Below are 57641 nucleotides of genomic sequence, written 5' to 3' on the forward strand. Positions count from 1 at the left end.
AGTAGATGGCATAAGCGTTCTTAATTTAAAGGTTAATGTTGAATTTCTCCCTTTAATATATGAAATCTAGCTTATGCCTATTTTTCAAACATAATACCTTAGTGAAACCCTTCGTGTACTCCTTTGTGGTTAACTTTTTTAGACAATTATATTCGGTTAGACCCTGTAATTTGTTGATTTTTTCTCTAAGACTTTCTTTTTGAAGATTTACCTGCTTTCAATTGCCCCTTCAGGGCAAATATGTTATCGAATTCTTTTTAACATTGGGTCAAGACCCAATGCTTAGATCTGTTGCCCCTGCAGGGCAATCGCTCCACACAAATACCTTTCCGCAATTCTACAAGGCTGGAAACTACCCGTAGAGTGTACATCACAAATAACTAATCCCTCAATAACTTAATCTACTAACAACTATTTCCCTACCAAGGAAATCCTGTAGCTATAGGAATACTTCTTGTCCAACAATAGATACTCTCTATGCGGATATCTTCCCCAGCTGTCGTCTCCACCAAGTCCACGCTGTTTCCAGTCGATGTGAAGGAATACAGAGTTTTTCGGTTTAAGGTCGGTAGGATGTTGTTGTTTCTTGGAGAATCCAGGATCCAAATCCTCCACAGACAAATTCAAAGCTGAGAATGCTATTTCCTGAACACCTTCTATTTTCAATCCTTTGCCTTCTCCGTTAGTCAATTCCAACCATCTGACGTCAGATTTATTACCCGATTCCTGTGGTCTGATGTAGTTCCAATTGTACTGATTGGAAACTTTATCCTGGTAAATCCCTACGTGAGAACCTGATTTTCTATCCTCATAATTTTCCCAAGGGCCACGACCATAGTATTCAAGATTTCCGAATTGTCCTGGGAGCTGCATGCGCATACCAAAACGTACTAGCTCTGGTAATTCCCTATCGGAAAAATCCATACTTGCAGTTACTTTGACCTGTCCATCATGTTGGATCAAGTAATCCACTTGATACTCTACCATGATGTTATTCAACAAGTATTTCACTTCTATCAGGATTCCATCTTCGTGGTTTTTGTTGACTTTGGAATCTACAAGCTTCCTGTCCAGATGTGCTGTTCTCCATACCCCAAGTCTGCTTGGCATATGGTTCCCAAAATCATTGTCTGTAGGCGCTCTCCAGAAATATGGTTCTGGGAAGTTTCTGATGATCCCTGGATCGGAATCTTTCAAAGCGTATTTCTTGAAATTTGCATTTTTGAGATCAAACTCACCGATGATGGAAGCTGTCTGGAAATGTAAAACCCCATCTTTTTCCTCATGCTTCAGTGAGTTGGAGACAGATTTTTCGATGTCAAAGTATGATGTTTTTCCAATCGCTAACTGCTCAGAAGCAATAATATGATTGGCAGGCAATGTTGCTGTGCCACCTTTGGTTTTTGCATACACATTCAACAGATACTCTGCATCATCCCCTACCATCGGCAACTTCAAACCCACATTTTTTTCACCATGGGCAGCGAGCTTTACATCAAAGCTCTCTGACTGGATGACTTCCCCATTTTTCAGCAATTCCCAATAGAAGGCAAACTGATCCAAATCGGTGAAATCGAAATAATTTTTAACCCAAAGGGAATTATCATCATTGAGTTTGAAATGAACATTTTGATATACTTTTTTCACTTCATATAAAGAAGGGTGGGGCGTTCTGTCCGCCGCAACAAGTCCGTTGGCATTGAAGTTTTCATCGTTTTGGAAATGAAAACCTCCCAAATCTCCACCATAAGCCCAATATGGTCTTCCATTTTCGTCATGTGTCAACAAACCCTGATCTACCCAATCCCAGATGAACCCGCCCTGCATGTGCTTGCTTCCCAAGATAATGTCCCAGTATTTTTGGAAATTCCCAACGCTGTTTCCCATGGCATGTGCATATTCACACATGATAAATGGCCTCTCTTTGGTTTGATCATCTGCATATCGTTGCATGTGTTCGATAGATGGATACATCGGTGCTACGATATCGGTATTTCTGTTTTCTCCTGCCTGCTCAAACTGAACTGGACGGGTTTTGTCATTTGCTTTCAACCAGTCATAGGCATCGTAGAAAACAGGCCCATTTCCTGACTCATTCCCCATTGACCAGATGATCACTGAGGTACTGTTTTTATCCCGCTCAAACATCCGCTGAACCCTGTCCATATGGGCTGCTTTCCATTCCTCTCTGTAGGCGGGATGTCTTTCCTTGTTGAACCAACCCTGAAGTTCTGCACCCATTCCATGGGTCTCGATGTTGGCTTCGTTGACTACATAAAGTCCGTATTCGTCACATAGCTCGTACCATTCCTGATCGTGTGGATAATGACTCATTCGCACGGAATTCATGTTGAATTGCTTCATCAACTGAATATCCTTGATCATGATTTCTCTGTCTGGCACGTGGCCTTTGACCTCGTGATGCTCATGTCTGTTGACCCCTTTGACCAAGACGGCTACACCATTGACCATCAGTTGGGCATTTTTGATTTCTATGGATCTGAAACCTGTCCTTTTACTTACAGCAGAAAGCAATTTTCCATTGCCATCTTCCAGCTTGATCAGGTAGGTGTAGAGGTAAGGAGATTCTGCTGTCCACTTATTGACCGCATTGATTTTCCCATCGAATATGATGGGGGAATCAAAGTTTGTAGTTGATTTCTTTTGCGAATAGACTTTATTTCCGTTGGCATCCAATAGCTCAAAAGTAATAGTTGCCGTATTCAGCTTATTGCCTTCGGAATTTTTTAATTTAATATTAGCTCCTAGTTTTCCATTTTTGTATCCTGCATCCAATCCAGACTGTATCGTGAAATCGGCTATAGACAACTTAGGTGTCGCCTGCAAAAAAACATCCCGCTCAATCCCACTCAATCTCCAAAAATCCTGGTCTTCCAAATAGCTTCCGTCATGCCATCTGAACACTTGGACTGCCAAGAGATTTTCTCCTTTTTGGACATGGTTTGTGATGTCAAACTCAGCAGGTGTTTTGGAAGCTTTGGTCATGCCTATTTCTTTGCCATTCAGAAATACCCTGGCATAACCCGAGATAGATCCGAAGTGCAACATAATTTGCTTATCAGACCAATCAGCTGGTATGGAAAATGACTTTCTATAACTGCCAACCGGATTATAATTGTTATCAACAAATGGAGGTCTGGCAGGAAAAGGATAAGCTACATTGGTATAAATAGGAATATCGTGCCCTTCCATTTCCCAATTGGATGGTACTGGGATCATTTCCCAATCCTTGTCATTGAAGTTGCTTTCATGGAAATTTTGAGGTCTTTGATCAGGAGTCCTCACCAAATTGAATCTCCACTGCCCATTCAGACTTTTGTAGTAGTGATTGAAATCAAGGTCTCTTTTGAGTGCCTTTTCTTCCGAATCGTATTGGATAAAAAAAGCACGGCCAGCCTCTTTGCCCCTATCTAAGATTGTGGGGTTCTCCCATTCGTTTTTTTCATTTTGGGAAAAAACAAAGGTGCTCAAAAGCATAAGGGGAATTGCAAATAAATACTTCATGATGTTTTTGGTTATTTCAAGCAAATAAAAACTACCCACACACCAGATGTCAGATGTGCCATAGACAGCTTATTTTGGTCACTAAGGTAAGGAAACACCCATCTTGCCAACGGTGACAAAACGGTCTTAAATAGGGGGCAAACAGTTCCAATTGATATTTTTTAGAAAAATTTGCCCCAATTACTTTTATCCCTTGGACTACTCCAGCACTACACCTTCGAGCGTAGGCTCTATCTTTAGGATATAACCATTTTCGTCAAACTCCATTTTATCGATGCAGACTTCCCTATGAAAACCTGCCGATGATCCCATTCTGATACCTTCGGGTCTCTTGAACCGGTGATAGACAATCATCCAATCATCGGTATCCTTGACATTGATTACAGAATTATGCCCTGTTCCATAGATTCCCAGTTTTGGGTTTTTACTCAAAATCAGGTTATTTTCCGGAATTTCCAATGGTCCAACTGGACTATCAGAGATGGCATATCTCACCCGGTAGTTTTCTGATCTCGTATCATCTTCAGACCACAGAAAGTAGTATTTTCCGTTTCTGAAAAACACCTCTACACCTTCCCTAAAAGTCCTGTCAGGAGTCATCAGTGTGATTTTTTTCTTGTCAAAACTCTTCAAGTCATCATTCAAAGGAACTGCAGCCAAATAGCCGTTGCCCCAATAGAGGTAAGTAATGTCTGACTGTGGATCTTTGAAAATATCAGGATCGATTTCCTGCCCTCCCGTAGCACCCTCCGGCTTGAAGTCAACCAATGGCTTACCTGAATCGGTAAAAGGGCCTGATGGACTGTCGGAAGTTGCAACGCCGATTTTTTGGCTGGCGGTGAAATAATAGAAATATTCATAACCATCTTCTTTTTTGACTTCGAGCATGGTAGGCGCCCAAGCATGCTTATCACTCCAAGACACATCCTTCTCAAGGTCCAAAATCACTGCTTCCTCTTTCCAATCACGGAGATTTTCCGAAGAAAATGTCTTGAAGTATGTTCCCGACCAACCATCGAAACCATCACTCGTTGGGTAAAGGAAGTATTTTTGTTCTTTCTCTGAATAGATGATTTCCGGATCGGCATAGTATCCTTTCAATACTGGATTTCCAGAGACAACCTCATCGGCATAGCCAAATTCCTTGATCAATCTTTCCTTTTCTTCCAAACTGATCGGAAGTACAGATCCATGTCGAGGATGAAAATCCATACTGATCTGCTCGTCAATGATCTTGAAATTCTCCAGGTCATCGCTTTCTGTAAACTGATACGATCCCTTCATATAGACATCATACATGAGGATGAATTTTTCAGAATTGTTCAATCTGAAAATCCCTGATCCTTCTACAGCCTCCTTGGTCTGTTGCAGGTATTTGTCCTGCATTTCATAGCCTTCGGTCAGCTTATCAGAAACAGCCTTTTTGAGACCATTGCCATGACCTTCTGTTTTGAAAAACAAATGGTATTTTCCTTCCTGAAAAATGATATCTCCATCAATACAAGATTTTCCTTCGGGGTGGAAAAAAAGTTGCTCAGGCTCAGACTCCAAAGCCGTAAAATCCTTGTTTGCATAAGCGTAGTAGATAATATCTGCTTCCCCTTCAAACTGCATGGACCAATACACCATGTATTTTCCTGCTTTGGAATCAAAGATCGTCTGGGGCGCCCATACTCTTCGCACTTCGCCGAATTTCTCTGGAAAAACCGTCGGGATGTGGATATTGCTATGTGTCCAATTGACCAGATCATCTGATTTCAACAAAATCATGCCCTCATTGGTCCATCCATCGTTTGGCACATAGAGGTCTGTCAGGACCATGTAGAAACTTTTGCCATCATCTGATCTAAGAATATGCGGATCCCGCACACCTCCCTGTTTACTGATGATATCATTGTCAAGAATAGGCAAATAGTTATTCAAAGCACGGTAATTGAAACCATCATCGCTGATCGCATAATGTACGGATTCCTGACCAGGTCCATTACCAATAAAATAGGCAAATAGGTATGCTTCTGTCTCAATAGGCTTGGAGCATGAACTTGCAGCTATTGTTATGATGCAAATCAGGCTCAATAGGTGACTTTTGAATATTTTCATGAGGATGATTTTGATAGGTTTTTATATCTTTTGATTGCTTCCAAGAAATAATAATCTCCATATGTCAAAGGGGTATCAACTTCCGTATTCTCAGGAATATGACCTACGCCATGTTTGAGGATAAAGCCACCATTGGCTTTAGGTTCTGCCAGGTATGGAGCAGAAGACAGGGATTCAAGCATAGTCTCGGCGTTTTTGAAATACTTCTTAGATGCTTTCTTATCTACATATGTCGATAGTTCGAAAAGCGCAGAAGCAATGATGGCACCAGCAGAAGAGTCTCTCAAAGCATCAGGGATATTTGGTGCATCAAAATCCCAATATGGGATTTTGTCATCTGGAAGATTTGGATGGTCTAGGATCAAATTGGCGATGTTGTTTGCTACGTCGAGGTATTTCTCGTCTTTTGTAAATCTATACATCACAATGTATCCATACAACCCCCAAGCCTGTCCCCTTGCCCATGCAGAATCATCGGAATACCCTTGGGCAGTGTGCTTTTTATTCACTTCACCTGTTTCTGGGTTGTAGTTGACTACGTGGTAAGTACTATAATCCTCTCTGAAGTGGTTTTTGATCGTGTTGTCAGCGTGAGTGATGGCAATGTCTCGATAAGTTGGGTCACCTGTCTCTTCAGATGCCCAGAAGAGCAATTCCAAATTCATCATATTGTCAATGATCACAAGATAATCCCCCTGTCTGGAATCCCAAGACTTGATCAAGCCTACTTTCTCATCAAACCTTGAGCTCAATGATTTGGCACTTTGGATCAAAATTTCTTTATAATCATCTTCAGGGGCAATATCCAGCGCGTTTCCAAAACTACAAAACATCATGAAGCCAAGGTCATGTGTAGTCGTGTTGAATTTTTCTTTCTCAAGTACTTTCATGATTCGCTTGGCTTCCGCCAAAAGGACAGCATCCTTGTTCTGCTCATACATATACAATAGGGAGCCTGGATAAAATCCACTGCACCACCAGCCCGATCCAGAAGTTTCAAGCTTATCGTTTTTTGCATGGTAAGTTTTGGGAAATCTGTTTTCAGGCAGATTTTCCATCATAAATTTATATTGGTTGGATGCCTGGAAAATGACTCCTTCCAGCTTGGTATTCAAATCCTCATCCTGTGTTGCCACACTTTTGCTCTCAACCTGACAATTCGAAAGAACCATCGGTAAAAACAAGATAACTAGTGTAAAAAGCCTTTTCATTTTTTTGTTTAGTATGTGATTAATTGTGATTTATTTCAACAACCTGGATAGGGCTTGATTTGCCTTCCGCTATCCCCTCTCCGTCTATTTGCTCTACTTTCTGAACAAATAGATGCAGTGATTTTGTGGATTTCCACAAAGAGATATCATAGGTAGGTTCCCACTGTCCTACAGACTGCCCAGTCAGATCCCTGACAGTCCAGTCAGATTTATTCTGGTATACCATAGATACTTTGCTATCTCTTTCCTCATCCCTATAAATAATATAAATGCCAGACAGATCATCCACAAGAACCTGTGGCCTGGAAATCGGAATTCTTTTGGTCCCTCCACCACCCAAGGAAAACGTCTGAGTTCGATGGTTGGGGCTTACTTTACTCCATTTCCCTGCTTTCAGAAAAATAACCTGAAGTTGTGGTACATCCGATTCTGCCCAATATGTGACGATATATGGATTGCCTTCACTGTCAGCCGTCATTCCCGTTTGATTGATCAGGCTACTATTCTGAGGGATTTTCCAAGCATATTCTGCCGAACTTTCGGTGATTGGCAGACTGTATTTTTCACCTGTTGACTTTTCCCAAGTCAGTCCCTGATCTTTGGAGACAGCATAAGCCATATCATGGTTGGTGGACACATCCCAGGATTCTCTCCACACCCAGCTCAGATGGATATTGCCAAGTTGATCAATATATGATTGCCAATAGGCGCTTCTTTGGTCTTCTCCATCTATGAGATTGGTATGGATCTGACTCCAAACTTTTGATTTAGTATCATATTTATTGATCAGCAGGTTTCCCCTTCCTGATGATCCTGATCTGTACATAAATATCAAATTGCCGTCAGGTAATCTATGGAATTCAGGGTAGGTAACTTTTGATTCCCCCAACCCTGTCATGCTTTCTTTTTCCCCCAACTCAAGACTGTATGGCGCTTTGCTTTTGGCATACCTGAGTTCATTGTCATGATGATCCCAAGAGACATGAAGATATCCTTCCCCATCCAAGGCAATGCTGATGGAATTGTGCGCATCGTTGACATTTCCCCTATATCCAGTCTTGTTTAGCTCCCATGCTCCGGAGGACAACTCCCTTTTGCCAAGCACTACAAATCCTTCTGGATCGTAGTAGGCAACAAATTGATGTTTGCCATCAGAATCCAGTGAATTCCTCCTGAAAATAACCGTATTGATAGAATTATTAGCCCAGCCTTCTCCGACCAACGTCTCTGTGATTGGCGCGTTTTCCAACCTTTGGGCTTGACAGGAACAGGCAATTAGCAAAAGTAGAACAAAGGATATTCGAATTCTTTTAATCATTTCAAATTGCTTTGTCAATGACTGCTTTTTTGCCTCCCCAGATTTTCTGCTGGGTCCATTCTTCACTTGGCTTGCTCCAAAAGTCTGCCGATGCAGGCAAACCCAACACCAAGAAAACTTCTGAACATAAATAAAGGCTTCCGGTAGAAATGTAAGGCTCAGCCAATTCGGGCTGATTGCCATGGAAGCCCAGTTTCAGCCAGCCGTTCTGATCAAACATGGATTCTGACTGCATGTGTTTGTCCACAATTGCCTTCAGTGCGGCTCGGACTTGCGAGGGTGCAATCTCCTTTGGCAATTCTTCCCAAAGGGCTATTTGGGAAAGTGCTTGGAAAGCCCCAAACCTATAGGCCATCGATCTTCCTATAACTGGATATGTACCTTCCGGTGAGATCAGCCTTTCTTGGATTGCAGCATATCTTCTTGCTCTTTTGAGAAAAAGCTCGAACTCAGCTTTATTTCCCTTACCTGCATCCAGCAATGTTTTGGAAACATCCAAAATCATCGGCTGGATCACAAAGCTGTTGTAATAGTCAAAGTGAAAATCAGGTCCATCACCATAGACACCATCCCCTAGATACCATTCCTTGTGTTTGTTGAGTGCATAGGCTATTCTTACATAATCCCCATCTCCATCAAACTTGATCAATGCAGCCTCTACCATTGCCGTGAACAATAGCCAATTGCTGTAATAAGGGTTGATACCTCTTGAAGACTTCAATGCTTCTATTGTATTTTTCTTGGTTTGGGAATCAAGCCTGTCCCATAGTTGGGTGGGTGCACGCAACAATCCCTGGGCTAAAAATGCCGCATCTACAAGAGGCTGTCCCCCATGGGTAAAGTTCATAAAATCTTTGGCATTGGGGTCTGTGGCATTTTTGAGAGATTGGTGAACCAGAAGGATATATTTCTCTCTCAATTTACCTTCTTCAGTATCATCAGGACCAAGTTCCAACCATGGAGCCATTCCGGAAACGAGTCTGCCGAAAGCTTCCAAATAGGTGACTTTATCCCGATCACCATAGGCATTTGGCGCAACCTCCACAGGCATATTTTCCTTGAGTTTGTCTTGGCTCAAATTGGTCAATACTGGGTCTGCAATTTTGGTAAGGTATGAAATGAACACCTTCCTATCTTCGATTTCAGTTGCTGTGACAGTGCCAAAGCACCAAAAGAGTAGGGCAATGCCAAGTAGGTTTATCTTTTTCATTTTGTATTCTTCATTTTGTAAAGTACCCTTACAGAAAACACTTCTTAGGATTTTAGACAATGATTGGCTACGTATTGTTGGTAATAGTGAATGAGGTCGAATCAATCGGAAATGTTTGGTTTGGAAAATCCAATTTAGTCAAGCCCTCTACCAACTAAACACAAAAGTATTCTTTCTCCGCTTTAGTCAATATTCAAAACGTTGATTTTGTGTAGGCAATTGCTATTTTCTTTGATAAAACTCCCGAATTCTATGAAAGCTTCCCCCAGTAAGACCAATGGTTGGTTTCCATGCTATATGGTATCTCCAAAGGAATCCGTTTTGGCTTTGCTTTTTTCAGATTTGCATCGAAATATAAAAATGCAATTACCAGACAAAGTCCGGTAATTGCTATTGCTATAATAAACCCTAATTAATTATTTAAGAAAATTGAATTGCTTATCCAGTTGCTATGACTTCCAATTCCTAAATTCTGATAAGCATACATGGATTTAGTATCCGTCATTTTGCTTCAGTTCTGCATCTTTGTTAAGATCAATTTCTGACTGTGGAATTGGCATCTTCATATGGAAGTTCTGCAAACCATCTGTCGTCTCTATTTCACCATTTGCCAATGGAGCAGTACCAGTCAGTCTTTTAGCCCTTTCCACAAGAGTTCCTGTTCTCACCAATGTCATCCTTCTGTTTTCTTCCGCCAAGAGCTCTCTTGCCCTTTCATCCAGGATAAAATCCAATGTTATATCGGCAGCTGTTACTAGTGGAGCATTGGCTCTCTGTCTCAACATATTGATATCATTAGCTGCACCTGCCAAATCTCCCTTAAGCAATCTTGCTTCTGCCCTCAGCAAATAAGTCTCTCCCAATCTCATTACTATAAAATCCTTCCACATTGCATAACCAAAAGGATCTCTGCTATCATATTGTCTCCATTTCATGGAATAAGGAGCCATTCTCCAAATCGTATCTGCAGGGAAAATCCTAATCACGTCTGTTCCATTGGCAAGTGTAAACTCACTGCTGACACCATAAGGAACTTCTTGACCTCTGATATTATCATAAGCACTTCCAGAATTGTTGAAGTAAAGCTTTCTTTTGATGTTATACTCCGAGTTTCTCATATCACCATCATCATAGAGACCGTAGAGAACCCAATTGTTCAATCTTACTCTGGCAATACCTCTTCCACCCAGAGAATCAGTAGGTTCCATGCCAGGAATATCATAATATCCTCCTACCCAAACTCTTCTCTGCTGTGGAGCACCAAAACCTCCATTGGCAACATCCGCAGGGTTTTCCAACTCCGCTACCCAAATCCCTTCCGTATTTCCTTGGCTTCTTCTTTGATTTCCCACAATAAACATGTCCGAAAAAGGATCACCAGGTTCGCTTGCATTCACACCATATCTTTGATTGACCAGAGAATACCTTCCGCTATTGATGATTGCACTGGCTTGTGCTTCTGCCTCTGCAGGTTTGTCAAGTCTTAGGTAAACTTCAGCCAATAATTGATGGGCCATCATTTTGTTGATTCTACTTTCATAAGAAGCAGCCCCTGCATTTGGGAGAAACTCGGTTGCAAAAAGCAAATCTTGCTCTATAACTGCATTCACCTCATTGATTGGAGTCCGAACGAAGTCGGTTTTTGGTGCTGTCAAAGGCTCTGTCAATAGAGGTACATCCCCATATAGTGTTGCCAGCATATTGTATGCATGTGCCCTAAAAAAACGTGCTTCCGCATTGAATGCGTCCTTTTCTGCATCAGTCATCCCAGCGGGATTGTTGTTTTCCGCATTGTAGATCAAAATGTTGGCATTGTTGATCATTCTATAAAGTGCACTCCAGATTTTTCTAGAAGCTGGATCCAATGAGTTCATTTGAGAGTAACTGAAATAAGGTCTGGCATCACCATTTGACCTGCCTGAGGGTGCCCACAGGATATCAGTTCCTACATGCCAAATACCTTGTAAGGTTTGATCTTGATCATTAGTCAGCATAGATATAAATTGTCTGTGCAAACCTATTGTCGCTGCGTTAACCCCCCTTCGATCGTTCAATGATTCAGGAGCATATCTATCCAGTACATTTTCATCCAAGAAAGAGTCACTACATGCCGTATTGGCGATCACCAACACACATAATATTCCTATATAATTCAGTAATTTTTTCATTGTCTTAAGATTTTAAAGTGTCAGGTTGATACCAAGTGAAACTGTACGAACCAATGGATAATTATTGGTCCAACTTCCCTGTGAATCACTAGACCCTCTAGGGTAATAATTCATCTCAGGATCCCATCCTACCCATTTTGTAAAAGTGTGCAAGTTTCTACCTGCCATGTAAACCGTCAAGCCTTCAATATGGTATCTTGACAGAAATTCTTTTGGAACGACATAACTCAATCGCACGTCTTTGATTCTCAAGAAGCTAAAATCCTCTGCAAACTGATATCCCCTATAATTTCTAAATGCTCCAAGACCTGGCCAATAATTGTCCTGATTTTCAGGAGTCCAGTAGCCGATTTCTTGTGGGATATTTCTCCTTCCAGCCTCATCTGCATAAGATAAATCCCTATTGCCTTTTAGACCACCTTTCACTGCCTGAAGGAAGATGCTCAAATGGAAATTTTTGTATCTGAAGTTATTCGTCAATCCACCAACCCATAGTGGATCCCTCTGTCCCAATACCACTCTATCCTGATCATTGATAACTCCATCACCATTTTGGTCTTTGTATTTCAAGTCTCCAGGACGTGCCACAGGGTCATGGCCTGCCACTTCTTCACCTGTTTGCCAGATCCCGATTTTTTCATAGTCAAAAATCACTCGAAGAGGCTGTCCTATAAACCAGCGGTTTCCAACATCATCCCGTCCATCTCCATAAAGATCCAGAATCTCATTTCTATACCTAGAATAGTTCAAGGATGTTTCCCAAGTGAAGTTTTCATTTTCAATATTCACAGTGTTCAAAGTAAATTCAAAACCTAGATTTTGCATCTTCCCTAAATTCACCCAAACATTTTGGTAACCTGTAATGTTTGGTAAGTTTCTTTCTAATAAAATATCGTCTGTTATTGATTTGTAAACTTCAACCGTACCTCTCACCCTATTTTGGACAACCCCAAAATCCAATGCCAAATTGGTAGAAGTAGTAGTTTCCCAATTTAGATCAATATTCCCCATTCTATCAAAAATAACTCCAGTATGGGGTGCACCATCAAATGGCAGAAGGATAGTATTGGCGGTGGTAGCTGTTCGATTGACAGGGATTGCCATATTTCCAGATTGTCCATGTGACAACCTAAGCTTCAATTCCCCAACAGAATTGGCATTGGCCATAAAGCCTTCATTGTGGATATTCCATCCCAATGCAATAGAAGGAAAAACTGCGTATTTATCTGTATTTACTCCAAATGCGGAATATCCATCTCTTCGAGCAGTCGCCGTTAACAGGTATTTGCTCATGTAGGAATAATTCACACGAATCATCTGCGAAAGCATTGTATAACTATTTGCTTCCGAGTCTGCCAGTTGGGTAGATCCTGCACTTAGCTTGTTAAATGATAATGCGTCATTGACGAATATTCTAGATCGGCTATCATTTCTGAACACATCTACTTGTTGTGCACTGTATAAGCCGGTAAAATTGAGGCTGTGCTCTCCTATTTGTTTTGAATATGTCAAAATGTTTTCCAATACCCAATTGGTTGTTTCTCTGTTCCAAATATGTGCTGATCCATTCAAATCAAAGGCTTTCCTACCAGTATATTCTGCAAATCTATCAATATTATAGGTATAGTTTCCATTAAGTCTATAAGTCAATCCTGGGATGAAGCCGGGTGTAATATCCACATAAGCCCCACCCGACAAGGTCTTCCTTCTATCTTGCCTATCTACCGTAAGCCCCAACATTGGGTTTTGAAACAATTGCTCAGGAGCCATTGGGAAGATAATATATTCCCCATCGTCATCAGTTGGCCTAGAGTATGGACTCATGGCAGAAGCTAGCAATAAATTGACTCTTCCACCGTCATGGTTTCTGTCAGTAAAGAAGGCACTTGTCCCTATCTTGATAAAATCATTGATTTTTGCATCGATATTGGTTCTAAATGAAGCCCTTCCAAATTGATATCCTTTCACGACACCCTCTTGATCCACTTTGGATCCTGACACAAAGTACTGTACATTTTCAGTTCCTCCAGAGATGCTTAAATTATGTTCTGTGATTCTTCCTTGTTGGGTAGCGACATCCATCCAATCTGTAGTGATGCCGTTGTTGTAATTCTCCACTTCAGCTGCATTCGGAAGAATATTCGTCATAGATAGGTTGTTTGCTGTCAAAAAATCTGCATACTTCTGCACATAGGCATCCGGTCCCATGGGAGTCAGCAAATTGGCGATTCCTTCAAACCCAGTATATGCACTGTAATTTACCCTTGGCTTTCCAGCTGAGGTAGAGCCCCTCTTTGTAGTAATCAGGATGACCCCATTAGATCCCCTTGTTCCATAAATTGCCACTGCGGAAGCATCTTTCAGGATTTCTATAGATTCCACATCAGTTGGACTGATATCATTGATACTTCCAAAAAATGGAGATCCATCCACAACCAAAAACGGGCTTGTTCCAGCATTAATGGAATTTACCCCTCTAATCTGCATTCCCCCAACACTTCCAGGTACTGAGGAGCCTTGTGTCACCATCAAGCCAGCTGTAGTTCCTTGGATCGCTTGGGTAATATCCGTTACCGGAAGATTTGAAAGTCTGTCTTTAGGTACTGAAGCAACTGATCCTGTGATGTCAGATCGCTTTTGTGTACCATATCCAACTACTACAACTTCATCCAGTTGGCTGATATCCTCTTTGAGTGATACTTCGATAAAGCTTTTGTTGGCTACGCTTACCTCTTGTGAAGAAAATCCTATAAATGACACTAAGAGGATTGCATTTGGTGAGCTAACATTAATACTGAAGTTTCCATCAATATCTGTTACAGTTCCATTATTGGTGGATTTTTCTATAATTGTTACCCCTGGGATGGGTTCGCCATTACCGGCTTCTTTTACTACACCTTCGATTGTGATTGTTTGATTTTGTGCTTCAGCAAAATTCGCCAACGCCAAAAAACAAACAGAAAGGAAAACTATCCTTTGTATTAGTTTTTTCATGATTACAATGGGTTATGATTAATTAAATTATTTTGTGGGTTTTGAAACTTATCAACAACTTGAATTCAAATTGTTTTACTTCTTGAAGATTTATCATAGGCTTTTAGGGTTTTTGTTATTGATTAAGGATTCAAAATTAAATTGCCCTTAATCGCACTTTTATAGACTTAGAGTGATGTAATGATTGTAATTAAAAATTAAAAATCTAAATTTAACGTACTTTTAACGGTATCTTTAACCGTTAAAACCTACCTTAATTCAGCCTAAACAGCGTTTCTTGCATCATGAATGATAAACCCTAATCCAAACACCCATGGATCAATCAGAAAAACTAAGAACCCTTCAGCATTTACTGGAGCATAAATTGTTCTCAAGATCACCTTCTACAAGCATGTTATTGAAATATCTTGTTAAAGCATCTATCGCCAACAAGGACTTGAAGGAAAATATAATCTCGATGGAATTGTATGGAAAGGACTATGCTGATGAAAAAAGTGCCGCACATATGCGGGTCAATATCTACCACCTCCGCAAAAAACTTGAAACCTATTATAGCACCGACGGGAAAAACGATGAGATAAAACTGCAAATCAAAAAAGGACAATACCAAGTTGAGTTTGTCGAACGCTCAAAAGACCCCCAGGTAATCATTCGCACACGAAGGAAAAAGCGGTACTTCTTTTTGTCAGCAGGTCTACTGATGGCTATTGTTTTGACATTTCTCTCCATCTATCACAAAAGCATACCGATATGGCAACCTTTCTTTAGCAACGAAAAGCCCACTACTTTATTCATTGGGGATTTTTTTGGAATCATGGGGCCTATTGCCACTGGCAGTTTTGGCTGGAATAGGGATTATGACATCAACAATCTCCAAGATTATTATAACTTCTTAGAAGAGAATCCCGATAAAAAAGATGTAATATTTCCTGCAAATTATCCTTATGTGACTGGATTGGCTGCTGTAGGAACCATGAACATTTCGAGGATTTTCCATTCACACAGCAATGATTTCGATATCCGATTCACTTCCCAAACTTCCATCAAAGATATTTCGGCTGTCAATTCGATTTATATCGGTCCTGTAAAAAACAAGAATCTTTTTCTCGATCTCTTCAATGATAGCAATTCTAAATTTAAAATCAGCCAATACACCATCTCTTACAAAGACGCTGCAGCCGAAAGGGATACTCTGATCAATTTGAGCATTGAAGATGGCTCCAAATATGAACATGCCGTCGTATCAAGGATGAAAGGACCAAATGGTACTGAGCAGTTTATGTTTTTCTCAGATCATGACATCGGAGTCAAAGCAACTACCGAGAAATTTACAAATATTGACTGGGTAGAAAACGTCTTTTTCAAAATGACTGGTGAAGAGTTGGAATATTTTACTGCTGTGTTTCTGGTAAAAGGAAAGGAAAGAACCAGTCTTGAGCTTGAGCTTTTGCTTTGGGAAAAGCTGTAGCAAGCACAAATCAGCCAAACCTGCTCCATTGCATGCTGATGATGCGGATTTGGCGGATTTACACTGATTTTTATTGCCCACAACTAGGTGTAAAATGTATCTACTCCTCCATATCGTATTGAATCAGCCACTGATGAATTCAGAAAGCATCATTCTTTTGATCTGTGGCCATCTGCCAAATCCGTTTTATCAGTGTTCTATGGCACACTGATAACACTGATCATGCTGATTTACACTGATAATACTACTTATGGCGTCTCACCAGGTGTAGATTGTATCTAGGGTCTGCTTAAAAACACAAAACCAATTGGTAATGTATCGGTTAGTTTACATAGTCAATGATCTTGTGCAGGGTTTTTCAGCAAATGAATGCAAAAACCTTGCAGTATATTGACTTGGTTTTGTTAGCCAGCTTCACGCAAGCTACTTCCTTGGCTTCAGTTCGCAGTATATTTATACACCTTCACTTCGCCAACTCGTATCTTACGCAAATCTGACTTTTTCAGCAGACCCTATCTACACCTTTATATTGTATTGAACCAACCTCTGATCAACGCAGAAAACACTGTCTTCTGATCTGCACCTATCCGTTAGATCTGTTTTATCAGCGTCCATCTGTGGTCATATTTCCTTCTGAACCTCAAACTTTTTGGAAATCAAACCAAAGTAGAAAACCACGGCAAAGCATATCATCGGCACAATAAAAGCAAGCTTGATGCTGCCTGTATAATCGGATACCTGACCTTGAATGGCAGGCAAGACTGCACCTCCCAAGATGGCCATAATCAATCCTGCTCCACCTACTTTTGCATCATCACCTAGATTTTTCAGCCCCAGTCCAAATATCGTCGGAAACATCAAAGACATACAGGCGGAAATCAATAACAATGCTATCACACCAAAATACCCACTCCCTACAATTGCCAGAGCTACAAGAATAATTGCCACAAATGACAATACTTGCAATAGTACCGACGGCCGAATGAATTCCATCAAAAAGGTGCATATGAACCTAAACACCAAAAATACCACCAAAGCGGCGATGTAGTAAGTCGAAGCATCAGCCTCATCCAAAGACAATTCCACCATCACATACCGGATGGTAAACGACCAGATGCCTATCTGCGCACCAACATAAAAAAACTGCGCTATTACCGACCAAACATAGTTTTTGTTCCCTATCAACCTTGTAAATGAAGATTTCAAATGTAGCTTTCCCGAATCTTTTGCTTGGGGCATGGATGTGAAATAAATGACCAACCAAAGTACTACCAACACTATTGCAACTCCAACATAAGGCCCCATAACAGCCTGCAGCTCTTTGGCCTGAATGCCTTTCAGAGCTGTCAAATCCATGTTGCTTCTTTCTTCAAAAGAGGCTGTATCAAGTTTGGAAAGGATAAAGTATTTGCTCAAAATCCCCCCGGTGATAGATCCTATCGGATTGAACGACTGAGCCAAATTCAATCTTCGGGTAGCATCTTCCGGTGGTCCCAACTCAAGTATATATGGATTGGCTGCCGTTTCCAAAATAGAAAGCCCACCGGCAAGAATAAACAATGCCAAAAGAAAATGTCCATATACCATGGTGTAGCTTGCTGGATAAAATAGCAATGCCCCTGCGATAAACAAACCAAGACCAATCAAGATCCCTGTTTTGTAATTATATTTTTTGATCAAAAACGCTGCTGGCAGAGCCAAACAAAAATAAGCACCATAAAAAGCGCTTTGTACAAATGATGTTTGAAAATCTGTGATACTAAGCACTCTTTTGAAGGCTGCCAACAAAGTGTCAGTCATATTGTTGGCCAAGCCCCACATAAAAAAAAGGCTGGTTACTAAAACAAAAGCGAGGATGTTCCTATTATTCTTGGTCATGGTTGTGGGTTGATTGGGTTATTGGGCGTAAAGTGGTTTGGGATTTGAGAGGTTTATTGAATGCTTAATTTCGATTTTATGATTCTAAGAACTTGTCCGTATTCTGATATTGAAAGATTATAAAATTGGAAGATTTGGAGTATCACTTGACTCTGTAGTGACAATCTTTGTGTTTCTTGTTTCTCTGTCACGTCCTGAAATTACTTGACACTTTTTCTTTATACATTGAAGAAGTTCAACCCTGTCTGCAACAGGCAGGCCCTTCGGGGTTGTTGTTTCCATCATCGACTTTGATCCCCGGATAGCAATCCGGGGTTATTCAATGTTTAACCCCTTCGGGGTTGATTTTATCCCATCTCACTTATCTTTTGACATTTGTCTCTCGCTTCTCGTCTCTCGCTTCTTGTGTCTTGAACCTTATGTCTTTTACTCACTTTTCTTCATAACTTAGGTAATCGCCCTATCCAAATGTACATATCCGCCATCTGCAAACAAAAACTGACCTGTAGTATGGCTTGATTTGTCAGAAAGGGTAAAAACAGCAAGGGATGCAATCTCCTCTATCTTGGTCATCCGGCTTCCAAATGGCACTTTTGCTGCGATTTCCTGCTCCTTGGCCTCTGGATTTTTAAAAGTAGCCCGAAGCCATTTTTTATAGTAGGGAGTCATCACTTCTGCTGGAAGGATTGCATTTACGCGGATTTCATAGGGAAGTAACTCCAAAGCCCACTCCCGGGTCAATCCCAAATGCGCACCTTTCGAAGCTGCATACCCCGAAGTTCCTCCCTGACCTGTCAGGGCAACTTTTGAACTGATATTCAGGATAGAACCTTTGCTTGTTTTCAAATGGGGAAGCGCAAAATGTACCAAGTCAAAATAATGGTACAAATTCAACATCATGGATTTCCGAAAGGCTTCCGGCCCCGACTCCAGACCTGCACCATCATTGCTCCCAGCATTGTTTACGATACCATCTATTCTTCCATATTTCTCGATAGTGTAGGCTATCACAGATTTGCAATAGTCTGTCAACTGGAGATCTCCGATAAGAAAATCAGCCTTCATACCTTTCCCATGAAGATCTTCAATAAATTTCACAGTAGTCTCTTCCGACCAAGATGCAACAATAGGAATCCCTCCTTCTTGGGCGATGGCTGTACTTATCCCTCCACCGATCCCTTCCGAACCCCCAGTCACTATAAATACCTTGTCCTTTAAATTCAAATCCATAATTCCCTACTATAACTGATAAAATTCAATCGCATTATTTCCAAGTATTGCTTTTTGCTCCGTTTCAGATAGACTTGTAACATATTGATTTACAATTCCCAAAACCTCATTATATTCTCCCGACAAATTACAAACCGGCCAATCCGAACCAAACATCAACCTCTTTGAGCCAAAATTCTCCAAAATATAATCCATATATGGGACAAAATCACCATACTTCCAAGCCTTCCATTTCGTCTCAGTGACCATTCCCGAAAGTTTGCAATAGGTATTGTCGTTTTGTGCCAAATCCTTGATGCCTTTCTTCCATAAACCAGAGTCATCTCTACCAATTTGTGGTTTGGCTAGGTGATCCAAGACAAACTTTTGATGGGGCAACTTTCTTACAGCTTTGACCGCCGCATCCAATTGCTTTGGAAATACAAGGATATCATAGGTAAAACCATACTTGGATAACTGCCCTAATCCATTGAAGAAATCATCCCCCAATATAAACTCAGGGTCAGCTTCATCCTGAAGTACATGTCTGAATCCTTTGATTTGACTATATTTGGAATATTCCCCCAACTGATCTTCTAGGTCTTTTGCCTTTAAGTCCACCCAGCCTACTACTCCTTTTATAAAACTGTGTTTCCTGGATAGCTCCAGCAAAAACCTCGTTTCAGCATCACTTTGATCTGCCTGAACAGCTACACAGCCATCGATTTGGTTTTTTTTCAAAATAGGCTCCAAATCTTCCGGCAAGTAATCCCTTTTCAAGACAGCCATAGAATCATCAATCCAAGCATGCTTTTGGGAATCATATTTCCAAAAATGCTGATGCGCATCTATTTTATGTGATTTTTCCAATTCATCTATCGTGATTATGAGTTAATTTTTATTCTTGGCAAAGCACTATATTCCAAAGTCATTTAGTTAAGAGACGAGACCTGTCAGGTTTAAATATTTCAATGACCTCTCTTGACAAATGAGATACTGTTCTTTTTTTAACAGAAAACCTGAAAGGTCTTATCTAAACGACTTCGAAATGTAACCATATTGGGTGGATATTTTTGGTCTGTGGGGACACAAGCCAAGGTAGCTGGTATGTAGAGACACAGACAAAGGGTAAAACCCCTTCAACTTGATTTCAGAAATTGATCACCGCTTTGATTACCTGGGACTCAGGTTTCACCCAGCTGTCAAACACCCCAATCATTCCCTCGAAGTCCGATTCGTGCGTAATAAAGGAATCCGTCGGGAATTTCTTTTCTGCAAGCATCGAAATGACAAATTCGAAATCCTCCATGGTAGCATTTCTGCTGCACATGATGGTGGTTTCCTTTGCATGGATGGCTGGGTGGCTGAATACCAACTCACCCTTCGAAAGCCCCACCAAGACATACCTTCCTCCATGGCTCATATAGTCTGGCCCCGATTCCAGTGCCCTTTTATTGCCTGTCGCATCAAATACAGCCTGGCAATTTGCCCCTCCTGTCATCGATTTGATCTGTTCGAGTGCTGATTCTCCTGCCAAAACACCATGGTCAACACCGATTTCACCCAAAGCATACTGGATTCTTTGTTCATTGATATCCAAGGCTATGACAGCAGCCCCTTTACTTTTGGCGATTGCCATGATTGCCAAACCGATTGGGCCACAACCCATCACCAAGACACTCTCTCCTGCCTTGATATCTGCTCTTCTGATGGCGTGGGCAGCTATGGCGAGTGGTTCTACCAATGCCATTTCACTGTAGTTGAGCTGGGGTGTTTTGACCAAAGCCCACTCCGGAACACAGAGGAATTCCTGCATCCCTCCATCGACATGCACACCCATCACGCGCATGTTGACACAGCAATTTGTCTTGCCTGACTTACAGGCAATGCAATTTCCACAATGAAGATAAGGTATCAAAATAGCCTTATCGCCATTGACAAACACTTTTGACCCATTTGCATCGGCAACTTCCGTAGCCAACTCATGTCCCAAGATCCGGGGATAGGAGAAATAGGCTTGGTTGCCCGAGTAAGCATGGATATCTGTACCACAGACACCAATTTTTTTGACAGCAATCAAAATCTCCCCTTCGCCAGGCTTTGGTTTTTCCTTTTCTTTCAGAGAAAAATGTCCCGGATTCTCACATATTATATATTTCATAAAACTAATTTCTTACATTTTTAGATTCTTCTCCAACATCTACTTCTTTGTGATAATGTTCAAGGTATTAAAATAATCAATCTGAGACTTGTCAAATTATTTTTGAAAGATCTTATATACAACTGCGATTTCATTGAGAGCCTCTTTAGGCGCTTCTATATGGAGTTGATCTTTTTCAAGCTTCCATTTGACCTTCTCCGAACTTCCCAGAAGTTCTATTTTCTTGATACCTTTTGAAAAGGGAGACATAGACCCCAAATTTTTGATTTTGATGTCTTCTTCTGGACTACCCATTAAAGTAGCATATAAAACATCTCCCTTTTGGTTGAACCTGATATCATTGGAGTTCATTTTGACTTTTCCTTCATTGAAGCCTTGGGCACTGATAGGATTTTCTGTTTCGGCAGATGGGCCTTCTCCGAAGACATCCCATGGCCTAGTTCCGAAGATGCTTTCTCCATTGATTTCGATCCATTTACCGATGTTTTCGACGATTTCTACCTCTTTTTCATCTATACTTCCGTCGCCTTTGACCGGTACGTTCAATAGGAGGTTGCCATTTTTGCTGACCACATCCACCAGCATGTGGATCACATCCTTTGCTGATTTGTACCTATCCTGCTGATAGACTGCTTCATTGTAATGCCAATTGCCTATACACGTGCAAGTCTGCCATCCAATATCCTGAATGGCATCTGGAGCACCTCTTTCCACATCCCATACCAAGCATTCCTTTTGCTCATCAGTCAGTATCTTGCCAAACAATACCGCATTGAGCTCGCCATTGTTTTGCTTCATATTATTGTTGTAATAATGCGCAGCAATCTTCAATCCCGCATCTGAAATCGGATACAAGGGTAGTGCAGTGTCATCAAAGTAAAGCAAATCAGGATTGAATTTATTGATCAAATCGATCGTTCGGTTGTAAAAATTCTCACTGTAAGCCACAGTCGGCACTTGCGCACCGTTATCCCAGTCCCACTGGCTATGAATGCTTGATACATCATGGCTATCCTTGCTGGGTTTGTGGTTTTGGGCATAGAGATCTTGTGGATCCAAGCCTTCCCACCAAGTGCCTTTACCATCTTCCCTAGTCAAAATACCATCGTATGGAACTCCCTTCAAGTCGCCCTCCCTGTCCGATTGCTGGGCAGTCTCATACCAAATCCATGCATGGGCAGCATGCACACTCAGCCCTAAAGGCAAACCATTGTTTTTGGCCGCTTCTGCCCATCTATGGATGACATCTGTCTTGGGACCAACATTGACAGTATTCCATTCATGGTATTTGCTATCCCACATATCCAGGTTATCGTGGTGGTTTGCCATAGCAAAAAAGTATTGTGCTCCTGCTTTTTTATACAATGCCACAAGTTTTTCCGGATCCCAATTATCTGCTTTCCAACTATGGATTACCTCCTTAAAACCAGCTTTGGAAGGATGTCCATAATTTTCCACATGCCAATTGTAGATGCGGCTACCTTGGTCATACATATGCCTGGCATACCAATCCCCCTGTCCAGGTTGGCTTTGAGGTCCCCAATGGGCCCAGATCCCAAATTTGGCATCACGAAACCATTCGGGGACTTCGTAGTTGGCGAGGGATTCCCACGTAGCTTCAAACTTGCCAGTTTGTTGGGGTTCATTGTTCGGACCGATCGGTGAAGGGTATTTTTGTTGAGCCAAAACTAACGGCTGGATCACCAGAAATAGGATCCATACCAACAGAATGCTTTTTGATTTTTTCATTTTATATGGGATAATGGTTTTGGTTCATTCTTGAATCGAATGTTTTGTCTTAGACAAATGAAAAATCCTTTTCATCAAAGTCCACTTTTCCCCTTCTTTAGCCCAAGGAAGCCGCTGTTGGTATTGGTCCATCAAAGCTTCCCATTCGAGCACCTTGGGATTGGAAGCGTCCATTTTGGCTTTATTCTCAAAGCTAAAACCATCCTCAGCCTCAATGACCATCAGCAATCTATTCCCGGTCCGGAAAATCTCCATGGCAACAATCCCGGAATCAAAAATGCTTTTCTTGACTTCAGGCCATGTATTTTTGTGCCATTCTTCATAGGAAGAGATACTTTTTGCATCATCTATCAGGTCAAGTGACAGGTAGTATTTGTTCATTTTGGGCAGAAAATTTTATTGTCTAAAGGTAATGTTAGGACAAATTTCTTTAGTATTCCAGTCAAACGTTTGCCTAAATTAAAACGGACCATCGTCATCAGGCCTAAAATCGGCAAATTGAATTGATTGGATAAAATTTGTACCTTGAATCATCATAGATTATGGAAAAGAAAAGAGTAAGCATCAGAGACCTTGCAGCTATACTTGGCGTCACTCCCTCCACCATATCCAGAGCTCTCAATGGACAGGGAAATATCAGTGAAAAACGCAGGGAGCAAATCACCAAGCTGGCGAAGGAACATGGATACAGACCCAATCACATTGCAAAAAGCATGGTGGCCAACAAGACCTTCAATATTGGGCTCTTGCTTCCGGAATTTACCCATAACTATTTCAACAAGATCTTGGCTGGAATCGAAAGTGTCACCTATCAGAAAGGTTATCAACTATTGATCTGCACTTCAGACGAGTTACAGGAAAAAGAGGAGAAATCATGCCTGACATTTCTGGATGCCAGAGTAGACGGAATATTGGCTACCGCAGGCAACAGCTCCGACGATCTTCGCCATTTTGAAAATGTATTGAAGGATGGAACTCCTCTGGTATTGTTGGACAGGATTTGCGAAGACCTCAATACTTCCTATGTGGTTACGGATGACTTTGAAGGTTCTTTTGAAGCAGTACAATACCTGATCGACTCGGGTTGCAGTAATATTTTGCATATCAAAGGACCTGATTATATTTCGACGAGTTTCAACCGAAAGCTGGGATATACCGAGGCTCTGAAGAAAAATGGCATGGAATACCGGGAAGAGTTTGTTCTGAAAGGAGACCAAAAAGCCTTTGAAAAGGATCTCAACGCTGTTTTGGACAAACACCCAATTGATGGTGTGTTTGCTTTCAGTGATTACTATGCCTACGATGTGATACAAATCTTGAACCATAGGGCTGTGAAAATCCCCGATGAGATTTCCATCATTGGCTATGCAGATGAACCTTTGGCACAGTATATCAGCCCACAGTTGTCCACAGTCAAGCAACCTGCCTATGAAATCGGTAAACATGCAGCCGAAATACTATTCAAAATAATAGAAGAAAAAACCGATGAAATCATCACAAAACAACTTAAAACCACATTGGTTTTGCGTGGTACGACAAAGGGAACTTGAGATGGTTTTTCCTTCTAGTTGAGTTCTTCAAACTATGAGGACAGGATTAATATTTAACTTTGTAAATATAGTCTAAGCTGGAAATTTCGAAGAAAATTTCAAAAATAGTGTAAACAAACAATTGTTGTGGCAGTATTTTTATGCCAGCTCAAAATCATCTTTACTCAATCTAAGTTTTGGATTATCTAGCTTCTCGATTGATTTTTTGATTTTTATTTGGTCAGAATGGGCTAAAAAAGTAGGTACTAAATCAGTTAAATCAATTTTTCATAAAACTATAAATCCAATGATATGGTTGCTAAATATTTTTTAACCACACCTCACAACCTACTCTTCTTTCGGTAAATTAGGCAGAAAAAATGGCTCTTTGATAGGATGAAACCCGTAGCCTAAAAAATCAAAAAGCCATCGAATGCGTACTCTGACACAATCGATAGCTTGATTCCTTACTTGTATGCTACTACTGCTTGCTTGGCAATTCCAAGACCGTCTATCCCAAGCTCTACGACATCACCTTCTTTGAGATATTGAGGTGGGTTTAAGCCCAAACCAACTCCTGATGGTGTACCTGTCGAAATCACATCACCTGGAAGCAATGTCATGTATTGGCTGATATAACTGATCAAATGTGGGATTTTGAAAACCAAATCCGACGTATTGCTGTCCTGCATCATCTTATCGTTTACTTTTAGCCAAAGCCTTAAGTTGTCAGGATTTGGAAGATCTTCTGGTGTGACCAAATATGGGCCTATTGGTGCAAATGTATCCGCACTTTTTCCCTTGACCCACTGTCCTCCGTGGTTCAATTGAAAATCCCTCTCGCTGACATCATTGTGCAAAGTATACCCTGCAATATGCTCCGCTGCATTTGCTTCATCCACATAGCTCGCTTTTTTGCCTATTACTACTGCCAATTCCACTTCCCAATCAGTCTTCACTGAGTTTCTTGGAATAATGATCTGATCAAAGGGACCACTCAAGGAAGAAGAAGCTTTCATAAACAAGACCGGAGACTCCGGCAAAGCCATTCCACTCTCCTTGGCATGCAGGGAATAATTCAATCCTACACAGATAATCTTCGATGGACGGGCAATAGGGCTTCCCAACCTTATGCTTTTATCAACTTTTGGCAAGCCAGCCTCATTGCTTTCCAGCCATGATTTTAGGCGGTTGATACCATCATTCCCAAAGAATGCTTCATTCCAATCTTCGCCAAAAGCTGAACAATCCAGCCATTCTCCACTTTTGTTTTCTATTCCCGGACGCTCCTGTCCTTCATTTCCAAATCTGATTAATTTCATATGTTTATAATTGTTTTTCAAAGTTCACCCCGATTGGTCGGGGCAGATTATGACCTGCCTGCCGTAGCAGACAAGCTCGATTTCTTCTGTACATTCTAATTTATATATCTCTCCGCTTTTGATACCAGTAGCCACATAAAATAATGTGCTCCGCTATTTATCAGCTACTGCCGTCTGTCAACCGTCGACACTCGTGCGCCGTGGCGTAGTCGACGATTAATAACCATGTTAATTTTTGATACTAACAAAACCTCCGTCTACCGGGAAATTAGTCCCAGTAATAAATGCCGCCTGATCGGAGCAGATAAAGTATGCTGCTTCAGCAACCTCATCAGGAGTTCCCATACGACCGATCGGTTGGGTTTTTGCAAGCTTGTCATACACTTCTTTTTCTTTTCCGGGGTAGTTTTTGGCCAAAAAATCGTCCACAAACGGCGTATGGATTCGGGCAGGAGAAAGGCAGTTGCACCTAATTCCTTCATCCACATAATCACATGCAATGGAATAAGTCATAGACAACACAGCACCTTTGGTCATCGAATATGCAAACCGGTCAGGTATCCCCACCGAAGACACGATGGAAGCCATATTCAAAATCACTCCTCCACGGCCCTTCATTCCCGGGATCACCGCTCTGGCACAATTGTAAATTCCCTTTACATTGATATTGAATAACCTGTCAAAATCTGCTGTTGTCGTTTTTTCGATGTTTCCTACATGGGAGACTCCAGCATTATTGACCAATACATCAATCGGGTTGGGGATTTTCCCAAACACCTCGTTCACCTGATCCTGGTCACTCACATCACAGGAAATGAAACCTACATGGTCATAAGTCTCCTTCAATTTTCCCAACACACTTTCGCCCAAAGCTACATTCAAGTCAAGCATGTAAACTATCGCACCCTGGGAAAGAAACTTTTTGGTGATTGCTAAACCAATCCCACTTGCCCCACCAGTGACAACTACCGTTTTGTTTTGCATATTATCCATTTTTCAAAGTTAACAAATCAATTATATTTTCAACCTGAACACGTTCACTGACTGTCCTTTCAGGCTCACTTCAATTGCTTTCTTCTGTACCGAAACACTCTTTTCTACTGGGACTATCTTTTTTGGCTCTTTCAAATTATGGGAAACTCCCAAATCATCTGATTGCAATTCCTGCCAAATCCCTTTTCCATTGCCTTTGTAGCTCCCCTTCAGCTTAACAGTAAATGCCTTTGCTTCCTCATTGGTATTGACAATTTTGAAAATCAGCTCTTTGGTATTTTCATCATAGGTAGAAGATGCATAGATACCATCTTCTCCAGCCAGAGTCTCCCCATTTTCTGTAATCTGGAGAATTTGAGTTCCCGGGTTTGTCGAAAACAGCTTTTGGACATAATAATTTGGAGTGGCATATACGTCAAGATTATCAAACCAAATCATATCCGGTGCCCACTGCCAGCCATCTACATGTGCCAAAAGCGGTGCATAAGATGCCAATCTAACAATGTCTGCATTTCTTTCCAAACCTGTCATAAACGCCGCTTCGGACAAAGCCGCTTCCCAGTTGTTTTTCTTCAAGGCATCTTTTTCGGTGGTGGAATGTGCCGCATATTCGCCTGCAAAAACCTTCGGTCCATTTCGGTCATAATCATCATAACGACGGGCCCCATTTCTAAACCACTCAGGTGATTTGTAATAATGCTCATCTATTAATTCGGCATTTCTCTCTGTGAGTGCTTTCCATAAGTAATCGAATTCATGGCCATCTGGCGAAGGTCCAGAGGTAGAAACGATCGTTATCTCAGGATAGGCAGCTTTGATGGCTTTCTCAAACACATCCGCCCTTTCTATATATTGAGGTCCCCAGTTTTCATTTCCAACACCAATGTACTTCAATCCAAAAGGCTCCGGATGTCCCATCTCTGCACGCTTTGCCCCCCAATGGGAATCCACAGAACCATTGGCAAACTCAATCAGATCCAAGGCATCTTGTACATATTCATCCAAGGCTGCAAGCGGTACGATTTCGCCGGAATTATACTGACAGGCCAATCCACAACTCAAAATCGGCAAAGGCTCGGCACCCAAATCTTCCGACAACTGGAAATACTCGAAAAATCCCAATCCGAAAGACTGGAAATAATCAGGGGCATTTCTATGGGCAAATTCAATATTCCATCTATTGATCATCGTCCCACGATCCTTCATTTCACCAATCGTGTTTTTCCATTGGTACCTGTTTTCCAAATCAAATCCTTCTACAATACATCCCCCAGGGAATCTCAAAAAACCTGGCTTCATGTCTGCCAGCAATTGAACGATGTCTTTTCTCATACCTCTTTTCCTTCCCATCCATGTATCCTCCGGAAACAATGAAATCATGTCAATATCCAACTCACCTTCTCCTTCCAAAATCACCCGGAAATTTACACCATCGGCTGTCTCGGAAGCATTCAGCATCACCTCGTATTCTTTCCAATCATCTGTAAGCTTTTCGATGCGTGTCTCTGCCAACACTTTTCTCCCTTGGGTAATTTGTGCATTGATTGCCAAATCTTCCCCCTTTGCCACTTTTGCGATAAATGTCAATCTGTAGTTTTGGTTCTCTTTGACAGCCATCCCTCTAAATCCTTCATTGGACATTCCAAATACCCCCTCATCATTCAGTCTCTGGAGTTGTAGGTATTTTTTGTTTTTGCTTTCGTCCATGTGCGGCTTGGTATAGTGGTAGCCCATCGCCCCATCTTCCTGCACACGCCTCCAACCCATAAATGGGGATGGAAACTCAAACGAATAATTCTTTATCATCTCGGCATAAAGTCCACCATCTGCGGCAAAATTGATGTCTTCAAAAAACAGACCCCACATATCGGGAGCGATGCCTGCACCTTTTTTATTGATGTCAATGTCCAATGTCTTGTGGGACGGACTTTGTGCTTGGATTCCTGCAATCGACAGCAGGAACAATGAGAAGGAAAGTAATCTAAATTTCATGGCATTTCAGGTTAACTAGTCAATATAATTAAGTGCTAAAGATAATTAATAAAGGTGCTTTAAACACTTAAAACATCCTAAAAAGCTTGGGCATTTATGGGTTCTTGAAAGAATCAATTACCATCGGGCTTTTGCATGGAGATTCTTCTGCTCAATGGCCAGTAAAAATCTTCAAAGCGCCTAGGTTTTGCTGGACTGTAATCAGATAAATGGGCTTTCAGATAATATTTCAAATCTAGATTGGACCTTTTCAGGCCTTCTATGACGCAATTTGCCAACTCAAAAGCACCGTAGGTACTGAAATGTGTATTGTCTGCAAAATCCTCCCGCTGTCCTTCAAACGTCCCCGCTGGAAAATGGACGAAAGCATTTTTGGAATAATCAGGACCGAGCGCTTCGAAGAGTACCTTGCTCATTGCGTTCAAATCTATCAGAGCGACATTTTCCTCCCCCGCTACTTGACGCATTGCTTCAGGATAGTCTCCCAAAGTATTGACGATCTTTCCTTCTTTGTCAAAGTTTCTTCTATACATGGACGTAACCAGTACAGGGATTCCCCCTTTCGACTTGGCTTCTTGGATATAATGTTTCAGTTCCTCTTTGTAGGTAGTAAATGGCTCTAAGTAATTCCCTCCGGGTTTTTGGTCATTGTGGGTAAATTCTATAAACAAATAATCTCCAGCTTTCATCAAACTTAGGATTTTCTCCAATCTCCCTTCACGTTTGAAAGCCAAGAGACTTTCCCCAGATTCGGCATGGTTGGCGATAGCCACCCTATCGGAATCAAAGAAAAATGGAAACATCTGACCCCATGCCGCCCATGGTTCGTTTGCTTGGTCAACCACCGTACTGTTGCCCGCCAAAAACACCGTAATAGCATCCTCCACTTGGGTGATTTCAACTGCACAGACTTTGGGGGAGTCTCCATTGAATTCCAAAGTGAGTTTTTTGTCCCAATGGAGATAATCTTTCTCACGCTCCTTCAGGGATACCTGCTTGGCTTTTCCCTGTATTTCAGGATGGCGTACATTGACCATAAACTCCCTTGAACTTACTTCTCCATCTTTGGTATCAAAATCGTCGATCATCATCCTTCGAGATTCCGCCCTGACTACATTTCCGGAATTGCCTTTGAGATCCCCAAAAGTCACTTTCACCCGGTAATTTCCCTCCGGTACATTTGCTGAAAAATAAAAGGGACTTGCACTTTGGATAAATCCATTTTTGGAAGCTTTCCCCTTCTTTCTCCTCACTGACTCAAGATCTTGAACCTCTTCAAAACCATAACCCTTTTCGTGATCAAACAAATCATTTTCAGAGACAGCTTGCCAGCCCCTTTTGGCTTTATCTGTCCCAAAATCAAATTTGTAATGCACCATCTCTTGTGCCGATACCCGAAATTCAGCTCCAAAAACAAGAATCAAAAGCCCAGTGAAAAAAGGTAGACGCTTTAGGTTAATCAAACCTTGATAATTCATAAGTATGGTTTTTAGTAGTTTTGAAATGGTTCAGATAATATGTTTTTCCATTCAATTCCAATATTTCCTCTTTGGCAGTGAGACCCTTTATGCGGATTTTTTCTTGTGTCAAAACAGAGCAGTCTGAACCTGATTTCGAAAGGATGCGTGCCTGGGTAAGCTGCCCTTTTTCCCAATCTATATCAACCTCAAAATTACCTCTTGCCAACATGCCTTTGACCGAGCCCTTGTCCCAGCTGTCGGGTAGTGCAGGCAAAAGCTGGATATTGTCCAGATGGCTTTGGAGTAGCATTTCCCCGACCCCAGAAGCACCGCCAAAATTCCCATCAATCTGAAATGGGGGATGGGTGTCAAAAAGGTTGTTTAAGGTAGAAGATCTCAACAATTCCTGATACATTTTGTAGGCATGGTTTCCGTCCAGCAACCTCGCCCAAAAATTCACCTTCCAAGCTTTGGACCAGCCGGTCCCCCCATCTCCACGACCTTCGAGTGTTACTCTACTGGCTTCCGCCAAATCTCTGTCAATCCAAGGCGAAATCTGTCGGCCAGGATGCATTCCAAAAAGGTGTGAAACATGTCTATGCTGCGGATCTTCATCTTCCCAATCATCAAACCATTCCACAAGATTTCCTTTCTTGCCAATCTTCAAAGGACGGAGTTGTTCCCTCTTTCCCTTGAGCATCGCTGCATATTCTTTATCAATCTCCAAGACCTCAGCCGCCTCAATGAGATTGGTAAACAAATCCCAAATAATCTCCATATCCATGGCAGAAGCGATGGTCACTGTCCCCTTGTAGCCTGTCGGATGGATATAGACATTCTCTGGAGAAGTGGAAGGAGCGGTGATAAGATACCCGTCTTTTTCCACCAACCAATCCAGACAAAATTCCGCTGCTGATTTCATCAAAGGATAGGCGGTGTGTTTCAGATACGCAGTATCCATAGTAAATCTGTAATGCTCATACAGATGCTGTGACAACCAAGGGCTCCCCAATGACCAATTGGCCCATTTGGGATCTCCAGTGCCTTCACCAACAGGATTTGTCTGTCCCCACAGATCCACATTATGATGTACAGCCCAACCTGACATGCGGTAATAGTTTTTTGCTGTTTCCTGGCCATTCTTTGCCATTCTTTGGATATGGTCGATCAGCGGCTCGTTCATTTCCGGCAGATTGCACATCAAGGCAGGCCAATAATTCATCTGTAGATTGATATTGACAGTATAATTGCTCCTCCATGGGGGCCGCACCTGATTGTTCCAGATTCCCTGGAGGTTTGCAGGCTGTCCATTTTGTCTGGAGGAAGAAATCAACAAATACCTACCAAACTGAAAATACAAAGTTTCCAAAGCACTATCTTTCTGGCCATCTTTATATTTCTTCAACCTCTCTGTAATCGGTAACTGCGGAACTTCTGCATTTCCCAACTTCAGGGATACCCTGTCGAAAAACGACCGGTAATCCTTGATATGGTTTTGCTTCAATATTTCGAAATCCAATTTACTGGCTGCATCTAGAGGTCCAAGCAATGCCGCAACCTCATCTTTGCCGTCTTTGTCTGGACATTTGTCGATGCCGTTGAAGCTTGTCGCTCCAGAAAGCAACAGCACTACTTCTGTGGCATTGGAAATGTGTAACAAAGAGTCCGATGAAAGCCGTCCGTCGTGCTGCATGACCTTCACCCGCCACTGAAATCGCATCCCTCTGCATGCTTCATCATCTACAAACTCAATTGCTTTGGGATTCCCATTCTCGTCGTCATTGATTCTCGCTTTGCCATAGAGCACCAGTTCCTGCCCATTATTGATTTTAGAAGTTGCTTCCAATTCATGCCTTGCTTCAAGGCTAAAATTCAAAGCTCCTTTATTGCTTGCATTCAGCTTGATCACCATTACCTGATCTGGTGCAGAAGTGAATAATTCACGTGTAAAAGTGGTTTCTCCCGCAGTAAAAACCGTTTTTGCTATGGCTTCACTGATATCCAAACTCCTTTCATAGCCCTCAACCTCCCCCTCAAAATGCTGATGGATCAGCAAATCACCAAAAGGCTGATACATCTGCGTATCTGGCCCTTGCATTTTTTTGAGCAAATTGACTGCTTCCGTATGATCATCATTGAAAAGTGCATTCCTGACCCCATCCAAGTACTGATGTGCCTGTGGGTTGGGATTCAGATCTACAGGACCACCAGTCCAGAGGGTTTCTTCATTGAGTTGGATCAAGTCCGTCTTGGTCCCACCGAAAACCATAGCACCTAGACGTCCATTTCCTATTGGCAAAGCTTCATTCCAGTCTTTGGCAGGCTGGTCATACCACAGCAGCAAATCATGTTTTTGTTGTGCTTGGGCAGTTGGGAAGATGGAGAAAAGCAAAAAAAATAAAACGGGTATGTTTTTCATAGCAATTAGGTAGTTTGGGTTTGAGAGCCAAAAGATATCCATAAAATCGAGTAAAAGCACTTCAAAAGACCCAAAAAAAGGGTGCAATTGAATTTTGCACCCTTTTTTCCAACTTTTATCCTAAAATGACCCAATAGAATTTTTTTATTCTAATGAGAGAGATGCTTTTAACAATCTCAAAGCGGGAATTAATGCCACTGGTCATTGAAGATACAATTGGTCTGTGAGGACACAGGCCAAAGCGTTTGTGTAGTTTCTCATTGATCATTATGGATAAAACTCGCTAAAGACCTTTCCTTTCTGATTTGAGTTTTTTCTTCAAACTGACATCCATTCCAATTCAGAGAAGCTGTTGACCGCAACTAGGTGTACAAGCTGTTGCCTATTGTCAGTTGACATTTTCCTATTTCACTGAAATCTGCAAAGAGCTATCATTGATCTCAAATTTCTTTTGCTTGAGCAATCTGATGACTTCCGCTCCGGCTGCCACTACTGGTCCATAACCATGTGCCGCAAATTTATTGACTGGTCTGTGGTAGTAAAATGCCGGATCAAATCCCATTCCTGTTCCTACACAAGTGCCTTCTACCTGACCTTGCTCATTGACCATAGTCGCTACAGCATTCCAAGCCAAGATTGCCATTGGAGCATGTGCCAAATCATCAATCCAGCCTTCATTGACGGCAGCTGCAATACAATAAGCATATATCGCAGTGGCAGAAGTCTCAAGGTAAGAATCGTTTTTGTCCAACAATTGATGCCAAAATCCAGATCCAGACTGCAAAGCCGCAAGTCCCCTCACATGCTTTTGCAACAGATCCAAGATCATTTTTCTTCCCGGATGGTTCTCAGGAAGCACTTTCAACACTTCGATTTTCGTCAACAGTGCCCAACCATTTGCCCTAGCCCAGTGGAATTCTGGGTGTACATCCATATCGGCAACCCATCCATGCATGTAGAGCCCTTTCTTTTCATTGAACATACGCTCAGAGAAAAGCTTCACCTGCTTCACAGCTTCGTCAAAGTATTTTTGCTCTCCTGTCTTCTTTCCCATCTGCGCTATGGCAGGCACGCTCATATACAAGTCATCCAACCAAAGGGTATTGTTCAATGGCCTATTTCTAGCCAATGTTCCATCTTCCAGCCTGAACTCCTTATTCATGATATAATCCATGAAATTCGAAACCAAGGGATTCACATCTGCTTCCAATCCATTGGCTTCTGTTTTGATAAATGAGGCACACAAGGCACCACAATCATCCAACGCACCCGGTGCAACGATGGAATGGAGTGCATGTCTTTTATTTCCCATTTTTTCAAAATGTGGATACAAATCAGCCAAAAATTTCACCCTGTTCTTTGTATAATCTGTATAGGACTGATCACCTGTTACTTCTCCAGCCAAAAGCATTGCGGAATAGGTGACACCCCATTCATAGCTCAGCAATCTAAAATCCCCCTTTTTCAAAACTGATTTTTCATCAACTTTGCTGAAATCTGTGATTTCAGCCCCACCCTCTTTTGTCAAGATGGTGGTATATGTGGTGTTTTCCAAGTATCCTTTCACCCTGTCCAACACAGCTTTAACTTCTGATACTTCAGGAGCACCATAAGGGGTTGGATAATCGGGTTCAAGCAAATGAAGTGGCGTGTTGCTATCATTCATTTCCTTTTCCGTTGGTGGATTTACCTCCGTAGTGTTGGAATTTTCCCCAGATTGCGGTTGGCAATTCATTAGAATAAACGCTGCCAATAGAAGCGTAAGTGGATTGGTAATTCTGGTTATCAGGTTGTTCATTGTGCTGTTTATAAATTCTGTACCTATTATATCCCCAAAAATATGCAAATCAGGCTAAAAACTTTCCTGTAGTGTCTGAAAGTGGCCACTTTATAGGGTAAATATCTGCAAATTCATCTGTTTGTATATTCAACCTTCGTATTCATCCAGATAATCTTTGTTGGTTATCAATAGATCTTTATCAGTGAAGAATAATGTTCAAGTTGTTTTTTAATATCTCGCCACAGGCATATTTCTATCTTATTTCATTTTTGATAACTACAAAAAATCACCAAGGAACACTATCGATCCCTTGGTGATTGAAATTTTAAGGTTAACTAAAATCTCAGATTAGTATCCAGGATTTTGATAAGCAGATCTTGTCGCTTCATCCAATGGAGCTCCAGTTTCATCTGTCAGCTGAACCAAGTAATTGAATGGCCAAGGCCTGAAAGTATGGAAACGCTGCATCTGCCCTTTTCCATTTCCGTTCTGACCATTTCCACCACCAGTATTGGAAGCTACTGGCCAAAGTCCTGTTCTATTGGAAGCCATCTGATTGTAATGCATTACCCTATCGTAGAGGATCCCTGCATTGTGCAAATCTTCCCACATGATTCCTTCTGCCAAAAACTCCCTGTTTTTCTCATTGTAGATAAAGTGGATAAACATGTCCTGCTTTGAATTCACGGAAGGAATATATCCCTCACGAGTCGCTTCGGGAGTACCTGGGGTGAAGTGGTTTTCTGTGACCATGATTGCATTAAAGGAGTCACCGTTGGCAGCATAGGGTGCTACCAGCTCAGCAGCATCCAATTCCTGTGCTTCAGGATACCATTGCGCAAATAGGGAAGGCCTGTTTTCTCCGGCTTTGAATGCAGCTCTCTCTCTCAGGACATTGATGTCATCAACAGCTAAGCCATAATCTCCTTTTCTTCCATAAGCTTCTGCCCTGATCAAATAAGTCTCCGCCAATCTCATGAGAATGGCATCTCTGGTACCTGCTTCTCGATCAAAATTACTCTCATCATTACTTCCTCCCCTCAATGGATCCACATATTTTTTGACTGATAAATAAGGTGCTATTTGCGTGGCAAGCCCCATATTGGCACCATTGATAAATAGTCTGTAGTAGTAATTTCCAGTGGTAGATGATCTCACCCATCTTACCATAAATTGATAAGGTTGGCTCATGACTTCCATAGAATCCAGTGCATTTTCACGGTCATTTTCGAGGTAGATTATAGCCCTTTGTCCATTTTGAATTCTTCTATCACCGGCATTTACAGATGGCTGGTCTGCAGGTTTATTGGCATTCCACCATGCTGCTGTGGCAGAAGACCAAGTAAATGAGGAGGAGTTTGACCCCATGTTACTGTGATATTCATGTCGGAATGTTTTGGCGTATCTTGAGTCATGCATTTTATCCCTAAAATTGTCATAGCCATAATCTGTAGGCTTAAAAGTACCGAAAGGTCTTCCATACATCATTGACCTTGCCACACCTGATTGCTCTGTGTAATTCCCCGTATGATAATTTACGGACCTGTTACCTCCAAATCGTCCATTTAACCCGATATTAGTATCAAACTGTGCCGACCAAATCACTTCCGCATGTGGACTTGTCTCGGAAATGGCTGGATCGAATAGCATATTATAGTCTGGAGCCAAGCCACCTACTCCATCTATCACTTCAGAAGCATACAAAATTGCATTATCTAAATCTGCAGGATCAGTTCCCTTGTAGAGCATCCTGAGAGTCTCTTCATTGCTATTCACAAATGTTGCTCCTTGAGCTCTGTTAAGATAGAGCTTAGCTAAGAAATGCCCGGCTGCCCATTTGGTCAGTCTACCTTGGGGAGCTGAGGTAGGCAAATGCTCATATGCAAAAGTAACATCCTCTATAATTTGTGAATACACATCTTCCAATGAAGATTTGGGGAAATGATAAATCCCATCGTCTTCTCTCCTTGGCTCAAGTAGTAAAGGGACGTCTCCTAGCTGATTAGAAACAAGATAAAATGCCCAAGACCTTAGAAAGAGAATCTCTGCTTTTCTTTGGTTTGCGAAAGCTTCATTGGTGCCAAATACGCCAGGAGCAATGTTTTCCAATACATCCAATGCGATGTTACAATTATTGATATGCGGATATGCTCCCATGGGTGCATAGTTTGCGTTTGCACTTCCGATGTAATTGAACATATTGCCTGCTATATTGCTCAAGTCATTTCCGTAGATGCCAACTTCCATTCTAGCCCATGAAGCATTTGAAGTCATATAAGCATCAGTCTCTGCTTGTGTCAGCCTTGCTCCATTTGCATCCCATTCGTGCTTCACGCGGGCATATACATAGAGACCATTGATCAATGATTCTAGACCATTTTCATCATTGTAGTAATCTTGTGTGAGATTAGAGACTTGTCTTTCATCCAAGAAATCTTGACAAGAATTCAGCGCTCCAATTGCTGCGAATGCTAAAATCCAAATATATTTTTTCATCTTAATTTTCTTTTTAAATGATTAAAACCCTGCTCTTAATGTAAACACAAAGCTCTGTTGTAGGATGGTATTATTATTCATCCCTCCTAACGGATCCCCTGAAGCATTCCTATTTTCCCACGCTGTGTCATCATCAGGATTGATTCCCCATCGAACTACATCACCTCCAAATATAAATGGGTTCACCATCTGAACATTCAGCTGTAGGTTTGACATTCCCAGCCTTTCAATTGCTTGATGCGGCACATCGTAAGCCAATGAAATATGTCTTACGGTCACAAAGGAACCATCATTGAACTGCATTGGATTGATGATATTCTCTGCATTCGAACCAATTGTCGGCATTGGCCAGCGACCTCCCGGATTGTCAAAACTCCATCGATCAGTTTCATACCTTCCACTTGGCCAAGTACCTCCCATCGTAGGTGCACCACCAAAATAAGTCTGTCCAAACCTTCCATAGGCCATAAAACTTAAAGTCCAGTTTCTATAATTGAAAGTATTGGTAATACCACCAGTCCATCTAGGCTGACGACTACCTACCACTACCCTATCATCACCATCTATTCTATAGTCCCCATTTTGATCTACGATCTTTACTGTACCTGGGTAGAAATTGTGTCCATTGGCATTGAAAAGCGCCATTTGCTCCAAATCTTCATCAGTATTTTGCCAAATACCGTCATGCTTGTAGTCAAAGAATGAATGGATAGGATGACCGATAAACAAATTGTTGGCAATCATATCTTCTGCACCATTGACAAGCTCCAGGATTTGCTCTCTGTTGGCACCAAAATTGAAATCTGTCTGCCAAGTAAATCCATCTCTTTCCATATTGATTGTAGACAAAGTCAATTCTATACCTCTGTTTCTTGTACTGCCAATATTTTCAAATTTCTGAACATACCCTGTTACTGCAGGTACAGACCTACCAAAGATCAGCCCGGTGGTGGTCATATCATAGACTTCCAAAGCCCCACTCAATCGTCCATCAAACAATCCAAAATCTAAACCTGCATTCCACTGAGCTGTTTTCTCCCAACCCAAGTCTGGATTTTGAACCAATTGTGGCAAAAACCCTATCGCTGGATCACTACCAAATACATATGGGTTTTGACTCAAAGGTCCAGTTGTGGTATAAGGATTGACAGCTGAGTTACCAGTTACACCAAAACCAAACCTTGGCTTCAATTCATATATCCAAGAAACATCCCGCAAGAATCCTTCTTCCTGCATCTTCCATGCTGCTGAAAATGATGGGAAAAAGTCCCATTTATTGCCTGGGGCTAGAACTGAAGACCCGTCATACCTTCCCGAAGCTGTCAGCAAGTATTTATCATTAAAAGAGTAATTCACCCTCAACATCCATGATTGCAAAGAATTTTCTGTAAATGATGTACCATAAGAATCTGGCCTACCATTTGTATTTGCTTGGAGTAAATACCATTGGCTAGCAGGTATCACAATATTTGAGACCCCAATATTCATTCCTTCCATTCTAGAATATTGGGATGATTGAAGTAATGTAATCCCCAATGTATGATCCCCGAATGTCTTATCAGCAAAAAGTAAATTCTCTGCTACCCATGAGAAATTCTCATTTTTGGACATCCCTGCAGTGTTCGGTCTCATTGCATTTATGTGTGTAGATGAGTTGGGACCAGTCCATGAGCCATTACGGAAATTTCTTATCTGTCCTCCGAAATTCACCCGGTATTTAAGCCATGAAGTTATATTCACTTCCGAGAAAATATTAGCCATGATAGATGTAGCCCTTCGCTCATTGAGTGCTTGATCAATGTCCATAATAGGATTCCATAAGCTAAGGTTTCCTCCTGGGTTTGCAATTAATTCTCCTTCATTGTCTCTTGGTACAGCATAAGGGAATTGGCTAGTGGCTCTTGAAAACAAATCCTTCGTCCCAGTATTACTGGTGTTAGGACCTAAAAAACCAAAGTTTTGTTTGGAGAACGATCCTAAAACTGAAGTACCTACAGTCAACCATTTGGTAGGTGTCATATCTCCATTTATATTCAGTGTAAATCGCTCAAAATCCTGATCTTTCTGTACACCTACTTGATCATGGTATCCCATTGATAAGTACAGTCTCGAGTTTTCTGTCCCAGATGAAATAGCCACTTGATGAATGTTGGTAATCCCCAGTCTAGTGACATCATCTTGCCAATTGTGTGTAGGTATATTGTCTGAGTTATAAATTGGTACTTGATCGGGCCATCCCATTTCTTGCTCTTGTGCTGTAGTGGGTCTCAGCCTTGGGGTGACTCCAAATTCCTCCCATTCATAACCTCTCCAAACATTGTCTCTGGCAACCGGATCTTGGCCTAGTGCCATGACTTGCTGATCTAAAAAAGGATCTGGATACCAGGGCTGTGCCGGATCATTCAAATCCTCATTCCCTGCTGGTCCATACAGTCTACCATTGATCAGTGACTGTCTCCAGAGGTCTACATATTGGCCACCCGTCATCCAATCAGTCAAATTTTTGTATGAATCCAAAGATACTGTTGCCGTATAATTTACCTTGATTGATCCTTTTTGGCCCTTTTTTGTGGTCACCAGAATCACCCCGTTTGCACCCCTGGATCCATAGATTGCTGTTGCAGAAGCATCTTTTAGCACTTCTATGGATTGAATATCGTTTGGGTTTATGTCATTCAATGAAAACGAGCTTACTCCTAGCTGAGAGACAACCGGGATACCGTCTACGACATACAATGGTTCATTTGAAGCATTGATCGACCTGTTGCCTCTAATCCTAATAGCAGGCAACTCCCCTGGGCGCATATTAGTCGTCACATGAACCCCTGCAGCATTCCCCTGCAGTGCTTGGGATAGATTGGCTATGGGCCTTTCTTCTAGCTCCCTAGTTCCTACACTTGTGATAGCTCCTGTAAGGTCACTTCTCTTTTGTGTACCATAGCCGACTACTACCACTTCCCCAAGTTGTTGTAAGTCCTGAGAAAGTTCAATGTTGATGGTATTCGAAGAGCCAACACGCATTTCTTGGCTAACATATCCGATCGATGAAAATACCAATACAGCATTATTGTCTGGAACAGTAATACTGTAAGCTCCATCAATATCTGTAACTGTGCCAGTTGTCGTTCCTTTGATGACAACATTTACACCCGGCAGTGTGACACCTTCTTCTTTGTCAGTGACTACACCAGTGATGGTGACATCCCATTCGTTTTCGATGGAATCTGCAAAGGCGAGTGTCAGACCTAAAGGAATAGTCAACGCTATGATCAGCGCCACTCGAATCCTAGAATAGTACTGAAGCAATAAATTTTGTTTCATTTGTCTTAGGGTTTTGTTTCAGGTTTATTATATTATATAAATAGTTGGGAAAATTATTTTTCAATTACCAATTGATCTGATTCTGGGATTTTTGGATTGAAAGAATTATAAATTTAAAGAGGACAAAAATAAAATCAATCCTGTTCTGTCATGCATGGACTGCATTTAAACAGTTTTAGTTAGCAAAAAATGGTGGACAATCAGGTCAGGACAGGATGGGAAAAACGCAGAATTGGCATAGTTTTCCAAAAGGCTTACAACATTATCTGGTAATAGGTGAAATTGACTCTTTTACCCGATTGCAAAATTTGGAGTTTAAACTCACTATGAGCATTTATGGTATCATGATGAGGTTGTAGCAGCTATCCGATTTATTGACAAAAACCTAAAAACATGAAGCAAAAAAACCGACAAAGCATATCAAAAGCTATAATGTTTGTGATGATTATAGTGGCAATCCCAAGCTTTGCGTTCTTACATATTTCCTCCGAAGGATCGGAGAAAACAAAAATCTATCTGATAGGTGATTCTACCGTTAGAAACCAATCTGGTGAAGGTGGTCCCGGCCAATGGGGTTGGGGAACTTTTTTGCAGGATTTCTTCGACAGTACCAAAGTGGAAATCCACAACCATGCCATGGCTGGTAGAAGTACCAGGACTTTTATCAAAGAAGGACGTTGGGAAAAAGTGATGGAATCCCTCAGGCCAGGTGATTATGTCATCATGCAGTTCGGACACAATGAAGGCAGCCAACCTGACACCACAAGGGCAGGTTACCGTGGCGTACTGAGGGGTATGGGGGATGAGACTAAAGAGCTGACCTGGCCGGATGGATCTCAGGAAACAGTCTATACCTATGGTTGGTATCTCATGAAATTCATCCAAGATGCCAAATCAAAAGGAGCACATCCGATCGTGGCATCCATGATCCCAAGGAACAAATTTCAAGATGGATCCGTGGAGCGTGCCAATATGGATTTTGGGCTATGGGCAAAGGAGGCAGCAAAAAAAGGCGGGGCTGGATTTGTGGATCTGAATGGGATTGTCGCCGACCAATATGACAAATGGGGACAGGAAGTAGTCAAGGGGTTGTTTGAAAAAGACCATACCCATACCAATGAAGCTGGCGCAAGAATCAACGCTTGGTCAGTCATCCAAGGACTCAAATCACTCAAGGACGAAAAGTTACTTTCCCTTTTGCCAGCCAAAAAACCAACATTATACCTCATCGGAGATTCCACTGTCAAAAATGGCCAAGGTGACGGAGCTGGTGGCCTTTGGGGCTGGGGAGATTATATCAGTCCATTTTTTGACAGGGAGAAAATCAAAGTGGAAAACCATGCTTTGGGAGGGACAAGCTCCAGAACCTTCCAAACTTATGGTCTTTGGCAAAAAGTACTCGACAAACTGGAGCCGGGTGATTATGTTATCATGCAATTTGGACACAATGACAGCAGCCCACTGGACGATGAAGCCAGGGCCAGGGGTACGATTCGGAGTGCAGGCTTGGAAGCCCAACATATCTACAACCCTATCACCAAGCAGCAGGAGACCGTCTATTCCTATGGGCAATACCTTCGAAACATGATTTTGGATGCCAAAGCTAAAGGTGCTACCGCCATCGTCTGTTCCCTAGTGCCACGAAACAGCTGGAATGATGGCAAAGTCAACCGGGCCTCGGAAGGTTATGGACTTTGGGCCCAAGAAGCTGCCGAAAATTCCGAGGCGATTTTCATAGACCTCAATGCAATCATTGCTGATGCCTATGACTCAAAAGGGGAAGCCTATGTCCGTCAGCATTATTTCAATACCGAAGACCATACACATACAATAGAAGAAGGGGCAAAATTCAATGCGGAAGCAGTGGTAAAAGGGATTCAGCTGGATGAAAGGAATCCTTTGAATGTATTTCTGAAGAAATAAGGGACAAGGAATAAGGTGAAAGGAACAGCTTCTTTCACCTTTGATATTTAAAGCAAATAGGGCTTACTGAAAAATTATAGAGTTAGAACTTTATAATAATTCTACGGGTCGCTCCTATGGAGCTTTTTACATTATTCTATTTGATTTCTACAGACAGTTAGTCCCGATGGGACTACAGTTCCTTAGGAGCGACCTAATTTTCAATAAATTCATAGCTGAAAACATAGACTCATAATATTACAAATAATTTTAGTTTTTCAGTTGGCACTAAGAAATTGATTTACAAAATATTACTTTAGAATAAATGAAGTGAGTACTACTTATGAGACAGGTTCAACTATCCGTATATGCTATTTGATCCCCAGATCTTTCCACTCAGGTGGGCTGACATTTAGTAAATTCTTGACAAAAAAGTCCCTTCTCAAACGCTCACCATATTCACCACCGGAACTATGCCCCATTCCCGGGAACATCATAAATTCAAATTCCTTATTATGCTTCACCAACTGATCTACCAGCTGATAAGTCGATGCGGGATCCACATTGTCATCAATTTCACCTACAAGCAGGAGTAGCTTCCCTTCCAGGTTTTTGGCATTGGTGACATTGGAGCATTCTTCGTAGTGACTTGCTATAGGATAGCCCATCCACTGCTCATTCCACCAAATCTTGTCCATGCGGTTGTCATGGCAGCCACAGGAAGAAACCCCCACTTTATAAAACTCCGGATGGAACAACAATGCCCCTGTGGAGTTTTGACCTCCTGCAGAAGTTCCAAAAATCCCAACTTTATCCAAGTCCATATATGGCCTGTTTTTTTGTGCCGCCTGCATCCACAGAATCCTATCCGGGAATCCGGCATCCTTGAGGTTTTTCCAAGCCACATCATGAAAGCTCTTGGATCTATTCGAAGTACCCATGCCATCTATCTGCACGATTACAAAACCAAGTTCTGCCAGTTCATTGAGACCATAGTAATTGGGGTTGAAGGACTTGGGAACATGGGAGCTATGTGGCCCTGCATAGATGTACTCTATCACTGGGTACTTTTTGGCAGGATCAAAATTGCTTGGTTTGATAATCAGTCCCCAAATATCGGTCTGTCCATCCCTTCCCTTTGCCGAAAAGATCTCAGGAGCTTTCCATCCAGCCTTTTCCAGCTGGCCTATATCCGCCTGTTCCAACTTCGTCACTGTTTTTCCAGTGTTTGAATCTTTGAGTAGGGTGACTGGAGCAAGGTCCTGCCTAGAATATTTGTCCACAAAGTATTTTTTGTCTTCGGAAAGGGTGATCTCATGATTTGCATTTTCCGCTGTCAAAGCCTCCAACTTCTTCCCGTCCAAGCCAATACGGTATAAATGTGTGTGGTAAGGATCTTCCCCTTTGTTTTTGCCACTTGCTGTGAAATAAACCAAGTTTTTCTCCTCATCTACATGCATCACATCCCTCACCACCCATTCACCTTTTGTGATTTGATTGACAATATTGCCGGTTTTTGAGTCAAAGAGATACAAATGTCTCCAACCATCCCTTTCGGAAGCCCAGATTATTTGGTTTTTGTCCTCCAAATCCTTTCTGTAATGTTTGCCACTATAATCGATGAATGTGGGACTGGTCTCGTCAATGACTGTTCGTACTTTCCCATCTTTGGCACTCATTTCAAAAATAGTGTATCGCTGATGCCCCCTTTCATTGTATTCCCAACTGATGGCTGTATTGTCCTTATTCCAACTTAGTCGGGAAAGAGAATATTGTTTGTTCATCAGCGCAAGATCAGCTTGCCATGATTTTTCCGTATCCAAGTCTATGATCACTGGAGTCCGGATCGGCAATGCATCTCCGGGTTTAAGATAATCCCTTTCAAAAAGCTTTGGCTGAAACTGATCGTCTGGAGCTGAAGCGATCAATGTCAATTTCCTCACTTCACTTGGACGAAACTTGAACAATGCCAACTTTTTGCTGTCAGGAGCCCACTGGATATTGGAAGAGTAATATTCTCCCGGCATTCCGTCCGTACTTAGTTGAGAAATTTTGCCGGTAGCAAGGTCTTTGACAAAAACATTGTAATCCCTGATAAATGCCTCCTTGGTTTTATCTGGTGATGGGATTTTTCTTTCTCCCAATTCATTGTCTCTGGTTCCCCAATACCTGTTGTTTCCTCCCACATCCCTAATCTTCTCCAATTCTTCCGCAAAGCCGTCCCAACTCCAAACCACATTCTCATGGCGAAACTCAACCTTTTTATCCTTGAGTACTATTTCAGAAACCTGAAGATTTTCTGCCTTGATTTCTTTTTTGAGCTTCTCCTCCAATGCTTTTGCTAGGGATGCTGACTGAAACAAAGCTTGTTTCTCTTCTTCACTGATATCATAAACATAATATTTTCTTCCTTCTTCTGTCTGTATGGCATAAGTGAGCCTGTTTTCTTTGTGCCATTGGATTTGGGTTGGGGAATACAAGACTTTGTCTTTGATATTTTCTTTGAGTTTGGCCGCCCTCTGGTAGTCTTCCAGTTGGCCTTGGCCAAAACAAATACTTGAAAAGAGAAAAAATAGGGTTGGTAAAAGGAGAATTATACTTGATTTGATTTTCATAATATTCTGTTAGGAAACCGTAATCGGTTAAATATTTTTTAACCGGAAATAAAACTAGTCAATTATTCCTTCCCAATTTTCTCCTATAATGACATTTACTTATACAATATTGACCTTTTCTCCCATTTTAATTTCGATTTAAGAGACTCCCGAACCACTCATCACTTTATCGCTGTATCACAGGTCATTACAGGACACATTTCGCACTAGGCTGGGCTATTTTTGATATTGACAATAAACCAAAAAGACAACCCCATGCATTCAAAACACATTCATTGGACAATAGGAATATTGTTGTTTTTCACAATATCCGCTACTAATGCCTTAGCAAAAAGCGAGAGTCCAAGAAAAAAACACAATTTCAATTTAGGCTGGAAAGTACATGTCGGTGAAGTACAGCACGCTGAAAAGATGGATTTCGATGATTCTGATTGGAAGCAAGTAAGCCTTCCATGGTCATGGAATGAAGACGAAGCATTCAGATTGGATATCCATAGCCTGACTACAGGTATTTCATGGTATCGAAAACATTTTACATTACCCGAAGGAAAGCAAAGCCAAAAAGTATTTTTGGAATTTGAAGGATTGCGCCAAGGAGCCGAGTTCTATGTCAATGGCAAACATGTCGGAAGACATGAGAATGGTGCTATGGCAGTGGGATTGGATATTTCCGGACTGGTCAAACCATTCCCCGAGGAGAATATCATCGCTGTGAGAACAGACAGTGACTGGGATTATCGGGAAAAATCGACCAACCAAAAATACCAATGGAGTGACCGTAACTTCAACGCAAACTATGGCGGAATCCCAAAAAATGTATATCTCCATACTTCAGACAGGTTATACCAAACATTGCCATTATATTCCAATCTTGGCACCACCGGAGTCTACATCTATGCAGATGACTTCGATATCAAAGGAAAGTCCGCCAACATTTTCGCCCAGATAGAGTTGAAAAATGAATACGAGACGGCAAAAGATTTCACCTATCAGGTGGAGATAGTAGACATGGATGGAAAGACTGTTGCCAATTTTGAAGGCAATAAAGAAACCATTTCTCCAGGCCAATTGAAAGTCGTAGCAGCAAGCGATCGCGTAGAAAACCTAGAATTCTGGAGTTGGGGGTATGGATATTTGTATGATGTGTATACGCGTATTTTGGTGGATGGCGAGGAAATCGACAGGGTAAAAACAACAACCGGGTTTAGGAAGACAGCTTTTGAAAATGGCATGGTCTATTTGAATGATCGGGTACTCCAAATGAAAGGATACGCACAGCGAACCAGCAATGAATGGCCATCTGTGGGTATGGCCGTACCGGATTGGCTAAGTGACTATAGCAATAAACTGATGGTTGAAAGCAATGCAAACCTTGTACGCTGGATGCACATCACTCCCTGGAAACAGGATGTGGAATCATGTGACCGTGTAGGCTTGATCCAGGCCATGCCAGCTGGAGATGCCGAAAATGATCCCAGTGGCCGAAGATGGGAACAACGCATGGAATTGATGCGAGATGCTACTATCTATAACCGAAACAATCCTAGTATACTCTTCTATGAAACTGGCAATAAAGGCGTATCTGAAGAACATATGCAGGATATGCGTGCCATTCGGGACCAGTATGACCCACATGGGGGAAGGGCAGCTGGATCTAGGGAAATGTTGGACAGCAAAATCGCCGAATATGGAGGAGAAATGCTCTACATCAACAAAAGCGCACATATCCCTATGTGGGCTATGGAATATTCAAGAGATGAAGGATTAAGGAAATACTGGGACAATTACAGTCCACCATTTCACAAAGATGGAGATGGACCAAACTACAAAGGACAAAGTGCACGCGTATATAATAGAAACCAAGACTCCCATGCAATAGAAAACATTGTGCGTTGGTACGACTACTGGAGAGAACGCCCCGGAACAGGAAAAAGGGTAAGTTCAGGAGGGGTGAATATTATATTTTCAGACTCAAACACACATTTTCGAGGCGCTGAAAATTATAGAAGAAGTGGGGAAGTAGATCCCATGAGGATTCCAAAAGATGGGTATTATGCCCATCAGGTAATCTGGGACGGCTGGGTAGATCCAGAAAATCCCCTTAGCCATCTCATGGGCCATTGGAATTATGCACAGGATGTCACCAAAAATATTTACGTGGTTTCCAATGCAGAAAAGGTAGAGCTTTTTGTAAATGGCTTGTCCAAAGGGATCGGCAGCCAAAGCCATCGCTTTCTTTATACATTCAAAGATATCGCCTTCGAGCCGGGTGAGATCAAAGCAGTCAGCTATGATGAAAATGGGGAAATTATCAGTGAAGACCGTAGAATTACAACAGGTGCACCAAAAAGAATCCAACTGTCAAGCATTACCCATCCAAATGGACTAAGGGCAGATGGTCACGATTTGGCACTTGTACAGTTTGAAATCGTAGATGAAAACGGAAACAGATGCCCTACAGCTTTGAATATGGTAAATTTTGAACTGGAAGGACCTGCCGAATGGAGAGGTGGAATCGCACAAGGGCCCGACAATTACATTCTTTCCAAAGCGCTGCCGGCAGAAGGCGGAGTAAACAGAGTGTTGATCAGATCTTCAACTGAAGCAGGTAAAATCTCCATTGTCGCCAAATCCGAGGGTCTTGAATCTGCTAACCTAGAACTCCAATCTTCAGAAGTAAAACACAAAAATGGTTTGGCAGAAACACTTCCCGGTGATGGATTGCCTTCAAATTTGGACAAGGGTCCTACCCCAACATCAAGTTCTATTACTCCCACAAGAACTCCGATAATGATCAGCAAAGCTACAGCCGGAGCCAATGAAGAAAATGCCATTCATTCATTTGATGACAATGAGCGGACAGGCTGGTCAAATGACGGGAATATCGAAACGGGTTGGATCAAATATGAATTGGAAAGAGAGGCTGAAATATCAGAAGTGACCATGAAACTCAATGACTGGAGAAACAAAAGCTATCTTATCATAATCTCTGTGGATGGCAAAGAAGTCTTCAAGGGGAATACAGATAGAAGCTTGGGTTACATCACTTATGCATTTACACCTACGCATGGCAAGACCTTAAAAGTCCAATTGATCGGTGCGGGCACCAATGAAGATGCCTATGACATTGTTGAGATTACAGGCCAAAAAGAACCTGCAGGGGATGGAAATGGACGATCAAATGGTCAGATTTCCATACTTGAAATAGAAATTTATGAGGGAATCTCTTCCAATTCCGATTCCTGATTTTCTTTAAAGCAAAATATAGATGCGGATCTTGAAAGAAAACTGGTGGATGTCAGCTAATCTGATTTTCACCTAATCTTTCAAGATCCTGTCTAAACCTATTTTTCTATTTCGTAATAGGCAGGGGCACCATAAGGAGTGACGGCTATCTGATCCAAAACAATTCCTGTTTGGTTGACATAAACCCTCAAGACTTGCTTGCCCGATTTGCTAAAGCTGACAGAATGAACGATTTTGGCGTGATTTTGAAGTGTATTTTGCTTCCATTCTTCACTTCTACCGCGGGTATTGATTGCATGGCTTTCGCTATCTTGGCCATTGATCTCCAATGTAACCTCATGGTCAAAATCATTGGCATGTGTGGGAATCAACCTGATTTGTATATCGTAGTCGCCTTTTTCCTTTATGTCAAAATGGTATTCCAAATAAGGTTGGGCATCTTTATCAAAAGTGATATTGTCAAAAGGAAACAAAGTAACAGCTTGGTCACTGTATCCCAATGACTCCACAGTTTTCCATTCATAATCTCCGGAGTTTTTCGCATTTACAAAATCCTTAGCCTGGATGGCTAGAGGTTTTGGAAGATTGCTGTTGATTTTCGGATCGATGTTCACCTTTTCATTTTCTTGCAAATGAAATGTAGGCATGGCAAATACGGGGAGATTTCTCGGATTCATGGACATCATTCCACTCCATTTTCCATCACTGGTCTTTTGGTTGTATGTCTCGGTCAGGCTGATGATATTTTGATATGCAATCTCTACCTTTTTCGACAATTTTTCTTTTTGGTCTGGATTTTCCTCCAAAGCTGCCAGCTGTGCATAGAGAAACTTATGGTTCATCAATGCCGCCGCTTGCACCGGATAGGAAACCAGTTGGAAAAATGCATCCTTCCTGTTCTCTGGAATCCCATTCCTAATCGCCTCCACCTGCTTTGACAAGTTGGTGTATGCCGCAATCCTTCTGCTTACTTCATCATTTTTGGGATCAGCTACAAAAGCGCCCATCCGTGTCCTGGTAGTTGGTTCTGTTTGGCTCCAACCCATGTATTCCGGTTTTCTCAATACTGCCAAGCGGTAATATTCCTGCATTACTTGGGCGATTTCTTTGGCTTGACTTTCACCAAATTCCCGGGTACTCCAATCCAAAAGATGTTTGTTGACACTGGATTCTGTAACAGCATTGATGTCCCAAGCCATGTCCAAAAATAGCTCCGTGGTGTATTCAGCAGGTTTGATATCCCCAACATTGGCTATCCAGATTTTCTTTGCACCGTTTTGGTAAGCCCTGGTCATTTCGTACCAGATCAAGCCAGGCTGTGTCGTGGCCAGCCAAAGGTAATCATGGGGTCTTCCCCAATAGCTCAGATGATAATAAACACCACTTCCACCCTTGCGCTTTTGCTCCTCGGCCTTGCCCAATCTTCTGATATAGCCATAGTTGTCATCGGACCACATCAAAGTGACATCATCGGGCACTTTCATTCCCGCATCATAAAGTTCAAGCACTTCCTTGTAGAGTGTAAAAACCTGTGGAATCTCCTCAATTGGCTTTTGATAGGTATCGACAAGCATCTTTCGCTGATCGGAAATGATCGTTTCGAGCAGTTCAACCCTCTCCTCAGTACTTGCGTCACCTTCCATTCCTGAGTCATGGATTCCACGCATGCCTAAAGTAACCAATCCTTTTACCTCTTTAGTCTCCGAGATTCTTTCTTGCCAGTATGCTTTGACTTGCTCACTGTTTGAAAAATAGTTGAACTCCCCGTATTTGGATTTGTCCCATTCATCCACATTGTTTCGAAGCATAGGTTCGGCGTGTGAAGTCCCAATGAAAATCTGGTATTTCTCAGCCATTTCCTTGTTGCCAGGAATCTTGAAAAATGCCTTGGTAGATGGGTGCATCGCTGGCCAAATGGTGTTGGCTTTCAGGCGAAGGAGCAGTTGGAAAATCTTTTCGTAAGTTTTCGGACCAATATCTCCCGTCTCCGGTTCAAAAGTCCTTGCCGCCCAAGGCTGCAATCCCCAGTCCTCATCATTCAAAAATATCCCCCGGTACTGGACAGATGGACCTGAGGTGATTCCCTCTTCCGGTAAATTTATCGCAATCCTATCCTTTGGCTGAACAGCTACATCTGCCCACCATTTCCAAGGTGAAATCCCCAGCAGCTTTGCCAATTCAAAAATGCCATATACCGTTCCTCGGGCATCACTTCCCATGATGAAGAGCGAATTTTGATCTTGGTTGATGGTAAAATGCTCCCATTGATTCTCCAAGCTTTTCCCAAAATCATTAGGCAAACTTGTGCTTAATGATAAACCACTTGTACTGATATAAATTCCGTTCTTTTGTACATCATATCCATCGACATATTCTATGGAAAATTTCTTTTCAGACATGGTCTCCATATCATCCAAAAAGTCTCCCACAGCCCATTTTACCAATTCATCGGCATCTTGATCTACATAAATGTTTGTCTGGGATTCCTTGTCTGCTATCACAAATTCCGCTTGCCGCTGTTGGGAGCAGGCAAAAATAGAAATCAGGTAGATGGAAAATAAAAGGGATTTCTTCATGGTTTAGGTTATATAGGTATTGGATGGGATTTTGGCAGGAAGATGGTTAAGTTGTTGATTTTGCTAATTTCATTTTGATTAAACATTTGCCCACAATTTATACTTATACTTCCAATGGAGATCACTATAGAGACATCGGTAGCACAGGATTATCTCAGAGTCAAGGATGGGTTTGGAGAGCCGCTCTTTTCTAAGCTCAATCCTCCTTTTCCCCCAGTAAAGTTGTTGGTTTTCGAAGGATCATCGAAGGGAGATATTGTATCATTGGAGCTGAATTTTCTACTTTTCAAACAAAAATGGACCAGCGAAATTACTGCCGATCATACTGATGACAATGAATTTTATTTTATTGATATGGGGATCGTACTCCCTTTTTTCCTCACACACTGGGAACATAAGCACCGGATTATCAAATCAAGCACGGGAAGCACCATCCGGGACGAAATCAGCTACAAATGCCCTAACAGATTGATGACCCTGCTTTTGTTCCCAATTCTATATCTACAGTTTCTTTACAGAAGACCGGTTTATAGAAAGCACTTCAAAAATTGAATTAACCAAATTGGAGGTTGACACAATTGTTGATCTGACAATCACCATACAACACAAGGGAATGGCTAGTGATGGCCGACTGAAACTCCCTTCCCATGGCTTCTTTGATCATGTTGAGCCTTTCATCTGAGAATTCCCTGATTTTCCTGCATTGGTTGCATACATGGTGATCATGGTGCTTATAAGTAAGGGCTTGCTCATAAAGTGCCACCTTATCCTTGAACTGGTGTTTTACTGCCAAGCCACACTCCACCAAAAGATCCAAAGTATTGTAGATCGTCGCCCTACTGATAGTATATCCTTTATTTCTCATCAACAAAAACAATCCTTCTACGTCAATGTGCTCATCTTGTGGAAGTGCATAAAGTTCATCTATTACAGAAAACCTTTCAGGGGTTTTTCTGCTTCCTTGTCTGGAAAGAAAATTTTCAAATATTTTTTTTGCTTTATCTACTACCGACTTTTCTGCCATATCAAATTCTTCTAAGAATTAAAGATGCAGGTTTTTTTAGATAATTTCAAAAATATCATTGTCCAAATCCCAAAATCAACCCCATTTCCTTCCCAGAGTAGTTAATATTTTAAAGGAAAATGATTATCGCTAAAAATGGAAGTCCAGAATTTTTCCAATAGTCGCTAAAATATTGTGGATAACCATCTGCCTTCAATAGCTTGTACCCCCTAGCGCAGTCAACAGTGCTTCCAGTACAACTATCTACCATTTGCTGAAATGCTATTGGAAATACAGCAAAGCATAACAAATTTTGGTATGGGCAAAATATCTGATCGGGATAAAACATTTTCCCATTATTTTTCTTCTTATATTATGGATTAAATATCATAGCCCTTGAGGATTTCATGCCAAAAGTTCTTCGGATTATATTCGCCCAAATATGCCTGCTATTGAGTGTCGACTGTGTTGCTCAATTACCCGGATTCTTTATGAAGACAGATTCCCGCAAGACGGTGGTCGATTTTGTCAATTCAAATAACCTGATCATCATACCTGTATCGATCAATGGAAACCCACCATTGAATTTTATATTGGATACAGGTGTGCGGACGAATATTCTTTTCAGCAAAAACATTGGGAATGAAATGGAACTCAATTACACAAGAAGCTTGGATCTAGTGGGGGCAGATGGAAAAACAGTCCTTACAGCCTCTGTATCCCCAAACAATTACATGGACCTGGGCAATGTGGAAGGCAAATCGCAGACTCTTTTGGTGTTGGATGAAGATTTCTTTGAGCTGGAAAGTGTGATTGGAATTCCCGTAATTGGGGTGATTGGCTATGAATTTTTCAAATTCAACCCAGTCAGGATAGATTATGACAGGGGAAAAATCCACTTTTATAGAGAAAATTCCATTCGGTGGAGGCCTTTTGGATTCAGAAAAATCCCATTGAGCCTAGAGCTGAACAAACCGTATATCAAAGCAAGGATAAAACAAGTCAATGGGAGTACTTTGCATAGCAAGCTCCTGATAGATACGGGGGCCAACCATGGATTGCTGCTCAACCCGGAAACTTCTGAAGACATCAAAATCCCTCATGTAAATCTGGAAACTGAATTGGGAAGATCCCTTGGCGGGGATTTGCATGGTGTAGTAGGTAGGGTAAAGCAACTTTCGCTGAAAGGCCTCAATTTCAACAACACCATCTCTTCCTACCCCGTAGAGACGGAATATAGCTACATTATCAAAGAAACAGGCAGGCACGGCAGTATTGGTTCTGAACTTTTGGGAAGGATGGAGATCATCATAGATTACCCACGGGAACGCATGCTGTTCAAAAAATCATCCACTTTTATCAATCCTTTTGAATATGACATGAGTGGGATCACGCCCAAAGTATTGCCTACCGACAATGGAAGAATCTATATTTCAAGCCTGAAGCCCAAGTCCCCAGCGGCAAGCAGTGGCCTGAAAGTATTGGACGAAATCATCAAGATCAACAATATCCCGATAGAGTTTTGGGAGTTGAGTGATTTGATCAAATTATTCAAATCAGAGGTGGGAAAACAGGTAAAGCTTACAATCATGAGGTATGGTACAGAAAAACCAAGTGAACCAGCAATATTGGAATATGAATTCAGGTTAAGAAGAATGATCTGACATTCATAAATTGCCAATAATTTAAAATTGATCCATTGAAAGGAGATTGTATATAAATTATCCTACCAATTATGTACATTTGTGTAGGTATTTTTTTGAGCAAAAAAAACTTGAATGAATGGAATATAAGATTTTAATCTGAACAATAATATGTCTGAACAACCAAAACATAGCTTTCAGAACATTCTTCTTACACTTAAAAAGTATAGTAACCAGACATTTGAGCTTTTATACATTTCATCCGAAATCAGGGAATTGATCAGTGTTGACTCAAAATTCTATAAGGAAAGTTTTTTTGAGGACCTTTTCCCTACTCTTGACAGACCGGTTTTTGAATTCTTCTTCGATTCCCTGGGAAATGGCGATAAATTCAATTGCCCGATAGTCATCAATGATTCCTGTTTTCACTGGGTAAACGTAGAGGGATATGTAATCAGCCAAGAAGACGGCTCTTATCTCATCAATGCCCTGATATCCCCAATCCAAACACCCAGCAACATCAAATACTCTTGGGTTTTGGTAAATGACAACTCGTATGCCCTGCAGCAGGAAGATGCGGTAGCGGCTGAGTTTGAAAGTTGGGAGAAATTGGTCAAATATAAATTTGGCTTCCTCGGTGAAGAACAAACCCAAAAGTTCAAAAAGAGTACCTGCCCATCATTTTTGACGGTTTTTCCGGGTAGGTTATACTTCACCAAAAAATTTCTCAGCGAAAACATAGAGCTGATCCAATTGGAGTACCATACTTCACAATCTGCCTTAGAGGCAGGCTTGCTTGAAAATAGTTGGTTTGATTCTGAAAACCAGCTTATCTACTATGAATTTAACACTGAGAGCGGGGAAATGGCCCTTTCGGGAGCCATCAAAAAAGTACTGGGTTATGACCCCTCTTTTTTTGATACGGTGAACCGAAGCAAGTGGAAAGAACATATTCATCCGGATGACCGCCTGGTTTATGATAGAGGATTCGAGCATTCGGATATGATCATTTACAAATACCTCCACGCCAATGGCCATTATGTCTTTTTGCAGGACGAAATGCGGACGATTATCGATGAAAATATAGAGGGGGGAATAGTATTGGGCGTCATAGCGGATATCTCTGAATTCAAAGAAATCGAAAAGGATCTATTGGACAACAAGAACATCTTGGATGAAGTCACTGGAGTGGTGCCGGGAATTGTCTATCTGCTCAAAGCACTGCCAGACAATACACACCAGTATATTTTTATCAGTGAAGGAAGTATGGATTTGGCGGAATTGCAGCCATATGAAATGCTCCAGGATGAAAAAGCCTTTGAAAACCTCATACTGAAGGAAGATCTTGACGGAGTCCTGTCTGAGGATAGAAAAGCTTACAATAAGAACGAGAAGTTTGAGTCGGAATTTAGGATCAAGACAAAATCCGGAAAGACCAAGTGGATTTTTGGTGCTTCCAATAGACTGAAAAAATATAAGGATGAATCAATATGGGCTGGGTTGTTTGTGGATATCACGCATAGAAAATCAAAAGAAGAGGAATACACAATCAACCTGGTCAAATACAAAACCCTTTTTTATGAAAACCCAGTTTCCATCTTCAATTATGGGAAAGATGGGAAAATCCTGGCTGCAAACAAAAGTTTTTTGAAGCAATTCGACTTGGAATCAGAGTCCCAAATCATAGGAAAAAACTTATTTGAACTAATCAATGGCCAACCGATCTTACAGGCTTTTAGGGATAGCGTTACAAAAGGCCTTGGCCAATATGAAGGACCATTTATTACTTTTTACAGCAATCGGCTATATCACCTGCGTGTCAATGCAAAAGCCATAGACGACAGGGATAATTACCAAGCCATCCTAGAAGATATCAGTGAACAGGAATATGTCCACAATGTGCTATCTGAAGTCACTGAAAGAACTTCAAAATTCAGTGGGCAAGAATTCTTTGATGAACTTACCCTGCTGCTTTCGGATAAGCTGAACATGGAGTTTTGCTTCATTTCTGAGATCAGTAGTACCAAAGAGTATTCAAGTACCATTTCGATGCATCACAATGGGAAGAAAATTGGAAATAAGATATATGATATTCCAAACACACCCTGTGAGCAAGCCTTGGCTTCTGATGCACCTTTGATCATCCTGCAAGATGCCCAAAAACATTTCCCCTTGGACAAAGACCTTTCGGAAATGAATATATCTTCCTATATGGGGGTCACGCTTTCAGATATCAACAACAACAAACTGGGAATGCTTGTATTGATGGGAACCAAGCAAATGTATGTAAGCAGTGCCTATGAAGCCGTCATGAGTGTACTCTCGGACAGGATTGGAGCTGAATTAAGCAGGATTTCCTATGAAAAACGACTGCTTTCTTCCGAGCAGTTGTTCAGGAGTATCGCCGAAAACTTCCCAAAAGGTACAATAGAAGTTCTCGATACCGATTTCATGTATGTATACACTGATGGAAAAGAATATAGGAGACAGGGCATAGATCCAAGCTGCTTGGTAGGCACTTCCCTGTTGGAAAAATATGACCGTGAAATTTCCGACCATTTGGAAGTACACCTCAGAAAAGTACTGACAGGTGAATCTGTAGCCTTTGAACTTATCCTAGACAATCAGCACTACCTCAAAAGCGGCGTGCCACTGGTCAACAACTATGGGGAGATCGATCGGATCCTGCTAGTGACACAAAATATTACCGAAACAAAAAACGCAGAAGAAGAGAGAAACCAGCTTATCAAAGACCTCAAATCCCAAAATGAGGAGTTACAGAGATTTGCCTACATCATCTCGCATAATCTAAGAGCGCCGATAGTCAATATCACCTCACTTTTGGAATTGTACAACAACCAAAACCCATCTGATCCTGAAAACAAAGAGATCATTGAAAATCTGAGAACTGCCACCGGGATACTGAACAACACCCTTCAAGACCTGATCGATGTGGTAGCCATCAAGAAAAACAAGCTCCCCAAGATCGAACTTGTGGAGTTTGACCATATCATTGGAAATATAGAAAAAAGCCTCTCCAAACAAATCGAAGAGGCTGAAGCGGACATTATGAAGGATTTCTCCGATGCTTCGAAAATTAACTATATTTATTCCCATCTGGAAAACTTCCTGACAAACCTGACTACCAACGCCATAAAATACCGGCATCCGGAAAGGAAACTGCAAATCCAAATCAAGACATTCAGCAGAGAAAACTACACCATCATTGAGTTTAGGGATAATGGTATCGGGATCGACTTGGAACGTTACAGAGACAGGTTGTTTGGGCTTTACCAAAGGTTCCATTCCCATGTGGAAGGAAAAGGCTTGGGCTTGTATCTGGTAAGGGAGCAGATACGTGCGCATGATGGAAGCCTTCACGTAGAAAGTGAAGTGGGCAAAGGCACCACCTTTACCATACACCTTAAAAACCTCATTGTCAATACAGAAGAAGTCTATTGAATTTCGTGCTTGTCGGAAAAAAAAGAAAATTACCTTTAAAAAACGAACCTCTGCATTAATTTTACGTCAAATACCTGCATTGTTTTAAAAATCTCAAAACTATGAAAAAAGCATTAATTCCTATTATCATCGTTGGCCTGATCGGGCTTTTCGTGTACACCAAATCAGTTGGTGTTTACAATACATTTGTACAAACGGAAGAAACCATCAATGGACAGTGGGCAGAAGTCGAAACCCAATACCAAAGAAGGGCAGACCTCATCCCAAATTTGGTCAATACCGTGAAAGGATATGCCGACTTTGAGCAACAGACATTGACCGGAGTGATCGAGGCAAGAGCCAAGGCAACATCCATCACACTCCAAGCTGATGACCTGACTCCGGAAAACATAGCAAAATTCCAACAGGCACAGGATCAGCTAAGCGGATCATTGAGTAGGCTATTGGTCGCCGTCGAGAGATATCCTGATCTCAAAGCCAACCAAAACTTCCTGGAGCTTCAGGCCCAGCTGGAAGGTACAGAAAATAGGATCGCAGTGGCCAGAAGAAACTTCAACCAATCAGTACAAGCATACAATTCCAACTTGAGGACATTCCCTAACAATCTATTTGCGGGATGGTATGGATTTGAGCGCAAAGGATATTTTGAAGCCGCAGCAGGTTCCGAAAATGCCCCCGAAGTTCAATTTTAACTAAACTACTACCGGCTAAAGACCGATAGGTTTGGTTTCGCCTAAAGGCGACTGAAGTGCATCCGAGACTTAGTGTTTGTGAAAAACTTTGTGATCTCCTATGTTGAAAAACAAGCAAAAGGGCTAAAATTTCACATAACTATTCCACTCTGTTTCTTTTTTCTCTTAAATGCATTCTCAGTTTTGATAGACTTGTTGT

At 41.6% G+C, this 57641-nt stretch carries 32 protein-coding genes; 8 read left to right on the top strand and 24 right to left on the bottom strand.

Features of this window, described 5'->3' with window-relative positions; translation table 11 throughout:
* Positions 1 to 411 precede the first annotated feature (411 nt).
* The 7 genes from lacZ to ACFSKL_RS01345 all read right to left on the bottom strand — a co-directional run bounded on the left by lacZ (position 412) and on the right by ACFSKL_RS01345 (position 14526).
* Positions 412 to 3525, bottom strand: coding sequence for a beta-galactosidase, LacZ type (gene lacZ / locus ACFSKL_RS01315; RefSeq protein WP_376882709.1), 3114 nt, complete (start codon positions 3523 to 3525; stop codon positions 412 to 414).
* Between the two features lie 198 nt (positions 3526 to 3723).
* Positions 3724 to 5625, bottom strand: a complete 1902-nt coding sequence (locus ACFSKL_RS01320) for a glycoside hydrolase family 43 protein (RefSeq protein ID WP_376882711.1) — start codon at positions 5623 to 5625, stop codon at positions 3724 to 3726.
* Positions 5622 to 6836 carry a glycoside hydrolase family 88 protein gene (locus ACFSKL_RS01325; protein ID WP_376882714.1) on the bottom strand — a complete coding sequence of 405 codons (1215 nt, stop codon included), beginning with the start codon at positions 6834 to 6836 and terminating at the stop codon, positions 5622 to 5624. Before ACFSKL_RS01325 ends, ACFSKL_RS01320 begins: the two co-directional genes overlap by 4 nt.
* A gap of 19 nt (positions 6837 to 6855) precedes the next feature.
* Complete coding sequence (locus ACFSKL_RS01330) at positions 6856 to 8154, bottom strand: BNR repeat-containing protein (protein ID WP_376882716.1); 1299 nt, start codon at positions 8152 to 8154, stop codon at positions 6856 to 6858.
* A 1-nt stretch (position 8155) separates the two neighbouring features.
* On the bottom strand, positions 8156 to 9364 hold the full coding sequence (locus ACFSKL_RS01335; RefSeq protein ID WP_376882719.1) for a DUF2264 domain-containing protein: 1209 nt from the start codon (positions 9362 to 9364) through the stop codon (positions 8156 to 8158).
* Positions 9365 to 9855: 491 nt separating this feature from the next.
* A complete protein-coding gene (locus ACFSKL_RS01340; RefSeq protein WP_376882722.1) occupies positions 9856 to 11532 on the bottom strand; it encodes a RagB/SusD family nutrient uptake outer membrane protein in 1677 nt (558 codons plus the stop codon).
* A gap of 12 nt (positions 11533 to 11544) precedes the next feature.
* Complete coding sequence (locus ACFSKL_RS01345; RefSeq protein WP_376882724.1) at positions 11545 to 14526, bottom strand: SusC/RagA family TonB-linked outer membrane protein; 2982 nt, start codon at positions 14524 to 14526, stop codon at positions 11545 to 11547.
* Between the two features lie 313 nt (positions 14527 to 14839).
* On the opposite strand from ACFSKL_RS01345, the gene ACFSKL_RS01350 reads away from it, so the two are divergent.
* Positions 14840 to 15994 (top strand): helix-turn-helix domain-containing protein, encoded by a 1155-nt coding sequence (locus ACFSKL_RS01350; protein WP_376882727.1) that lies wholly within the window; start codon positions 14840 to 14842, stop codon positions 15992 to 15994.
* Between the two features lie 621 nt (positions 15995 to 16615).
* Here ACFSKL_RS01350 and fucP read toward each other — a convergent pair.
* From fucP to ACFSKL_RS01380, 6 genes are all read right to left on the bottom strand, one after another.
* Positions 16616 to 17872: an L-fucose:H+ symporter permease gene (gene fucP, locus ACFSKL_RS01355; protein ID WP_376882729.1), complete on the bottom strand. Its 1257-nt coding sequence runs from the start codon at positions 17870 to 17872 to the stop codon at positions 16616 to 16618.
* 447 nt (positions 17873 to 18319) lie between these two features.
* Complete coding sequence (locus ACFSKL_RS01360) at positions 18320 to 19102, bottom strand: SDR family oxidoreductase (RefSeq protein WP_376882731.1); 783 nt, start codon at positions 19100 to 19102, stop codon at positions 18320 to 18322.
* A gap of 9 nt (positions 19103 to 19111) precedes the next feature.
* Positions 19112 to 19951 carry an amidohydrolase family protein gene (locus ACFSKL_RS01365; RefSeq protein ID WP_376882733.1) on the bottom strand — a complete coding sequence of 280 codons (840 nt, stop codon included), beginning with the start codon at positions 19949 to 19951 and terminating at the stop codon, positions 19112 to 19114.
* A gap of 280 nt (positions 19952 to 20231) precedes the next feature.
* The gene (locus ACFSKL_RS01370; RefSeq protein ID WP_376882735.1) at positions 20232 to 21242 is read right to left on the bottom strand and encodes a zinc-binding alcohol dehydrogenase family protein; all 1011 of its coding nucleotides are present in this window, start codon (positions 21240 to 21242) and stop codon (positions 20232 to 20234) included.
* A gap of 96 nt (positions 21243 to 21338) precedes the next feature.
* Positions 21339 to 22991, bottom strand: coding sequence for an alpha-L-fucosidase (locus ACFSKL_RS01375; RefSeq protein ID WP_376882737.1), 1653 nt, complete (start codon positions 22989 to 22991; stop codon positions 21339 to 21341).
* 24 nt (positions 22992 to 23015) lie between these two features.
* On the bottom strand, positions 23016 to 23372 hold the full coding sequence (locus ACFSKL_RS01380) for an L-rhamnose mutarotase (RefSeq protein ID WP_376882740.1): 357 nt from the start codon (positions 23370 to 23372) through the stop codon (positions 23016 to 23018).
* A 161-nt stretch (positions 23373 to 23533) separates the two neighbouring features.
* Between ACFSKL_RS01380 and ACFSKL_RS01385 the strand changes: the two genes are divergently transcribed.
* Complete coding sequence (locus ACFSKL_RS01385) at positions 23534 to 24541, top strand: LacI family DNA-binding transcriptional regulator (RefSeq protein ID WP_376882742.1); 1008 nt, start codon at positions 23534 to 23536, stop codon at positions 24539 to 24541.
* A 446-nt stretch (positions 24542 to 24987) separates the two neighbouring features.
* Here the strand turns inward: ACFSKL_RS01385 and ACFSKL_RS01390 are convergent, their stop codons facing one another.
* The 8 genes from ACFSKL_RS01390 to ACFSKL_RS01425 all read right to left on the bottom strand — a co-directional run bounded on the left by ACFSKL_RS01390 (position 24988) and on the right by ACFSKL_RS01425 (position 40303).
* Entirely contained in the window at positions 24988 to 25842 is an 855-nt protein-coding gene (locus tag ACFSKL_RS01390) for a fumarylacetoacetate hydrolase family protein (protein WP_376882745.1), read from the bottom strand.
* Positions 25843 to 26070: 228 nt separating this feature from the next.
* Positions 26071 to 26826, bottom strand: a complete 756-nt coding sequence (locus tag ACFSKL_RS01395) for an SDR family NAD(P)-dependent oxidoreductase (RefSeq protein WP_376882748.1) — start codon at positions 26824 to 26826, stop codon at positions 26071 to 26073.
* A 30-nt stretch (positions 26827 to 26856) separates the two neighbouring features.
* Positions 26857 to 28827, bottom strand: coding sequence for an alpha-L-arabinofuranosidase C-terminal domain-containing protein (locus tag ACFSKL_RS01400; RefSeq protein ID WP_376882750.1), 1971 nt, complete (start codon positions 28825 to 28827; stop codon positions 26857 to 26859).
* 113 nt (positions 28828 to 28940) lie between these two features.
* Complete coding sequence (locus ACFSKL_RS01405) at positions 28941 to 30305, bottom strand: rhamnogalacturonan acetylesterase (RefSeq protein WP_376882752.1); 1365 nt, start codon at positions 30303 to 30305, stop codon at positions 28941 to 28943.
* A complete protein-coding gene (locus ACFSKL_RS01410) occupies positions 30283 to 32706 on the bottom strand; it encodes a glycoside hydrolase family 95 protein (RefSeq protein ID WP_376882754.1) in 2424 nt (807 codons plus the stop codon). Before ACFSKL_RS01410 ends, ACFSKL_RS01405 begins: the two co-directional genes overlap by 23 nt.
* A 403-nt stretch (positions 32707 to 33109) precedes the next feature.
* On the bottom strand, positions 33110 to 34372 hold the full coding sequence (locus ACFSKL_RS01415) for a glycoside hydrolase family 88/105 protein (protein WP_376882785.1): 1263 nt from the start codon (positions 34370 to 34372) through the stop codon (positions 33110 to 33112).
* Positions 34373 to 34834: 462 nt separating this feature from the next.
* Positions 34835 to 36982 carry a RagB/SusD family nutrient uptake outer membrane protein gene (locus ACFSKL_RS01420; protein WP_376882757.1) on the bottom strand — a complete coding sequence of 716 codons (2148 nt, stop codon included), beginning with the start codon at positions 36980 to 36982 and terminating at the stop codon, positions 34835 to 34837.
* 21 nt (positions 36983 to 37003) lie between these two features.
* Positions 37004 to 40303, bottom strand: a complete 3300-nt coding sequence (locus ACFSKL_RS01425) for a SusC/RagA family TonB-linked outer membrane protein (RefSeq protein WP_376882760.1) — start codon at positions 40301 to 40303, stop codon at positions 37004 to 37006.
* Between the two features lie 393 nt (positions 40304 to 40696).
* On the opposite strand from ACFSKL_RS01425, the gene ACFSKL_RS01430 reads away from it, so the two are divergent.
* The gene (locus ACFSKL_RS01430) at positions 40697 to 42226 is read left to right on the top strand and encodes a rhamnogalacturonan acetylesterase (protein ID WP_376882763.1); all 1530 of its coding nucleotides are present in this window, start codon (positions 40697 to 40699) and stop codon (positions 42224 to 42226) included.
* A 350-nt stretch (positions 42227 to 42576) separates the two neighbouring features.
* Here the strand turns inward: ACFSKL_RS01430 and ACFSKL_RS01435 are convergent, their stop codons facing one another.
* Positions 42577 to 44820: a S9 family peptidase gene (locus ACFSKL_RS01435; RefSeq protein WP_376882765.1), complete on the bottom strand. Its 2244-nt coding sequence runs from the start codon at positions 44818 to 44820 to the stop codon at positions 42577 to 42579.
* Positions 44821 to 45075: 255 nt separating this feature from the next.
* Here ACFSKL_RS01435 and ACFSKL_RS01440 point away from each other — a divergent pair, with 255 nt between their 5' ends.
* On the top strand, positions 45076 to 48066 hold the full coding sequence (locus ACFSKL_RS01440) for a DUF4982 domain-containing protein (protein ID WP_376882768.1): 2991 nt from the start codon (positions 45076 to 45078) through the stop codon (positions 48064 to 48066).
* Between the two features lie 98 nt (positions 48067 to 48164).
* Here ACFSKL_RS01440 and ACFSKL_RS01445 read toward each other — a convergent pair whose 3' ends face one another.
* Positions 48165 to 50642, bottom strand: a complete 2478-nt coding sequence (locus tag ACFSKL_RS01445; protein ID WP_376882770.1) for a glycosyl hydrolase 115 family protein — start codon at positions 50640 to 50642, stop codon at positions 48165 to 48167.
* Positions 50643 to 50756: 114 nt separating this feature from the next.
* Between ACFSKL_RS01445 and ACFSKL_RS01450 the strand changes: the two genes are divergently transcribed.
* Positions 50757 to 51194, top strand: a complete 438-nt coding sequence (locus ACFSKL_RS01450; RefSeq protein ID WP_376882773.1) for an SRPBCC family protein — start codon at positions 50757 to 50759, stop codon at positions 51192 to 51194.
* 1 nt (position 51195) lies between these two features.
* Here the strand turns inward: ACFSKL_RS01450 and ACFSKL_RS01455 are convergent, their stop codons facing one another.
* Positions 51196 to 51666: a Fur family transcriptional regulator gene (locus ACFSKL_RS01455; protein WP_376882775.1), complete on the bottom strand. Its 471-nt coding sequence runs from the start codon at positions 51664 to 51666 to the stop codon at positions 51196 to 51198.
* 470 nt (positions 51667 to 52136) lie between these two features.
* Here ACFSKL_RS01455 and ACFSKL_RS01460 point away from each other — a divergent pair, with 470 nt between their 5' ends.
* The 3 genes from ACFSKL_RS01460 (at position 52137) to ACFSKL_RS01470 (ending at position 57442) form a co-directional block, all read left to right on the top strand.
* Positions 52137 to 53309, top strand: a complete 1173-nt coding sequence (locus ACFSKL_RS01460) for an aspartyl protease family protein (RefSeq protein ID WP_376882778.1) — start codon at positions 52137 to 52139, stop codon at positions 53307 to 53309.
* Between the two features lie 150 nt (positions 53310 to 53459).
* Positions 53460 to 56750: an ATP-binding protein gene (locus tag ACFSKL_RS01465; RefSeq protein ID WP_376882781.1), complete on the top strand. Its 3291-nt coding sequence runs from the start codon at positions 53460 to 53462 to the stop codon at positions 56748 to 56750.
* 101 nt (positions 56751 to 56851) lie between these two features.
* Positions 56852 to 57442: a LemA family protein gene (locus tag ACFSKL_RS01470; protein WP_376882783.1), complete on the top strand. Its 591-nt coding sequence runs from the start codon at positions 56852 to 56854 to the stop codon at positions 57440 to 57442.
* Positions 57443 to 57641: the final 199 nt, after the last annotated feature.

Source organism: Belliella marina, from assembly GCF_042682445.1.
In the GTDB taxonomy this organism is placed as follows: Bacteria; Bacteroidota; Bacteroidia; order Cytophagales; family Cyclobacteriaceae; genus Belliella; species Belliella marina.

Bases quoted from the DNA above. Each gene is read 5' to 3' on its own strand.
- lacZ (WP_376882709.1), bottom strand. From the start codon at position 3,525: ATGAAGTATTTATTTGCAATTCCCCTTATGCTTTTGAGCACCTTTGTT.
- ACFSKL_RS01320 (WP_376882711.1), bottom strand. From the start codon at position 5,625: ATGAAAATATTCAAAAGTCACCTATTGAGCCTGATTTGCATCATAACA.
- ACFSKL_RS01325 (WP_376882714.1), bottom strand. From the start codon at position 6,836: ATGAAAAGGCTTTTTACACTAGTTATCTTGTTTTTACCGATGGTTCTT.
- ACFSKL_RS01330 (WP_376882716.1), bottom strand. From the start codon at position 8,154: ATGATTAAAAGAATTCGAATATCCTTTGTTCTACTTTTGCTAATTGCC.
- ACFSKL_RS01335 (WP_376882719.1), bottom strand. From the start codon at position 9,364: ATGAAAAAGATAAACCTACTTGGCATTGCCCTACTCTTTTGGTGCTTT.
- ACFSKL_RS01340 (WP_376882722.1), bottom strand. From the start codon at position 11,532: ATGAAAAAATTACTGAATTATATAGGAATATTATGTGTGTTGGTGATC.
- ACFSKL_RS01345 (WP_376882724.1), bottom strand. From the start codon at position 14,526: ATGAAAAAACTAATACAAAGGATAGTTTTCCTTTCTGTTTGTTTTTTG.
- ACFSKL_RS01350 (WP_376882727.1), top strand. From the start codon at position 14,840: ATGGATCAATCAGAAAAACTAAGAACCCTTCAGCATTTACTGGAGCAT.
- fucP (WP_376882729.1), bottom strand. From the start codon at position 17,872: ATGACCAAGAATAATAGGAACATCCTCGCTTTTGTTTTAGTAACCAGC.
- ACFSKL_RS01360 (WP_376882731.1), bottom strand. From the start codon at position 19,102: ATGGATTTGAATTTAAAGGACAAGGTATTTATAGTGACTGGGGGTTCG.
- ACFSKL_RS01370 (WP_376882735.1), bottom strand. From the start codon at position 21,242: ATGAAATATATAATATGTGAGAATCCGGGACATTTTTCTCTGAAAGAA.
- ACFSKL_RS01375 (WP_376882737.1), bottom strand. From the start codon at position 22,991: ATGAAAAAATCAAAAAGCATTCTGTTGGTATGGATCCTATTTCTGGTG.
- ACFSKL_RS01380 (WP_376882740.1), bottom strand. From the start codon at position 23,372: ATGAACAAATACTACCTGTCACTTGACCTGATAGATGATGCAAAAAGT.
- ACFSKL_RS01385 (WP_376882742.1), top strand. From the start codon at position 23,534: ATGGAAAAGAAAAGAGTAAGCATCAGAGACCTTGCAGCTATACTTGGC.
- ACFSKL_RS01390 (WP_376882745.1), bottom strand. From the start codon at position 25,842: ATGAAATTAATCAGATTTGGAAATGAAGGACAGGAGCGTCCGGGAATA.
- ACFSKL_RS01395 (WP_376882748.1), bottom strand. From the start codon at position 26,826: ATGCAAAACAAAACGGTAGTTGTCACTGGTGGGGCAAGTGGGATTGGT.
- ACFSKL_RS01400 (WP_376882750.1), bottom strand. From the start codon at position 28,827: ATGAAATTTAGATTACTTTCCTTCTCATTGTTCCTGCTGTCGATTGCA.
- ACFSKL_RS01405 (WP_376882752.1), bottom strand. From the start codon at position 30,305: ATGAATTATCAAGGTTTGATTAACCTAAAGCGTCTACCTTTTTTCACT.
- ACFSKL_RS01410 (WP_376882754.1), bottom strand. From the start codon at position 32,706: ATGAAAAACATACCCGTTTTATTTTTTTTGCTTTTCTCCATCTTCCCA.
- ACFSKL_RS01415 (WP_376882785.1), bottom strand. From the start codon at position 34,372: ATGAATGATAGCAACACGCCACTTCATTTGCTTGAACCCGATTATCCA.
- ACFSKL_RS01420 (WP_376882757.1), bottom strand. From the start codon at position 36,982: ATGAAAAAATATATTTGGATTTTAGCATTCGCAGCAATTGGAGCGCTG.
- ACFSKL_RS01425 (WP_376882760.1), bottom strand. From the start codon at position 40,303: ATGAAACAAAATTTATTGCTTCAGTACTATTCTAGGATTCGAGTGGCG.
- ACFSKL_RS01430 (WP_376882763.1), top strand. From the start codon at position 40,697: ATGAAGCAAAAAAACCGACAAAGCATATCAAAAGCTATAATGTTTGTG.
- ACFSKL_RS01435 (WP_376882765.1), bottom strand. From the start codon at position 44,820: ATGAAAATCAAATCAAGTATAATTCTCCTTTTACCAACCCTATTTTTT.
- ACFSKL_RS01440 (WP_376882768.1), top strand. From the start codon at position 45,076: ATGCATTCAAAACACATTCATTGGACAATAGGAATATTGTTGTTTTTC.
- ACFSKL_RS01445 (WP_376882770.1), bottom strand. From the start codon at position 50,642: ATGAAGAAATCCCTTTTATTTTCCATCTACCTGATTTCTATTTTTGCC.
- ACFSKL_RS01450 (WP_376882773.1), top strand. From the start codon at position 50,757: ATGGAGATCACTATAGAGACATCGGTAGCACAGGATTATCTCAGAGTC.
- ACFSKL_RS01455 (WP_376882775.1), bottom strand. From the start codon at position 51,666: ATGGCAGAAAAGTCGGTAGTAGATAAAGCAAAAAAAATATTTGAAAAT.
- ACFSKL_RS01460 (WP_376882778.1), top strand. From the start codon at position 52,137: ATGAAGACAGATTCCCGCAAGACGGTGGTCGATTTTGTCAATTCAAAT.
- ACFSKL_RS01465 (WP_376882781.1), top strand. From the start codon at position 53,460: ATGTCTGAACAACCAAAACATAGCTTTCAGAACATTCTTCTTACACTT.
- ACFSKL_RS01470 (WP_376882783.1), top strand. From the start codon at position 56,852: ATGAAAAAAGCATTAATTCCTATTATCATCGTTGGCCTGATCGGGCTT.